Genomic DNA, 57,671 nt, shown 5'->3' on the forward strand with positions numbered 1-57,671 from the left:
CGGGCGCCACCACACGCGCGGTCCACCACATGATCCGCGGCGCGGCCACCGCCCCGGCGGGGGCGGCGGTCTCCCTGCGCTACTTCAACGTCGCGGGCGCCTACGGCACGTACGGCGAACGCCACGACCCCGAGTCGCACCTCATCCCCCTCGTCCTCCAGGTCGCCCAGGGCCGCCGCGACGCCATCTCCGTCTACGGCGACGACTACCCCACCCCCGACGGCACCTGCGTCCGCGACTACATCCATGTCGCCGACCTCGCCGACGCCCACCTCCTCGCCCTCACCGCCGCCCGCCCCGGCGAGCACCTCATCTGCAACCTCGGCAACGGCAACGGCTTCTCCGTCCGCGAGGTCGTCCGGACCGTCCGCCAGGTCACCGGCCACCCCATCCCCGAGGTCACGGCCCCGCGCCGGGCCGGCGACCCCGCCGTCCTGGTCGCCTCCGCCGACACCGCCCGCGAGCGCCTGGGCTGGACCCCCACCCGCCCCGACCTCACCGGCATCGTCGCCGACGCCTGGCGGTTCGCCCAGCGGACCGCCGAGGAACGCCAGGTGCCCGCGGCAGCCGCCCGGGAGCACCGGACATCCGCAGAAGCAGAAATCGCCGCCGAGGAGCGCTGAGTGTCCGCACAGAACATCGCCGACGACTTCCGCGCCCTGTACGGCGCCGACCCGGACGGCGTCTGGGCCGCCCCCGGCCGCGTCAATCTCATCGGCGAACACACCGACTACAACGACGGCTTCGTGATGCCCTTCGCGCTGCCGCACACCACCCGCGCCGCCGTCTCCCGCCGCACCGACGGCCGGCTGCGCCTGCACTCGGCGGACATCCCGGACACCGGCGTCATCGACCTGGACCTCGACGCCCTCGCCCCCGGCACCGACCGCGACTGGACGGCGTACCCCGCGGGCGTCGTCTGGGCGCTGCGCGAGGCCGGGCACCCGGTGACCGGCGCCGACATCCATCTCGCCTCGACGGTCCCCACCGGCGCGGGCCTGTCCTCGTCGGCGGCCCTGGAGGTCGTCGTCGCCCTGGCCCTGAGCGATCTGTACGGGCTGGACATCCCGCGCTGGCGACTGGCCCGCCTGTGCCAGCGCGCCGAGAACGTCTACGTCGGCGCCCCCACCGGCATCATGGACCAGACCGCGTCCGCCTGCTGCGAGGCCGGGCACGCCCTGTTCCTCGACACCCGCGATCTGTCCGTCCGGCAGATCCCCTTCGACCTCGCCGCCGAGGGCCTGCGCCTGCTGGTCGTCGACACCCGCGTCAAACACGCCCACAGCGACGGCGAGTACGGCAAACGCCGCGCGGGCTGCGAGAAGGGCGCGGCCCTGCTGGGCGTCGACGCCCTGCGGGACATCCCCTACGACGGCCTGGACGCCGCCCTCGCCCGCCTCGGCGACGAGGACGACGCGGCCGACGGGGACGACGCGGCCGAGGTACGCCGTCTCGTCAGGCACGTCGTCACCGAGGACCAGCGCGTCGAGCGGGTCGTGGCGCTGCTGGAGGCGGGCCGCACCCGCGAGATCGGCCCGGTCCTCACCGAGGGCCACGCCTCCCTGCGCGACGACTTCCGCATCTCCTGCCCGGAACTGGACACGGTCGTCGACTCCGCCCTCGCGGCCGGCGCCCTCGGCGCCCGGATGACCGGCGGCGGCTTCGGCGGCTCCGCGATCGTCCTGGCCGAGACGGCCGACGTGGCCGTCATCACCAAGGCCGTGGAAACGGCGTTCGCGACGGCCGGCTACACCCCACCCAGAACCTTCGAGGCAGTCCCCTCAGCGGGAGCGAGGAAAGAGGAACGAGCGGAAGGCCAACCTTCGCTCCCAAGGGAGGCCAACGCCCGTCTTTAGGGGCGCAGGGCTGTATTGATATGCGGCTCCGCCGCGTGGGCGCGACCAGCCACGACGCACCCGCACCCGCCCACAACAGCCCCCCCACCCCCGCCGTCAACCCAACCGCTTCGTCAACGTGTACTCCGTGATCCCCGCCGGATAGTCGGGGATCACACACACCACGTCGTACCCCTGCTTCCGATAGAACCCCGGCGCCTGAAAGTCCCACGTCTCCAACCGCGCCGCCCGGCACCCCCGCACCCCCGCGACCCGCTCCGCCTCGGCGAGCAGCCCACCCCCGACCCCACCGCCCCGCACCCGCTCGTCCACCCACAGATGGGTGACATGCAGCCAGCCCCCCCACGTGTACCCGATCAGCCCGCCCGCCAGCGCCCCCGCCCGGTCCAGCGCCCACACCTCCAGGGGGACCTCGTTCTCGTGCGGGGTACCCCGCAGCGCGCGCAGCTCGGGGGACGCGGCCGTGTTCCCGGCCCGCAGCCGGGACCGCAACTGAGCACGCCGGGACGCGTCGACTTCCGCAACAAGACGAAACATGCGGCACACGATAGGCGCGGCAGCCGGCCAGTTCTGCAAATAGGCTTCCGCCGCCCGCCCCCGCCCGTACCCTGATGAGCAGCGCCGGTGGGGGCCGGCGCGGATCAGGGGGCGAGACCGAAATCGGGTACGACGCCCGATCGGGGGGTAGCAGTCTCTGCATGGCGGCGGCCACGCGGCTCTGACATCTCCTGGGGCGTCGCGCCCGCGCAGGCCGTCGTACTCCGGACCAGTGGGGGTTGTCAGTGGTTCGTATCCGTGTCCTGGTCGTCGACGACCACCGAATCTTCGCCGAGTCGCTCGCGGCGGCGCTTGCCGCCGAGCCCGATGTCGATGTCTCCGCGGCCGGCAGCGGCCCGGCGGCACTGCGCAGCCTGGAGCGCGCGGCGGCCGAGGGCCGCCGTTACGACGTGCTGCTCGTGGACGCCGACCTCGGCACCGGCGCGGGCGGGGTGCGTCCGGCGGTACCGGTGCAGGAGGTCGGTGAGGACGGCCTGGTCGACGGGATCTCGCTGGTCGTGGGCGTCCGCGTGGCCCAGCCCGGCGTCCGGATCGTCGTCCTCGCCGAGAAGGACGACCCGCGGCGGGCGGCGCTCGCGCTCCAGGCCGGGGCGTCCGGCTGGGTCGCCAAGGACTGCTCCCTGTCCCGGCTGCTCACGGTGATACGGGGTGTGCTGCGCGACGAGACGCATCTGCCGCCGGCCCTGCTGACCGGGGTGCTGCGGGAGCTGACGGCCGCGCGCAAGCACCGCACCGAGAGCGAGCGGCTGGTGGAGTCGCTCACCCCGCGCGAGCGGGAGGTGCTGCGCTGCATGGTCGCCGGCCTGGGCCGCAAGGCCGTCGCCGAACGCCTGTTCCTCTCCCCGCACACGGTCCGCACCCATATGCAGAACGTCCTCGGCAAGCTCGGCGTGCACTCCACGCTCGCCGCCGTGGCGCTGGCCCGCCGGGCCGGGGTGGGGCCGGCGGACCTAACCGGGGATGTTGTCGAACGGGGCGGTCAGCTGGCGTAGCAGCGCCGCGAGTTCCCCGCGCTGGGCGCGCGACAGCTCCGCGAGGATCGCCCGCTCCTGCTCCAGCAGCCCGGCCAGCGCCTGATCGGCGCGGTCCTGCCCCTCATCGGTGAGCCGCACCAGCACGCCCCGCCGGTCACTCGGGTCCGGCAGCCGCTCGACCAGCCCCTTCTTGGCGAGCCGGTCGATGCGGTTCGTCATCGTGCCGGACGTGACCAGCGTCTGGGTGAGCAGCTGCCCGGGGGAGAGCTGATACGGGGTGCCCGCGCGCCGCAGCGCCGTGAGCACATCGAACTCCCACGGCTCCAGGCTGTGCTCGGCGAAGGCCAGCCGGCGCGCCCGGTCCAGATGCCGGGCGAGCCTGCTCACCCGGCTGAGTACTTCCAGCGGCTCCACGTCGAGGTCCGGGCGCTCCCGGCGCCACGCTGCGACCAGCCGATCGACCTCGTCCTCCATGACGATCAGTGTAGTGGTTGTGTCGACATGAAGTCTCTTGACGTCAAGATACTTCCGGGGGCAAGCTGGAAGAGCCCCTTACGGGAACTGGATCTCGTACGGGAATCAGTCGTCGTACGGGAATCAGTCGTCGTACGGGAATCGGATCCCGTAGGTGCACCACCGCACCGCGCCGCCCGTAGCGCGCCGCACCACCCCCACCCGTACACCCACCCCCACCCCCCCGACCACCAAGGAGGGCCGAAATGACCGCCCCCGTGTGGGACCCCGCCCAGTACCTGCGGCACGCCGGGCACCGCGCCCGGCCCTTCGCCGACCTGCTCGCCCGTGTCCCGGAACTGCCCGCCGAGCGGCCCCGGATCGCCGACCTCGGCTGCGGCCCCGGCACCGTCACCACCGCGCTGGCCGCCCGCTGGCCCGGCGCGCACATCACCGGCTACGACAACTCCCCGCAGATGCTCGCCGACGCGCACCGGCACGCCGGGCCCACGCCGGGCGGCGGCAGCCTCGACTTCGCGGTGGCCGACGCCCGCACCTGGACGCCGGACGAGACCCACGACCTGATCATCAGCAACGCCACGCTGCAATGGGTCCCCGGCCACCTGGACCGCTTCTCCGACTGGATCGCCGCGCTCGCCCCCGGCGGCACCTTCGCCTTCCAGGTCCCCGGCAACTTCGAGGCCCCCAGCCACCGGCTGATGCGCGAGCTGGCCGCCCCCGACCCCCGCCTCACCGCCGCCCTGCGCCACGACAGCGCGGTCCGCACCCCGGCCGCCTATCTGGCCGCCCTGGCCGACCTCGGCTGCGAGACCGACGTGTGGGAGACGACCTACCTCCACCTCCTCCAGGGCGAGGACCCCGTCCTGGACTGGATGAAGGGCACGGGCCTGCGCCCGATCCTGACGGAACTGGCCGACGACGACCGGGCCCGCGAGGACTTCCTCAGCGCGTACGGGTCCCGCCTGCGCGAGGCCTACCCGGCGACCCCGCACGGCACCCCGTTCCCGTTCCGCAGGATCTTCGCGGTGGCGTCGGTGCCGGGGTGAGGGGTGCCGGGGGAGGAATCAGTTGGTGCGGCCCAGGTGAGTGACGAGGATGAGGATGACCTCGTCGTCGATGACGTATATGACACGGTAGTCGCCGACTCGGAGGCGGCGGATGCCAACGCCGTAGGCGACCGAGTTGACGGGGCGTGGTGCCTCGGCGAGCGCGTCAACGGCCTCGTAGACGGAGGCAAGGCCGACAGGGTCTTCCTTGAGGAAGCGCGTCGCCTGGTCTGTGGCGCTGGCTTCCCAGATGATGCGATAGGTCACGGGCGCAGTCCGAGGATGCGCCCGACTTCCTCGTGCGGGATACCCGGTCCGAGCGTCCCGGCGAGCTTGCGTCGCTGATAGTCCGCCACCGCCAGCGAGTCCTCAAGATCCTCTATCACCTGCGGGGAGACGAGCAGCGCCGCAACATGCCCGTGGTCGGTGATGGCGATGGTCTCCCGGCTGTGCGCCGCGCGCCGCACCAAGTCGCCGAGTTGGGCACGAGCCGCGCTGATCGTGATCTCAGTCATGCAGCCATGATGGCACAACGTTAACCTTGATTAAGGCCAAATCAGTTCTTCCGGTGTCCCATCAGCCGAGGTCTCGGCTCCAGGCCGTCCAAACCGTGCCAGGCCAGGTTGACCAGGTGGGCCGCCACCTCCGCCTTCTTCGGCTTGCGGACCTCCAGCCACCACTGGCCCGTCAGCGCGACCATGCCGACCAGGGCCTGCGCGTACAGCGGGGCCAGTTTGGGGTCGAAGCCGCGGCTCTTGAACTCCTTGCCGAGGATGTCCTCGACCTGCGTCGCGATGTCGGAGATCAGGGAGGCGAAGGAGCCCGTCGACTGGGGGATGGGCGAGTCACGGACCAGGATGCGGAAACCGTCCGTGTACTCCTCGATGTAGTCCAGCAGCGCGAACGCCGCCTCCTCCAGCAGCTCACGCGGGTGCCCCGCGGTCAGCGAGCCGGTCACCCCCTCCAGCAGACGGCGCATCTCGCGGTCCACGACCACCGCGTACAGGCCCTCCTTGCCACCGAAGTGCTCGTACACCACCGGCTTGGACACCCCGGCCTTCGCCGCGATCTCCTCCACCGACGTGCCCTCGAAACCCTTCGCCGCGAACAGCGTGCGACCGATCTCCAGCAACTGCTGGCGGCGCTCCGCACCGGTCATCCGGGTGCGGCGGACGCGCCGCGGCTTGTCATTGCTGGGGGTGCTGGAGTCGGTCGCCACGCCGTCAATCATGCCGCCTCGGCGGTGTCCTTCCGGCGCCCGGAGCCGTCCTGGCGGTCGTTACGCCGTGAATCGATACGTGAGCGTGACGGCCAGCGCACGTCGTACGCCCATCCCGCCCGCTCGAACCAGCGGATCAGCCGGGCCGACGAATCCAGCTGCCCGCGCTCCACACCGTGCCGCGCCGACGTCGGATCCGCGTGATGCAGGTTGTGCCAGGACTCCCCGCACGACAGCACCGCCAGCCACCACACATTGCCCGACCGGTCCCGCGATTTGAACGGCCGCTTGCCCACCGCGTGACAGATCGAGTTGATCGACCACGTCACGTGGTGCAGCAGGGCCACCCGGACCAGAGATCCCCAGAAGAAGCCGGTGAACGCACCCCACCAGGACATCGTCACCAGCCCGCCGATCAGCGCCGGCAGCGCCAGCGACAGGATCGTCCACACGATGAACTGCCGGGAGATCGCCCGCAGTGTCCGGTCCTTGATCAGATCCGGCGCGTACTTGTCCTGCGGCGTACGCTCCTCATCGAACATCCATCCGATGTGGGCCCACCACAGGCCCTTCATCAGCGCCGGCACACTCTCCCCGTACCGCCACGGCGAATGCGGATCACCCTCCGCGTCCGAGAACTGATGATGCTTACGGTGATCCGCCACCCAGCGGACCAGAGGGCCCTCCACCGCCATCGACCCCGCGATCGCCAACGCGATCTTCAACGGCCGGTTCGCCTTGAACGCACTGTGCGTGAAGTGCCGGTGGAAACCGATCGTGATGCCGTGGCAGCCCAGATAGTAGAAGAAGACCAGCAGACCCAGATCCAGCCAGCTCACCCCCCGACCCCACGCCAGCGGCACCGCCGCCGCCAGCGCCAGAAACGGGACGACGATGAACAGCAGCAGGGCCAGCTGCTCAAGTGAACCCTTGCGGTCGCCGCCCAGCGTCGCGGACGGCTGCTCCCCGCCCGCCTGCCCGGCCGGCGTGGTGGCCTCGTCGATCACATCGGAGCTCGTGGTCATGGGACGTCCCCTGGGGGGTCGAGGATGGGACAAGTACCGGAATACCGGAAGCGGGGAAACAGCTCCTCAGAGCCTTCCCTACGCTTCCGTAACCTACGGCGTCGTAAGTATGTCAGCGCGTCGCCCGGCGGCAAGAGCCCGACAGACTGCGCGTCCCGCCCGACACCTATCCTTGAAGCCGGTCGGACAGCGCGGTCCGCTCTGATGTCTTCCCCGGAAGCCCGGCCCGTCATGCGGTCCTCCCGCCCCACGGCCCGGCCCTTCCCCGAACCGAGCCCCGAACTCATCAGCCGAGCCTCCCCACTGCAAGGAGCCGCACCTGTGAGCAGTGCCGACGACCAGACCACGACGACCAGCAGCGAACTGCGCGCCGACATCCGCCGCCTGGGCGACCTCCTCGGCGAGACCCTCGTCCGCCAGGAAGGCCCCCAGCTCCTGGAACTCGTCGAGAAGGTACGCCACCTCACCCGCGAGGACGGCGAGGCCGCCGCCGAACTGCTGCGCGGAACCGAACTGGAGACCGCCGCCAAGCTCGTCCGCGCCTTCTCCACCTACTTCCACCTGGCCAATGTCACCGAACAGGTGCACCGCGGCCGGGAACTACGCGCCAAGCGCGCCGCAGAAGGCGGACTTCTCGCCCGGACGGCCGACCGCCTCAAGGACGCCGACCCCGAGCACCTGCGCCAGACCGTCCGCCACCTCAGCGTCCGCCCCGTCTTCACCGCCCACCCCACCGAGGCCGCCCGCCGCTCCGTCCTCAACAAGCTCCGCCGGATCGCGGCCCTCCTCGACACCCCCGTCATCGAATCCGACCGCCGCCGCCACGACACCCGCCTCGCCGAGAACATCGACCTCGTCTGGCAGACCGACGAACTGCGCGTCGTCCGCCCCGAACCCGCCGACGAGGCCCGCAACGCCATCTACTACCTCGACGAACTCCACGCGAATGCAGTAGGCGACGTCCTCGAAGACCTCACCGCCGAACTCGAACGCGTCGGCGTCGACCTGCCCCACGACGTCCGCCCCCTCACCTTCGGCACCTGGATCGGCGGCGACCGCGACGGCAACCCCAACGTCACCCCCCAGGTCACCTGGGACGTCCTGATCCTCCAGCACGAACACGGCATCAACGACGCCCTGGACACGATCGACGAACTACGCGGCTTCCTCTCCAACTCCATCCGCTACACCGGCGCCACCGAAGACCTCCTCACCTCCCTCCAGACCGACCTGGAACGACTCCCGGAGATCAGCCCCCGCTACAAGCGCCTCAACGCCGAAGAGCCCTACCGCCTCAAGGCCACCTGCATCCGCCAGAAGCTCGTCAACACCAAGCGCCGCCTCGCCCAGGGCATCCCCCACGAGAACGGCCGCGACTACCTCGGCACCACCGAACTGCTGCACGACCTCACCCTGATCCAGACCTCCCTCAGGGAGCACCGCGGCGCCCTCATCGCCGACGGCCGGATGAACCGCACCCTGCGCACCCTGGCCGCCTTCGGCCTCCAGCTCGCCACCATGGACGTCCGCGAACACGCCGACGCCCACCACCACGCCCTCGGCCAGCTCTTCGACCGCCTCGGCGAGGAATCCTGGCGCTACAGCGACATGCCCCGCGACTACCGCACCAAGCTCCTCGCCAAGGAACTGCGCTCACGCCGCCCGCTGGGCCCCAGCCCCGCCCCCGTCGACGAGGCCGGCGCCAAGACACTCGGCGTGTTCCAGACCGTCAAGCGCGCCCTCGAAGTCTTCGGACCCGAGGTCATCGAGTCCTACATCATCTCCATGTGCCAGGGCGCCGACGACGTCTTCGCCGCCGCCGTCCTCGCCCGCGAAGCCGGCCTCATCGACCTCCACGCCGGCTGGGCCAAGATCGGCATCGTCCCGCTGCTGGAAACCACCGACGAACTGAAGGCCGCCGACTCCATCCTGGAGGACATGCTCTCCGACCCCTCCTACCGACGCCTCGTCGCCCTGCGCGGCGACGTCCAGGAGGTCATGCTCGGCTACTCCGACTCCTCCAAGTTCGGCGGCATCACCACCAGCCAATGGGAGATCCACCGCGCCCAGCGCCGACTGCGCGACGTCGCCCACCGCTACGGAGTACGGCTCAGGCTCTTCCACGGCCGCGGCGGCACCGTCGGCCGCGGCGGCGGCCCCACCCACGACGCCATCCTCGCCCAGCCCTGGGGCACCCTCGAAGGCGAGATCAAGGTCACCGAACAGGGCGAGGTCATCTCCGACAAGTACCTCATCCCCTCCCTCGCCAGGGAAAACCTGGAACTCACCGTCGCCGCCACCCTCCAGGCATCCGCCCTGCACACCGCCCCCCGCCAATCCGTCGAAGCCCTGGCCCGCTGGGACGCCGCCATGGACCTCGTCAGCGACGCCGCCGAGACCACCTACCGCCGCCTCGTCGACGACCCCGACCTGCCCGCCTACTTCTTCGCCTCCACACCCGTCGACCAGCTCGCCGACCTGCACCTCGGCTCCCGCCCCTCCCGGCGCCCCGACTCCGGCGCGGGACTCGACGGACTGCGCGCCATCCCCTGGGTGTTCGGCTGGACCCAGTCCCGCCAGATCGTCCCCGGCTGGTTCGGCGTCGGCTCCGGCCTCAAGGCCCTGCGCGACGCCGGCCTCGACACCGTCCTGGACGAGATGTACGGACAGTGGCACTTCTTCCGCAACTTCATCTCCAACGTCGAGATGACCCTCGCCAAGACCGACCTGCGGATCGCCGGCCACTACGTCGACACCCTCGTCCCCGACCACCTCAAGCACGTCTTCGCCACCATCCGCACCGAACACGAACGCACCGTCGCCGAAATCCTCAAGATCACCGGCGAGAACGACCTGCTGGACGCCCAGCCCGTCCTCAAGCAGACCTTCACCATCCGCGACGCCTACCTCGACCCGATCTCCTACCTCCAGGTCGCCCTCCTCAAGCGCCAGCGCGACGCCGTGACCGCAGGCACCGAGGCCGACCCCGTCCTCGGCCGCGCCCTGCTCCTCACCGTCAACGGAGTCGCGGCGGGCCTGCGCAACACCGGCTGACCCGCAGCGCCACAACCGGGGCCGGTGCGGTCCGACGGCGACGGACGCCGCCGTCAGACGGCGAGAAACGCCGCCGTCAGCAACCCCGCACCGGCCCCGGCCATCACCCACGCCACCCGCGTACGCCGCAACCCACCGGCCACCACCACCGACCCCAGCACCAGCGCACCCCCCAACGGCACCCACGCATACAGCACCCCACCCGGCCCCGACCGCACCGCCTCGGCCCCACCCGGCTTCATCACCACGGCATACGTCTCCCCCTCGACCACCGCCACCGTGTCATCGAGTACGACGCCCTCCCGCGCCCGCGACCCCGCCGACACCGGCGCGTACGCCCCCGAACACGCCCCGTCCGCACACCGCGCGACCTCGACCGTGCCCCGCTCCCGCCCCTTGGTGAGCATCACGTACTGCGCCGACCCCCACGACGCCCACACCCCGGCGATCAGAATCAGCACGGCCACCACCCCCATCGCCGCGAACCGCCCGAACCGCAGCGCGGCGCCCGCACCCTGACTGGAGACGACGGCAGAAGGCATGGCCGCGATCCTTGGCCATGACCACACACCCGGTCAACTCAATCGGGAGACCACCTCAGGAGTTGTACGCACCCTGCGCCCGCTCCAGCCCCTCCGCCACCAGGCACTCCACCGCGTCCGCCGCCCGGTCCACGCAATAATCCAACTCCTTGCGCTCCACCGACGAAAAATCCTTCAGCACAAAATCGGCGACCTGCATCCGCCCCGGCGGCCGGCCGATCCCGAACCGCACCCGGTGATACTCCGGACCCATCACCCTCGTCATCGACTTCAGCCCGTTGTGCCCGTTGTCCCCACCACCCAGCTTCAGCCGCAGCGTCCCGAAATCGATGTCCAACTCGTCATGCACCGCCACCACCCGCTCCAACGGCACCTTGTAGAAATCCCGCAGCGCGTTCACCGGCCCACCCGACAGATTCATGAACGACATCGGCTTCACCAGCACCACCCGCCGACTCCCCGGCCCCGGCGACCCGATCCGCCCCTCCACCACCTGCGCCTGCGCCTTGCCCGCCCGCTTGAACTTCCCCCCCGTCCGCCCCGCGAGCAGATCCACCACCATGAACCCCACGTTGTGCCGGTTCATCGCGTACTCGGGCCCAGGATTCCCCAGCCCCACGATCAGCCAGGGCGCACCCGCGTCGCTCGTCACGTCCATCTCTCCTTCACACCGGGCCCACCGACCTCCGGGCATACGGGACCAGCCGCTGCCCCCGAACAGGAGCAACGGCTGGAAAAGTACCGCTCACACAAGCCAGGCCGATCAGGCCTCGGCGACCGCCTCGCCGTTCTCGCCCTCCGGGGCCTCCTCGGCCTGCGCGGACAGCACCTGGAGAACGACCGTGTCACCATCGATCGCCAGCGTCGTACCGGCCGGCAGCGCGATGTCCTTCGCCAGCACCGACGCGCCCGCCTCCAGACCCTCCACCGACACCGTCACGGCCTCCGGGATGTGCGTCGCCTCGGTCTCGACCGACAGCGTGTTCAGCACGTGCTCCAGCAGGTTGCCACCCGCCGCAAGCTCACCCTCGGCCTGCACCGGGATCTCGACCGTGACCTTCTCGCCCCGCTTGACCAGCAGCAGGTCCACATGCTCCAGGTAACCCTTGATCGGGTCACGCTGCACCGACTTCGGGATCGCCAGCTCACTGCGCTGGCCACCATCGATGTCCAGCGCGATCAGCACATTCGGCGTACGCAGGGCCAGCAGCAGCTCATGACCCGGCAGCGTCAGGTGCACGGGGTCCACACCGTGCCCGTACAGCACCACCGGAACCTTGCTGTCACGGCGGATACGACGCGCGGCACCCTTGCCGAACTCATTGCGCGCCTCAGCGGCGAGCTTCACCTCGGACATGACGATCACTCCTCGAACAGGTAGGAACGGACACGGTCACCCGGCCACGAACGGCCTGCTACGAAGAGCGCGTCGATAACGGACAGCCCACCGCCTCACCAGAAGCGGAACGGCCTCCCTCGCCGAGCAACTGCACCAGAGTACTCGGCGAGGAAGGCCGCGGAAAAATCGATCAATCACAACCGCCCGAACACATCGCTCACTGCTCGTCGAACAAGCTCGTCACCGAACCGTCCTCGAACACCTCACGCACCGCACGCGCGATCGTCGGCGCGATCGACAACACCGTGATCTTGTCCAGAGCCAGCTCACCCGGAGTCGGCAGCGAATTCGTGAACACGAACTCACTCACCCGCGAATTCTTCAGCCGATCCCCGGCCGGACCCGACAGCACACCATGCGTCGCCGTCACGATCACATCCTCCGCACCATGCGCGAACAGCGCATCGGCCGCGGCACAGATCGTCCCACCCGTGTCGATCATGTCGTCCACCAGCACACAGACCCGGCCATTGACCTCACCCACGACCTCGTGGACGGTCACCTGATTCGCCACATCCTTGTCCCGGCGCTTGTGGACGATCGCCAGCGGCGCCCCCAACCGGTCGCACCAGCGATCCGCGACCCGCACCCGCCCGGCATCCGGCGACACCACCGTCAGCTTGCTGCGGTCCACCTTCTTGCCCACGTAGTCCGCCAGCAACGGCAGCGCGAACAGATGATCCACCGGACCGTCGAAGAAGCCCTGGATCTGATCCGTGTGCAGATCGACGGTCAGGATGCGGTGCGCCCCCGCCGTCTTCATCATGTCCGCGATCAGCCGCGCCGAGATCGGCTCACGACCCCGGTGCTTCTTGTCCTGGCGCGCGTAACCGTAGAACGGCACGATCACCGTGATGGAGCGCGCCGACGCGCGCTTCAGCGCATCGATCATGATCAACTGCTCCATGATCCACTTATTGATCGGCGCCGTGTGGCTCTGGATCAGGAAACAGTCCGCACCGCGGGCCGACTCCTGATACCGCACATAGATCTCGCCATTCGCGAAATCGAACGCCTTCGTTGGGACAACCCCGACACCCAACTGCTGGGCGACCTCCTCGGCAAGCTCGGGGTGGGCGCGGCCGGAGAAGAACATCAACTTCTTCTCGCCGGTCGTCTTGATCCCGGTCACAGCACAGTCTCCTCAGAAGTGTCACAGCTGGAAGTCGACACAACGTCTCGGCTGAGCATGAGACGTCGTCTCAGCTGGTAGGGGTGCGGGTGGGCACTTATCACCGTACGCCGTGTTCGAAGCATCGAATTCCGGTCAGCCTTCCCCGGCCACCTCGCCCAAGGCCGCCTCGGCCGCCTTCGCCGACGCACTCCCCGGACGCTTACGGGCCACCCAACCCTCGATATTCCGCTGCTGACCACGGGCCACGGCCAGCGAACCGGGCGGCACGAACTTCGTGATCACCGACCCCGCAGCGGTATATGCCCCATCTCCTACCGTGACAGGCGCCACAAACATATTGTCCGCACCCGTACGGCAATGAGACCCGATCGTCGTCGGATGCTTGTGCTGCCCGTCGTAATTCACAAACACACTCGCCGCACCGATGTTCGTATGATCACCGATCGTCGCGTCCCCCACATACGACAGATGAGGAATCTTCGTCCCCTCACCCACCGACGCGTTCTTCGTCTCCACATACGTCCCGACCTTCGCCCGCGCCCCCAGCCGCGTCCCCGGCCGCAGATACGCGAACGGCCCCACACTCGCCGCCTCCCCGACCTCCGCGCCCTCCGACACCGTGTGATCCAGCCGCGCACCCGCCCCCACCCGGGTATCCGTCAGCCGGCTGTTCGGCCCCACCTCGGCACCCGCACCCACATGCGTCGACCCATACAGCAGCGTATTCGGATGCACCACCGCGTCCTGCTCGAACGTCACCGTCACATCCACCCACGTGGACGCCGGATCGATCACCGACACCCCCGCCAGCATCGCCTCGGTCAGCAGCCGGTCGTTCAGGATCCGCCGCGCCTGCGCCAGCTGCACCCGGTTGTTGATCCCCGCGATCTCCCGGTGATCCACCGCCACCGACGCCCCCACCCGGTGCCCCGCCTCACGCAGAATCCCCAGCACGTCCGTCAGGTACTCCTCACCCTGACTGTTGTCCGTACGGACCTTCCCCAGCGCGTCCGCCAGCAGCCGCCCGTCGAACGCGAACACCCCCGAATTGATCTCCCGGATCGCCCGCTGCGACTCCGACGCGTCCTTGTGCTCGACGATCGCCGTCACCGCCCCCGACGCCGCCTCCCGCACGATCCGCCCGTACCCCGTCGCATCCGGCACCTCGGCCGTCAGCACGGTCACCGCGTTGCCGTCCTGCGCGTGCGTCCGCGCCAGCGCGTCCAGCGTCGCGCCGGTCAGCAGCGGCGTGTCCCCGCACACCACGACCACCGTCCCGCCCACGACCCCGCCCAGCGCCTCCAGGCCCATCCGCACCGCGTGCCCGGTCCCGTTCTGCTCCGCCTGCACCGCCGTACGGACCCCGGGCGCGATCTCGCCGAGATGCGCGGCCACCTGCTCCCGCGCATGGCCCACCACCACGACCAGCTGCTCCGGCCCCAACTCATCGGCCGCGGCCAGCACATGGCCGACCAGACTGCGACCGCAGATCTCATGCATGACCTTGGGTGTGGCCGACTTCATACGGGTGCCCTCACCCGCTGCGAGGACGACGACGGCTGCCGGGCGAATGGCGCTCACGGGATGCCCTTCGGCTGTGGAGAGGGTGTGGACATCCGCAGGATACCGGGGTGGCCGGAGGGGGACATGAGAGCGGGCCCCGACACCGTGGTCAGGGCCCGAAGTGAAGCGGCGCTCCCCCGCCAGGACTCGAACCTGAAATTACCCATCCAAAGTGGGCAGTGTTGCCTATTACACCACGGGGGACCGCAAACCTGACTAATCGGACATTTCGCCGACTGGCCCGGTCGCCGCATCTACTATGCCGCACCAGGAGCCTTCGATGCGACGGTACAAGTCCGCCCCCTGTAGGACTTTGATCACGAGGCAGCCTCGGTAGGTGTCGCCGACGTTCTTGCGGACCGTCTTGGGGTTGTGCTTCTTGAGTGTCGTCTTGTTGAAGGTGGAGCGGTCGGCGCCGACGAGATCGGCCCAGTAGCGCTCGGCGCCCTCGACGTCGGCGTTCTCATGGATCATGACGGTGAAGCGCAGCCGCTCCGGCGCCACGTCGAGCAGGTTGAGCCAGGCGAGATAGACCTGGATCATGCCGGGGTCGCTGTTCACGAAGACGACGTTCTCGCGCCTGTCGTAGGGCTTGTCCTTGGTTCCCTCGGCCCAGTACAGGCCGATGCCCACCAGGAACAGTTCGCGGGGTGAGAGGTCACCGATGGCTTGCTGGGCCTCCTGCTTGGTTCGTTGCCGCCCTTCGTCCCGTACCGCCAACTCATGTTCCCAGCGCTTTCGTGTGGCCAGTTTCGCCTGCTCGGTGGGGTCACGGCGCTCCGGCTTCGGTAGATCCCTCACCCATAGGGAGATCGAACTCTTCGAGCAGCCCAGTTCCACCTGGATCTGGTCGTAGGTCAGGCCCTGGAGGCGCAGTTCGCGGGCCTTCTCGCGGAGGTCGTCCTTGGCTCGTGGGCGTTTGGTCCACTCCGGAGGGGGCTCACCCTCCAGGAGGCGGTTGAGGATGTCGTTGTTGTCGACGTGCAGCCGGTCGCGGATCTGGCGTCGGCTCAGCCCTTCCCGCCGTAAGGCGATGGCCCGCTCGCGCAGCTCTTCGAAGTTCGTGTATTTGGTCGATGAATGTGCCATGGGCATACCCTCCAGCCGGAATGACACCCTCCGGGGCTGGATGGTCGCTGGTTCAGTAGTTCGAGGGATTTCGCCGGGTTTCGTGGTGGTTCGGCTACGGAGTGTGGTGTGAGGCGGTCGGGGAAACTCGCCGGAAATCGGGGCGTCGGCGCCCGTAGGCTGGAGGGCATGACCACGACGGGGGAAGTCCACGCCGCGGCCCCGGCCGGGCCGGCCGGGATGTGGTGGTGGACGCGGCGGCGTAGCGCGGTGTTCGACGGGACGCTGGCTTTTGTCTCCGCGTTGGAGTGCGGTCTGGAAGGGATTCCGTTCGCGCGTGATGCCGGGATTCCGCCGGTCGCCGGGGTGCTGTTCGGTGTGGTGGCGGGGTCGGTGCTGTTGTTGCGGCGGCGGTGGCCGATCGCGGTGGTGCTGGTGTCGATCGCGATCACGCCGGCCCAGATGGGCTTTTTGATGGGGCTGGTCGGGCTGTACACGCTGGCCGCTTCCGAGCTGCCGCGCCGGATCATCGGGTCGCTGGCGGGCATGACGCTGGTGGGCATGGCGATCGTGACGTTCGTGCGGGTGCGGCAGGACGCGAACAGCGGTGCGATGGATCTGGGTGACTGGTTCGTGCCGTTCGCGTCGATCGCCACGGCGGTGGGGCTGACGTTGCCGCCGGTGCTGCTGGGGTTGTATTCGGGTGCGCGGCGGCGGCTGATGGAGAGCTTGCGGGAGCGGGCGGACAGCCTGGAGCGGGAGTTGCAGCTGCTGGCGGAGCGGGCCGAGGAGCGGGCCGAGTGGGCGCGGGGTGAGGAGCGGACGCGGATCGCGCGGGAGATGCATGACGTGGTGGCGCATCGGGTGAGTCTGATGGTGGTGCACGCGGCGGCGCTTCAGGCGGTGGCCCGTAAGGATCCGGAGAAGGCGGTGAAGAATGCCGCGCTGGTGGGGGACATGGGGCGGCAGGCGTTGACCGAGTTGCGGGAGATGCTCGGGGTGCTGCGCAGTGGGGACGGGGGTGTGGTGCGGGCCGGTGAGGGTGTGGTGCGGGCCGGTGGGGGTGTGTCCGTGCCTTTGGCGGCGGTGGGGGTGGCGGCTGCCGCGGCGGCTTCGCGGGCGGCGCGGGAGGGGGTGGCCGAGGGGCCGTATCTGTCGGAGCTGGATGAGCTGATCGGGCAGTCGGCGGCGGCGGGGATGGTGGTGGCGTTGTCGGTGGAGGGGGATGTGCGGGCGTATGCGCGTGAGATCGAGCAGACGGCGTTCCGGGTGGTGCAGGAGGCGCTGACCAACGTGCACAAGCATGCGGCGGGGGCGAAGACGTACGTGCGGTTGGCGCATCGGGTGTCGGAGATCGCGATGCAGGTGGAGAACGAGCCGCCGCCGGAGGTGCCCGCGGTGTCGTTGGTGCGGTTGCCGTCGGGGGGCAATGGTCTGGTGGGGATGCGGGAGCGGGTTGTCGGGTTGGGTGGGGTGTTTGTGTCGGGGCCGACGGACGCGGGGGGTTTTCGGGTGTCGGCGGTGATTCCGGCGGCTGTCACGGCGGCGTGAGGCGGCGCTTGCCCGGTTGGGCCGGTGGTTGTGGTCGGGTGGTGGTTCTGGTCAGGCGGTGGTGAGGCGTTCTGGTTCGGTGCCGGTGACGAGGGTGGTCAGGGCGCGGTCCATGTCGGGGCCGAGGTACCAGTCGCCGGTGTGGTCGAGGGCGTAGACGCGGCCTTCGGTGTCGATGGCGAGCAGGGAGCGGGTGTGGGGTTCGGTGCCGAGGGGGCTGACCTCGGTGTCGAGGGCGCGGCCGAGGTCGGCGAGGGTGCGGGCGAGGTGGAGGCCGTGCAGGGGGTCGATGTGGAGGTCGACGGGGGCGATGCGGCGGCCGGGGCCGGTGGGGTGGATGTGGAGTCCGCCGAATTCGGCCCATGCTTCGACGGCGGCGGGGAAGACGGCGTGTCGGTGACCGGCGGGTGAGGTGTGGTCGCGCAGGGTGTCGGCCCAGATCTCGGCCTGTTTGATGTCCCAGCGTCCGGGTGTCCAGCCGGCGGTGCGCAGGGCGGCGTCGACGGGGACGGCGAAGCGGGTGGTGGAGGTGCGGTCGGTGTGCATCTGCCCTTGTTCGTCGGGGGGCGGGGTGGTGTCGGCGGGGGTGTCTTCGGGGTGGGTGTCATCTGGTGTTCTGGTCGGTGGGGTCGATGACGCGGACGCCGAAGTGGGCGGTGAGGGCGGTGCAGGCGCGGCAGGGGTCGGCGAAGTTGCCGTGCAGGGGGTCGCCGTCCTCGCGGATGCGGCGGGCGGTGAGTTTGGCGTGTTTGAGGGCTTTGCGGGCTTCGCCGTTGGTCATGGGTTTTCGGGCGGCGCGTTTGCTGCGGGCGGCGTCGGCGGTGGTGATGTGCCGGGAGATGAGGATGGTTTCGGCGCAGCGGCCGGTGAAGCGGTCTCGTTGGGCGCTGGGCAGGGAGTCGAGGAAGTCCTGGACGAGGGGGTGCAGGGCGGGTGGCTGGTCGCCGCGGGCGGCGGTGCCGGTGAGGGTGGCGCCGCGTACGGAGAGTGCGGCGGCGATGGTGGGGAGTATGCCGTCGCGGCGGTGGCGCAGGGCTGGGGCGTGTGGGGTTTCGGTGCTGCTCCAGCCGACGCGTGGGTCGCCTGAGGAGGCTTGGTGTGCTCCTGTTTGCGTGGCGTTCATGATCGTATTTCCCCTCCCGTGCATCCCCCCGGCCGATCCAGGGTGCCAAATGGCGTGGCTGGTGCGGTAGCTGGGGCGGTGCGACACGCCCGGGGCGGGCTGGTTGTCACCGGGGCGTGACGGGTGGTCACGGTGGTGTGGGGGTGCGCCGGGGTGCGGTGTCGGGGGTCGGGGTGGTGGTGGGCGCCGGGGGTGCGCGGGGGTGTGCGGGAGGTGTGATGGGCGCCGCGGCCGGTGCCGGTGACCGGTGTTCGGGTTCCGCATAGGCTGTCGGCACGCGATGCGCGTGGTCGGCACGCCGGTGGCCGTCGGCAGGCGTGGTCGCCGGGTCGGTGGTTGTCGGCGGGCCGTGATGGACGACGACGTACGACGGCAGACAGCTACAGGCAGTGACAGGCAGCGAGAGACAGTCGGATACGGGGTGTGGTGGGCCGAAGGGGGTCGCCGCTGTCCGTACAGAGTGCCGCAGGGGGCAACCGCCATGACATCAGGTCGGCTCGGGCTGGGGGCGCCGCCCAGCCGCCAGGCCGGGGGGCAGGTCGCGCCGCCGAATGCGGCCTATGCCGGGCAGATCGTGCATTTCCCGGATCCGGTGCGGGCCGCTCGTCATCCCAGAGGGGTACGGGTGGATGAGCGTGGTTACCCCGATTTCTCGCCGTACGCGCGTGCGGTGGCGGAGATCGCGGAGCCGCCGGAGGGTTTTGGCGTGGATGAGCTGCGGTTGACGGATTATGTGTCGGCGAACGCGGCCTTGTCGGCGTCGGGGCACGATTTGTGGGACACGGTGGCGCCGGTGGCGACGCCGCACGGCTGGACCTGGCATCACGCGGTGGGTACGCGGCGGCTGGAGTTGGTTCCGGTCGAGGTGAAGGCGTTGTTGCGGCATCACGGGGGGATCGCGACGGCGGCCGTGGATCAGGGCAAGCGGGGGACGCGTCCGTTGCAGGAGACGCGGCCCGCGCATTTCCGGCTGCCGAAGTCGGGGGTGGCGGTGACGGAGCAGCAGGTGCTGGGGGTGGAGGAGGATCTCGGGTACCGGTTGCCGGGTGCGTACCGGTCGTTCCTGAAGGCGGCGGGCGGGTGTGCGCCGGTGGGGACGGCGCTGGACGCGGAGTTGGGGCTGCTGGTGGATCAGCCGTTCTTCACGGTGCGTGACGAGGCGGCGGTCAATGATCTGGTGTATGTGAACAAGTGCTTGCGTGATCACCTCACCAAGGACTACCTGGGTGTGGGGTTTGTGCAGGGTGGTCTGCTCGCGGTGAAGGTGAAGGGCGACCGGATCGGTTCGGTGTGGTTCTGCGCGTACGACGATGCGCGGGACGTGGATCCCTCGGTGCCGCCGGCGGACCGGGTGGCGCGGTTGCTGCTGCCGTGCGGTGAGGATTTCGATGTGTTTCTGGCGCGGCTGGCGGGTTCGCCGCCGGAGTTGGAGACCGTGGCGAATCTGATGGTGGATGGCGGGTTCGCGCGGGTGGTGCCGGTGAGTGGTGGGGGTGGGGCTGGGGCTGGCTCCGGGGCTGGTTCCGGGGTCGGGGAATGAGCGCGGTGCGGGGCGGGCGCGGAGTGGGCGAGCGGGGAGTGGGCTGACGATGGTGACGTTCGCGCAGGCGCAGGAGCGGGCCGAGGAGTGGGTCAACGGGGAGTTGCCCTCGTACCAGCACCGGGAGGTGCGGGTGCGGGAGTTCGATCTCGGGTTCGTGGTGTGGGCGGAGGACCGTCCGGACGGCCCGCGCTCGGACGGTGGCGCCCAGCGGCTGGTCATCGCCCGTGACAGCGGGGAGGCGACGCTGTGGCCGTCGTTGCCGGTGGGTGAGGTGATCCGCCGGTACGAGGAGGAGTACGGCGGTGTCGCCGACGCGGTGCCGGCGGCGGCGCGGGGTGCGGTTCGGGTGGATCTGAATCAGACGTCGTTCCTGCTGACTCCGCCGGAGTGGTTGCAGGAGGCGGCGGACAAGCTGGGGATTGCGGATCGGCGGGCGGGGGGTGGGGGTGCTGCCGATTCCAGTGCTGGTGGTGGTGCCGGGGTTTCCGGTTCCGGTTCCGGGGGTGCGGGGGGTTCTTCCGGGGGCGGGTCGCTGGGTGGGGCGTTGGCCCCGACGCAGGCCGGGGTGCCTGCCGGGTCCGGGGTGCCGGGTGCGCCGGCCGGGGCGACTCCTTGGGCGGGGACGGACACGAACGCCGATGGCGGTGAGGATCGTTCCGTACCGCTGCCCGTGACCGTTTTCGCGCCTCCGCTGAGCGGTGCCGACGACGAGGACACGCCGCCTTCGGTGGCGCCGGAGGCGGCGACCGCGCTGATGTCCGGCGGCAGCGGGCTTCCGCCGACGGTCTCGGCGCCTGCGCTCGACGACTCGGACGGGGCCGGGGTGCGGGGCACCGGTGGTGTTCCTGGCGTACCGGGCGGGCCTGGTGCGCGTGGTGGTGCGGTGGGGGCGCATGGGTCGTACGGGGGGAGTGCGGTGCCTCCGGGTGTCGTTCCGCCGGGGGCTGTCCCGCCGGGGGCTGTCCCGTCCGGGGCTGTTCCGCCGGGTGGTACGCCGCCGCCCGCGCCCACGTACGGGTATCCGCAGGGGCCGCCCGGTCCGCGGGGGCCGGGTGTTCCCGGTACGCCCGCTTCGGGGACTCCGGCGCCGGGCACGCCCGCGCCGCCGGGCGGTGCCTCGTACGGTCGTCCGCCGGGTGCGCCGCCGGGGCCGCCGGCCGGGTCGCATGCCGGTGATATCGCCGATGCCGCCACCAGCAAGGCGGGGCCGCCGCCACGGCGTGGTGGCCGGGGGCTGACTCCGCCGCCGCCTCCGCCGCCGCCTCCTGGCGTGCCGGGGGTGCCTGGCGGGTCGTCCGGTGGGTATGTGCCGACGCAGATGGTGCCGTCGCACGGGGCGGGTGTGCCGGGTGTGCCGTCCGGGGCGGGGGCGTGGCCGCCGCCGAGTGTTCCGCCGGGGGGTCCGGGCGCCCCCGGCGGTCCGGGAGTGCCCGGCGCTCCGGGGGCCCCGGGTGCCTCGCGAGGTGCCGTGCACTATGAGGAGACCGTCCTGTCGGGGCCCCCGGTGCGCGGACCCGGCGTTCCTCCGCCGCCGCAGGCGCCCGGGGCGCCCCAGGCGGTGGCGCCCGCTCCCGGGCGGCAGGCGCCGATGCCGATGCAGTTGCCGGGGCAGCCGCCCGCGTACGGGTATCCGCCGCAGGGGCAGCCGACGGTCGGCCCCGGATATCAGGCCGTGTTGCGGTACCGGGCGCAGGACGGTTCGGAGCAGCAGGTGATCCGGCGTTCCGCGCCGGGGACGCCGCATCCGGAGTGGCAGATCTTCCACGAGCTGCGCGCGATGAACGTGCCACAGGACCAGGTGCTCGAACTCCACACCGAGCTGGAGTCCTGTGAGCTGCCGGGCGCGTACTGCGCGCGGATGATCCGGGAGCAGTGGCCGCAGGCGCGGATCACGAGCATCGCCTCGTACGGCACGGATCACCCGAGCCGGCAGCAGGGGATGCGGCAATTGCTGGCGCACCAGGGTGAGTTGCACCAGGTCGCCGACGGTCCGGCGCGTCCGGGGCCGGTGCGGGCGCCGTTGCCGCCGGTGCAGCCCGCGCCGCCGGTGCCGCCGGAGGCGGTGGCGCAGGAGCTGGCGGGGGCGTTCGGGCCGGGGGTGTTCCGGTTCGAGCAGGCGGCGGTGTCCCGGCAGGGTGTGCCGCCGGTCGTGGCGCACACGCTGGTGGTGGCCGGGCTGCCGGTGGACATGGGCCCGTTCTTCTGGGCGCAGGCCCAGCCGGGGCGGCCGGTGCCGACGCTGGCGGAGCTGGCGCAGGAGCGCGGGGTGCGGCCGGCGGCGGACGCCGGTTCGTATCTCGTCATGGGCAGTGACTTCGGCAAGGCGATCTGTGTGCAGTACGGCACGGCGAACATCGTGGCCGTGCCGGTGGAGCCGGGGCCGGGCGGGGCGCCGGTGCCGCCGCAGTTCGTGAACACCGGGCTGCCGGAGTTCGTACGGTGTCTGGCGCTGCTCGGGCGGATGTGGCGGCTGCGGTTCGGGTTGAACCAGGAGCAGGCGGGGCGGTGGACCGTCGATTTCCAGGCTCAGTTGGCCGCGCTCGATCCGGCGGCGCTCGGTTCGCCGGAGAGCTGGTGGTCGGTGCTGCTGGAGCAGATGTGGGACGGGTTGTTGTGACGCGTTGTCCGGTGCGGGGTGGCGCTGTCGCTGTTCTGTGAAGAGTGGGGTGCCGCTGCTCGATTGAGTCGATGAGCAGGCGCACGCGCGCGTGGAGGGCCGTTCCCGGCCGTTGTGGCGGGGGCGGCCCTTTTGCGTGCGTGCCTGCGGGCGTACGGAGGATGGACTGGCGTGCCGATGTACCGGCATGTGGGCGTATGGGACGGCTTGTCGAAGCCTCCGTAACCTGGCTGCGGAGTGTCGCGTTATGGACACCTCCGTCCGGTCTACCAAGATATGCGGCAAATCGAACTTCATGCATGTCTATGTCCGGTCCGGCGGAGAGGGGTTCCAGGATGCACGGCACATGGGTGTCGCCGCAGGGGTTCGTGACCGTCCGGGGGCGCGGCTACCGCCCCGATCAGGTCGACGCGTTCACCGAGGCCCTCTCGCAGGACCGTGACGCCGCCTGGGAACGCGCCGCGCGTCTCACCGTCCTCGCCAAGAACATGGAGGCGGAGGCCGGGCGACTTCGCGAGACGGCCGCCGGGCTGCCGCCGCAGACGTACGAGTGTCTGGGCGAGCGCGCGCAGCGGGTCCTGCGGCTGGCGCAGGAAGAGGCGGACGCCGTACGGGACGGGGTGCGGCGGGCGGGGCAGGAGCGGGTCGCCGAGGCCGAGTCGTACGCCCTCGGTGTGCGCCGGGAGGCGCAGGAGGAGGCGGACACGCTCCGCGCGGAGGTCGAGGAACGCGCCCGTCAGCTGTTGCTCGCCGCCCGCGCGGAGGCCGACGATCTGCGTGTCGGCGCCCGGCGGGACATCAAGGAGGGGCGTGGCGAGGCCCTTTCCGCGCTGCGCGAGGTGCGGCAGCGCACCACCGGCATGCTCGCCGAGCAGCACAAGGAGCATGCCGAGCGCTGGGCCGCCGCCGAGCGTGAGGTCGTCGGGTCGGCCGCCGCCCTTGACGCCGGTCACGCCGAGCGGGCCGCCCGCGCGGAGGCCGCTCTCGCCGCCGCCCAGCAGGCGTTCGCCGCCGCCGAGGAGTCCGCCGGGCGCCTCCAGGAGGAGGCTCGTGCCCGTGCCGCGGAACTTCTCGCCGACGCCCGTCTGCGTGAGGACCGCATCGCCCGCGAGACGGAACGTGTGCTGTGCGAACACGGCGAGCGCTGGGACGACGTACGCGCGCAGATGGACAACGTCCGCAGCAGCCTGGCCGCGCTGACGGGGGGCCGGGCTCCGGCGGAGTGAGGCGGTCGGCCCGGGGAGCCGGGTGGGGTGACGTGGGCCCTGGGCCCTGACCCTCGGTGGGCCGACACGCGCCGACACGCGCCGACACGCCGAGGTGCCGACGCTTCGACACGCCGAGATGTCGACGCGCCGACGCTTCGACACGCCGGTCAGTCGCTCGAAGCCCCCTCCTTAGGAGGCGCGTTCTCCTTGGGCGGGGCGTTCTCCTCGGGAGGCGCGTGCTCGGCTGGAGGGCCGCTCATAGCCTCGGGAGGGCCGCTCTCCTCGGGAAGGGCGTTCTCCTTGAGGACGGGGAAGCGTCTCGGGGCCAGGGTGAGGACGACCAGGAAGGCGAGGGCGGCGGCGCAGGCCGCGCCCAGGTAGACCGCGTCGACCGCGGCGGCGACGGCCCGGCGGGTCGCCTCCGAGGTGGTGGCGCCCGTGCCGAGCCCGTGGGTGACCGAGTCCAGGTCGCTCGCGCCGCCGAGCCGGGCGGCCAGCACCCCGTTCGCGATCGCGCCGAAGAGGGCCGCGCCGACGGTCTGGCCGGTCTGGCGGCAGAACAGGATCGACCCGGTGGCGGTGCCGCGTTCGGCCCAGCCCACGGTCGACTGGACGCCGACGATCAGCGGGAGCTGGAACAGGCCGAGCGCCGCCCCGAGGAGCAGCATGAGCAGCGTCGGCTGCCACGCCTGGCCGGGGTAGGGCAGGAAGGGGAACGCGAACAGGATGAGCGTGGCGAGGCCCATGCCGATCATCGCCGTGTCGCGGAAGCCGATGCGCCGGTAGACGTGCTGGCTGAGCGCGGCGGAGATCGGCCAGCTCAGCGTCCACACGGACAGCACGATTCCGGCCCCGATGGGCCCGAGTCCGAGTACGGACTGCGCGTACAGGGGCAGGAACACCGCCGGTGCGACCATCATCAGCCCCAGCGCGCCGAGGGCGAGGTTGACGGCGGCGATCGGCCTGCGGCGCCACACCCAGCCGGGGATGATGGGCTCGGCCGCGCGGCGTTCGATGACGACGACGAGGGCGGCCAGGGCGAGTCCGCCGCCGAACAGGGCGAGCGACGGGGCGGACAGCCAGGGCCAGGCGACCCCGCCCTGCACCAGCGCGGTCAGCAGGACGCCGCCGCAGGCGAACACGGCGAGCGCGCCCTCCCAGTCCACGCGCGGGCGCGCGGGCCGCGTTTCTCGCGGGCCTCCTTGCGCCGCTCGCCGGACCTCGCGCGCTTTTGGCCGGACCTCGCGCCCGGCCTCGCGCTGGGGTTCGTGCAGATGACGGACGATCAGCCACAGGGCGAGTCCGCCGACGGGCAGATTGACCAGGAAGATCCAGCGCCAGTCGGCGTACGCGGCGAGGACGCCGCCGACGCCCGGACCGGCGACCGCCGAGACCGCCCACACGGTGGAGAGCTTGGCCTGGATCTTCGGGCGTTCCTTCAGCGGGTACAGGTCGGCGGCCAGGGTCTGGACGGTGCCCTGGAGGGCGCCGCCGCCCAGGCCCTGGAGGATGCGGAAGGCGATGAGGGCGCCCATGTTCCAGGCGAGCGCGCACAGCAGGGAGCCGAGCAGGAACAGGATGGCGCCGGCGATCAGGACCGGCTTGCGGCCGAAGGTGTCGGAGAGTTTGCCGTAGACGGGGAGGCTGACGGTGACGGCGAGCAGATAGCCGGAGAACAGCCAGGAGAAGACGGAGAACCCGCCGAGGTCGCCGACGATCTGCGGTACGGCGGTGGAGACGATGGTGGAGTCGAGCGCGGCCAGCGCCATCGAGAGCATGAGCGCGGCGACGACGGCCCCGCGCTTGCCCCTCGCGGCCCGCTGCGCGGTGTCGGTGCCGGATATCGCGGGTCTGCTGCCGCCCACGTGGTATCCCCTCCCCAACTGGTTTCCCCTTGCAGTCATCTGCCGTGCGACAGCTTCCCATCACCGGCCGCCGGGGCGGGAGGTCCGGCAGGGGGGGGCGGCGGGAGGCCTGCCTCTCACTCGGTGGGAGGTCCGCCTCACACGGCGGGAGGCTTGACCCTCACGTCGCAGGAGGGTGGAGGCTCACTGCACCGGACGGTGGAGCCGACCCTGAGAAGGACTCCGCCCGGCGGTGGACTGCCCCTAGGGGTACCTCGGTCGCACGGGTGGGGGAGGGTTCGTACCCGCGGAGGATGAGAGGCCCCGGGGGGCTTCCTTAACCTGGCTTTACGCCGACGGGGGGCGCTGAGGAGACGGTTCACCGCACCTTGGGGGGTGGGGTTTTCCTCAGTAAAAGACTGCGCTGGGCACCAGGGTGCGGGACCCCTCCCGGACGGGAGACTCGTCGAGGCGGGGCCGCACCGCGTACGGCGGCACCACCTGGGCGTACGACCGCCCGACCCACCACGTTGTCCGCGACCTGGTCGCCACACGATCCAGCACTGACCGACATAGGAGAAATACCGTGACATCGGCTGTAACCATTCCCAGGCACGGGGGCACTGGAGGGCGTACGGCCGTTGCCGCGCGGGCGCGGCAGGTCGTCAAGGCGTACGGGGCCGGAGAGACCCGGGTCGTCGCGCTCGACCATGTGGACGTGGACATCGCCCGTGGTCAGTTCACCGCGATCATGGGCCCCTCGGGCTCGGGCAAGTCGACCCTGATGCACTGCCTGGCCGGTCTCGACACCGTCTCCAGCGGGAAGATCTATCTCGACGACACCGAGATCACCGGTCTGAAGGACAAGAAGCTCACCCAGCTGCGCCGCGACCGGATCGGCTTCATCTTCCAGGCGTTCAACCTGCTGCCGACGCTGAACGCGATAGAGAACATCACGCTGCCCATGGACATCGCCGGCCGTAAGCCGGACCGCGCCTGGCTGGAGCAGGTCGTGGAGACCGTCGGGCTCGCCGGGCGGCTCAAGCACCGGCCGACCCAGCTCTCCGGCGGCCAGCAGCAGCGGGTCGCCGTGGCCCGCGCCCTCGCCGCCCGGCCCGAGATCATCTTCGGCGACGAGCCCACCGGCAACCTCGACTCCCGCGCGGGCGCCGAGGTACTGGGCTTCCTGCGCCGCTCGGTGGACGACCTCGGCCAGACCATCGTGATCGTCACCCACGACCCGGTCGCCGCGTCCTACTCGGACCGGGTGCTGTACCTCGCCGACGGCCGGATCGTCGACGAGATGTACAACCCGACCGCCGATCAGGTCCTGGACCGCATGAAGGACTTCGACGCGCGGGGGCGCACGTCATGACCGTGTGGAAGACCTCCCGGCGCAACTTCCTCGCGCACAAGGGGCGCATGGCCCTGTCGGCGGTGGCGGTGCTGCTGTCGGTCGCCTTCGTCTGCGGCACGCTCGTGTTCACCGACACCATGAACACGACGTTCGACAAGCTCTTCCAGGCCACCGCCGCCGATGTCACCATCAGCACCGAGGAGGCCTCCGACACCGGCGAGACCACCGCCGACAACGGCAGGCCCCCGGTGATGCCGGCGTCCGTGGCCGAGCGGGCGAAGGGCGCCGAGGGCGTCCGGTCGGTGGAGGGGGCCGTCGCCTCGACCTCCGTGACCGTGATCGACGCCGACAAGGACAGCCTCTCGGCGTCCGGCGGCGCCCCGACCATCGTGGGCAGCTGGAACAGCAACGACGCCCGCACCATGGAGATCGCCTCCGGTGCCGCGCCCCAGGGCGCCGACCAGGTCATGGTCGACAGCGACACCGCCGACAAGCACGACCTCAAGCTCGGTGACCGGATCGGCATCATCACCGCCCTGGGCACCCACCAGGCGAAGATCTCCGGCATCGCCGACTTCACGGTCACCAACCCCGGCGCCGCGGTCTTCTACCTCGATGTCCCGACCGCCCAGCGGATCCTGACCGGCGAGAGCGACGTCTTCACCAGCGTCCACGTCACCGCGGCGCCCGGCTTCACCGACGCCCAGGTCAAGAAGAACGTCAGCGCGGCGCTCGACGGCGGCTACAAGGTGCAGACCGCCAAGGAGGTCGCGGACGCGGGCGCGGCGGACGTCGAGGAGTTCATGGGCGTCATCAAGTACGCCATGCTCGGCTTCGCCGGGATCGCCTTCCTCGTCGGCGTGTTCCTGATCATCAACACGTTCTCCATGCTGGTCGCCCAGCGCACCCGGGAGATCGGCCTGATGCGGGCCATCGGCTCCTCCCGCAAGCAGGTCAACCGGTCCGTGCTGGTCGAGGCGCTGCTGCTGGGCCTGGTCGGCTCGGTGCTCGGCGTGCTCGGCGGTGTCGGGCTCGCGGTCGGCCTGATGAAGCTCATGGGCGCAGCGGGCATGAACCTGTCCACCGACGACCTGACCGTGGCCTGGACGACCCCCGTGGTCGGCATGGTCCTCGGCGTCGTCGTCACCGTCCTGGCCGCCTATCTCCCGGCCCGCCGCGCGGGCAAGGTCTCGCCCATGGCCGCGCTGCGCGACGCCGGAGCCCCGCCCGACGCCAGGGCAGGGCGGATCCGCGCCGCCATCGGAGCGCTGCTCACCGGCGGCGGCGTCTTCGGCCTCTACCTCGCGGCCGACGCCGACAAGGCGAGCGAGGGCGCCCTGTGGCTCGGCGGCGGCGTACTGCTGTCGCTGATCGGCTTCGTCGCCATCGGCCCGCTGCTCGCCGGGGCCGTGGTCCGGGTCCTCAGCGCGATCCTGCTACGGGCCTTCGGCCCCGTCGGCCGCCTCGCCGAGCGCAACGCCCTGCGCAACCCGCGCCGCACCGGCGCCACCGGCGCGGCCCTGATGATCGGCCTCGCCCTGGTCGCCTGTCTGTCGGTCGTCGGCTCCTCGATGGTCGCCTCGGCCACCGAGGAACTCGACCAGAGCGTCGGCACGGACTTCATCATCCAGAGCGACAGCGGCCAGCTCATCACCCCGCAGGCCGTGCAGGCGGTACGGGACACCGAGGGCGTGGGCCATGTCACCGAGTACAAGTGGACGCAGGCCGATTTCAGCACCCCCGACGGCGAGACGCTCAAGGGCACCGCGATCACGGCCGCCGACCCGACGTACGCCACCGACCTCAGGGTCGAGACCGTCCAGGGCGACCTGGCCGACGCCTATCAGCCGGACTCCATGTCCGTCCACGAGCAGTTCGCCAAGGACCACGGCATCAGCCTCGGCTCCACGATCGGCGTCGACTTCAAGGACGGCTCCACGGCCCAGCTGACCGTCCGCGCCATCACCAGCAGCGAAGCGGTCATCGACGCGGGCGCGATGTACACGTCCATCGACACGATGGCCACGTACGTTCCCGCCGACAAGATGCCGCTGGACTCGATCCTCTTCGCGTCGGCCGAGGACGGCCGGGCTGCGGCGGTGTACAAGGCGCTGGAGACCTCCCTGGACGACTATCCGCAGTACACGGTCCGGGACCAGAGCGACTACAAGGAAGCCATCCAGGACCAGGTCGGCCAGATGCTGAACATGATCTACGGCCTGCTGGCCCTCGCGATCATCGTCGCCGTCCTCGGGGTCGTGAACACCCTCGCCCTGTCGGTGGTGGAGCGCACCCGGGAGATCGGCCTGATGCGGGCGATCGGCCTGTCCCGCAGGCAGATGCGGCGGATGATCCGCCTGGAGTCGGTGGTGATCGCCCTGTTCGGCGCCCTGCTCGGCCTGGGCCTGGGCATGGGCTGGGGCGCGACCGCCCAGCAACTGCTCGCCCTGGAGGGGCTCAAGGTCCTGGAGATCCCCTGGCCGACGATCATCGCCGTCTTCATCGGCTCCGCCTTCGTCGGACTGTTCGCCGCGCTGATACCGGCCTTCCGGGCGGGACGTATGAACGTCCTGAACGCGATCGCGACGGACTGATCTCTCCGGGGGCTGGGGGCTGGGGGCGGGGGCCGGGCGGGGCTGGGAGGGGCCCAGGAACCAGGAAGGTCCAGGAAGGGCGTCCAGGAAGGGCCGGGAGGGTCCAGGAAGGGCGTCCAGGAAGGGCCGGGAAGTCCAGGAAGGTTCACGACCACCGCATACGGGGGTTGCGGGGGAGGACGGCCCCGGCGGGCGCAGTACGCGCTTGCCGGGGCCGTCGGCGTTCCGGGGGGCCGGTGGGGGCCGGTAGGGGCCGGTTCGCTGTCGGCGGGCACCGGTTCGCCGCCTGGGGAGAGGAGGGGGCGCGAAGTGCGGGCGCGGGCGCGGGACGGGGGCGTGTGCGCCGGGGCGGTTTCTCAGCGCTCCGGCGGCTGTCGGTGGGGCGTCGTAGGCTGGACACACCCCGGCCCGTGACGCGTGTCGGGCCCTTCGTGTTGCCCACCCCCGAAATTTCGGTGCCCCGGGTTTCGGTGTCCCGAGTTTCAGGTGTCGGCGTCAGCGCCGATCCCGCCCCCAGCCCCCTCCCGACCCGACCCGACCCGACCCACCCCCGGACAAAGAAAGCCCCTCCATGAGCCTGCACGGTCTGCTCGACGCCGTCGTCAAGGACGCCGCCCTCGCGGAAGCGATCAAGGCGGCTGCCGACGGCAACCGCATGCACATCGACCTGGTCGGCCCGCCCGCCGCCCGCCCCTTCGCGGTGGCGGCGCTGGCCCGCGAGTCCACCCGTACCGTGCTCGCGGTCACGGCCACCGGGCGTGAGGCGGAGGACCTGGCGGCGGCCCTGCGTTCCCTGCTGCCGCCGGACGGCGTCGTGGAGTACCCCTCCTGGGAGACGCTGCCGCACGAGCGCCTCAGCCCCCGCAGCGACACCGTGGGCCGACGCCTCGCCGTGCTGCGGCGCCTCGCCCACCCGCGCCCCGACGACCCGGAGACGGGCCCCGTCTCGGTGGTCGTGGCGCCCGTGCGGTCCGTGCTCCAGCCGCAGGTCAAGGGCCTGGGCGACCTGGAGCCGGTGGCGTTGCGGACGGGGCAGACGGCGGACCTCAACCAGATCGTGGACGCCCTCGCCGGCGCCGCCTACGCGCGCGTGGAGCTGGTCGAGAAGCGGGGCGAGTTCGCCGTGCGCGGCGGCATCCTGGACGTCTTCCCGCCCACCGAGGAACACCCCCTGCGCATCGAGTTCTGGGGCGACGACGTCGAGGAGATCCGCTACTTCAAGGTCGCCGACCAGCGCTCCCTGGAGGTCGCCGAACACGGCCTGTGGGCACCGCCCTGCCGGGAGCTGCTGCTCACCGACGACGTGCGGGCACGCGCGCGTGCGCTCGCCGAGGCCCACCCGGAGCTGGGCGAGCTGCTCGGCAAGATCGCCGAGGGCATCGCGGTGGAGGGCATGGAGTCCCTCGCCCCGGTCCTGGTCGACGACATGGAACTGCTGCTGGACGTGCTGCCCCAGGGCGCGATGGCCGTCGTATGCGACCCGGAGCGGGTGCGTACGCGCGCGGCGGATCTGGTGGCGACCTCACAGGAGTTCCTCCTGGCGTCCTGGGCGGCCACCGCGGGCGGCGGCGAGGCGCCCATCGACGTCGGCGCGGCCTCCCTGTGGCCCATCGCGGACGTACGGGCACGCGCGCGGGAGCTGGGCACGCTGTGGTGGACGGTGTCGCCGTTCGCCGCCGACGAGGAACTGACGGCGGGCTTCGAGACCGACGCCGGCGACACCCTCAAGCTCGGCATGCACGCGCCCGAGACCTACCGGGGCGACACCGCGCGGGCGCTCGCCGACACCAAGGGCTGGCTCGCCGACGGCTGGCGCACGGTGTACGTCACCGAGGCCCACGGCCCGGCCGCCCGTACGGTCGAGGTGCTCGGCGGTGAGGGCATCGCGGCCCGGCTGGACACGGACCTGGGCGAACTGAGCCCGTCCCTGGTGCAGGTGGCCTGCGGTTCGATCGACTACGGCTTCGTGGACCCGGCGCTCAAGCTCGCCGTGCTCACCGAGACCGACCTGTCCGGCCAGAAGGCCGCCGGACGCGACGGCGCGCGCATGCCCGCGCGGCGCCGCAAGACCATCGACCCGCTCACCCTGGAGGCGGGCGACTACATCGTCCACGAGCAGCACGGCGTGGGCCGCTACATCGAGATGGTGCAGCGCACGGTGCAGGGCGCCACCCGCGAGTACCTGGTCGTGGAGTACGCGCCCGCCAAGCGCGGCCAGCCCGGCGACCGCCTGTACATCCCCACCGACCAGCTGGAGCAGATCACCAAGTACGTCGGTGGCGAGGCGCCCACCCTGCACCGGCTCGGCGGCGCCGACTGGACCAAGACCAAGGCCCGCGCCAAGAAGGCCGTCAAGGAGATCGCCGCCGACCTGATCAAGCTCTACAGCGCGCGCATGGCCGCCCCCGGCCACATCTTCGGGCCCGACACGCCGTGGCAGCGCGAGCTGGAGGACGCCTTCCCCTACGCGGAGACGCCCGACCAGCTCACCACCATCGCCGAGGTCAAGGAGGACATGGAGAAGTCGGTCCCCATGGACCGCCTGATCTGCGGCGACGTCGGCTACGGCAAGACCGAGATCGCGGTGCGGGCCGCCTTCAAGGCCGTACAGGACGGCAAGCAGGTCGCGGTCCTCGTGCCGACGACACTGCTGGTGCAGCAGCACTTCGGGACGTTCAGCGAGCGGTACGCGCAGTTCCCGGTGAATGTGCGGGCGCTGTCCCGGTTCCAGAGCGACACCGAGGCCAAGGCGGCCCTGGAGGGGCTGCGCGAGGGCTCGGTGGACATCGTCATCGGCACCCACCGGCTGTTCTCGGCCGAGACCAAGTTCAAGGACCTCGGCCTGGTCATCGTCGACGAGGAACAGCGCTTCGGCGTCGAGCACAAGGAGCAGCTGAAGAAGCTGCGCGCCAATGTCGACGTACTGACGATGTCCGCGACCCCCATCCCGCGCACCCTGGAGATGGCGGTCACCGGCATCCGCGAGATGTCGACCATCACCACCCCGCCCGAGGAACGCCACCCGGTGCTCACCTTCGTCGGCCCGTACGAGGAGAAGCAGATCGGCGCCGCGATCCGCCGCGAGCTGCTGCGCGAGGGCCAGGTCTTCTACATCCACAACCGGGTCGAATCCATCGACCGCGCGGCGGCCCGGCTGCGCGAGATCGTCCCCGAGGCGCGGATCGCCACCGCGCACGGGCAGATGTCGGAGTCCGCGCTGGAACAGGTCGTGGTCGACTTCTGGGAGAAGAAGTTCGACGTGCTGGTGTCGACCACGATCGTGGAGTCCGGCATCGACATCGCCAACGCCAACACCCTCATCGTGGAGCGCGGCGACACCTTCGGCCTCTCCCAGCTGCACCAGCTGCGCGGGCGCGTCGGGCGCGGCCGGGAGCGCGGGTACGCGTACTTCCTGTACCCGCCGGAGAAGCCGCTGACCGAGACCGCGCACGAACGGCTCGCGACCATCGCCCAGCACACCGAGATGGGCGCGGGCATGTACGTCGCCATGAAGGACCTGGAGATCCGCGGCGCCGGAAACCTCCTGGGCGGCGAGCAGTCCGGCCATATCGCGGGCGTCGGCTTCGACCTGTACGTCCGGATGGTCGGCGAGGCCGTCGCGGACTACCGGCGGCAGCTGGAGACCGGCGAGATCGAGGAGCCCCCGCCGCTGGAGGTCAAGATCGAACTGCCGGTCGACGCGCACGTCCCGCACGACTACGCGCCCGGCGAGCGGCTGCGTCTCCAGGCGTACCGGTCGATCGCCTCCGCCAACACCGAGGACGACATCAGGGCGGTCCGCGAGGAACTCACCGACCGCTACGGCAAGCTGCCCGAGCCCGTCGAGAACCTGCTCCTGGTGGCCGGCCTGCGGATGCTGGCGCGCGCGTGCGGGGTGGGCGAGGTGGTCCTCCAGGGCACCAACATCCGCTTCGCGCCCGTCGAGCTGCGCGAGTCGCAGGAACTGCGCCTGAAGCGGCTGTACCCCGGCAGTGTCATCAAGCCCGCCGCGCACCAGGTGCTGGTGCCGCGCCCGAAGACCACGAAGGTGGGCGGCAAGCCGCTGGTCGGGCGGGATCTGCTGGGGTGGGTGGGGGAGTTCTTGGCGTCGGTGGTGGGGTCGTAGGCGCGGGGCGCGGGGCGCTAGGCGCTAGGCGTGCTGGCTGGGGCCGGTATGGGTGACCGCCGGGTCCGATAGGGGTGGGGTCGGGTCCGGTGAGGGTGACCGCCGGGCCCGGTGCGCGTGACCGCCGGGCTTGGTACGGGTGAAGCCGCCCGCGGGAGGTGAGGTGCCGCGGACGGCTTCGGTTCAAGGTGTTTCACGACGGATCGTGATGTTCATGCTGGTCATGATGTTCGTGGTGGTGCAAGGTGATTCGAGGTGGTTCGGGGTGTCCTCCGTGGGGTCTCCGGCCTACGGCTGCTCGGGCCTTTCGCGGTCCATGCCGAGCGCGCCCTCAGCCTTTTGCTGCGCGTCGTCGACCTGGCTCTCGTACTTGTTGCCCGTTTTCTCGTTGGCCTTCTGTTCCGCCGCGTCGGACATGGGCTTGGCCTTGTCCTGACCGTGGCTCTTGAACCTGTCGAAGATGCCCATCCAGAGCTCCTTCCGGAGGTGACTCAACACCGACGATACGCCCGAGTTGCGTAAATTGCGCGGCTGGGTGTGGTGTGGTCTGAACCTCTCGGGCGCTACGGTTCGCGGGAGGCGGGGAACGCCCGTCGGGGGCGGAACGCGCGGGTGAGCGCGGGTGAGGGGGAGGGGCACGCCGTGATGCGTCTGAGGGGTGGGGCCGTGATCGCCGCCGCGCTGCTGATGGCCGTGACCGGCTGCACGGAGGGAATCCCGGGCACCGGTGAACCGGCGGAGCCCGGCGGCGGGGACGGGGGCGCAGCGGCGGGCCAGGGTGGGGGCGCGGCGCTGGCCGCCGCCCGGGAGTTGACGGTCAAGGGCCGGGCGCCGAAGACCGGGTACGACCGGGACCGGTTCGGCACCCCCTGGGCCGACACCGACTCCAACCGGTGCGACACCCGCGACGACATCCTCGAACGGGACCTGGCGGACGTGGAGTTCACCGACGGCCGCTGCGAGGTGGCCTCCGGCACGCTCGACCCCGACCCCTACACCGGTCAGGAGGTCGCCTACGTACGCGGGCGCAGCCAGGTCGACATCGACCATCTCGTCGCCCTCTCCGACGCCTGGCAGAAGGGCGCCCAGGGCTGGGAGGCCGGCAAGCGCATCGCCTTCGCCAACGACCCCCTGAACCTGCTCGCCGTCGACGCGAGCACCAACCGCTCCAAGGGCGACGGCGACACGGCGACCTGGCTGCCGCCCAACAAGGCGTACCGGTGCACCTATGTCGCGGGCCAGGTCGCCGTGAAGCGCAAGTACGGCCTGTGGGTGACGTCCGCAGAACGGGACGCCATGACCCGCGTCCTGTCCGGCTGCCCCGACGAACCCCTCCCGACGGGCGGCAACCCGACGGCGGCCCCGCCTCGGTTCAGCGCGGACTGAGGCGGACTCGGTGGTGACGTCGGGGGTGGCGGTGGCTCAGCCGGTCAGTTCGTCCACGTCGATGACCTCGCCGGACGGCTCGTCCGCCGGTACGGGCTCGTCGAAGTCGCTGAAGACGACACTGCCCGGGTCGTTCGCCGCGGCACTGTCCACTCGCAGCAGATACGGCTCCCCCTCGGTGGCGACGTACAACGTGTAGGTGTCGGCGCCGTCCTTCTCGCGCAGGACGATCGCGGGCGTGCCGTCGACGGTGGTGGTCTCACCGCGCGTGGCGTCCGAGCGCACGCCCCCGGCGCCGGCCAGGACGGTGTCCAGATCGCAGAACGCCCCGATGTCCGTGCCGTCCGCGTCCGTCGCCGACGTCCGGGTCCACTGCCCGGCCAGCAGGGCGACCGTCGCGTCGACGTCCTCCTGGGGCTCGCCCTCGCTCTGCGCGCGCAGGAACGCCTCGTCGTAGCGCAGATAGAGGGAGCCGCCGGTCTTGATCAACTCGGCCTCGCCCTGACCGTCGAAGCCGAACGTGCCCGCGCAGTCGCCCTTCCGGTCCACCGCCATGTCGAGCCGGATCGTGCCGCCGCTCGTCTCGTCGGGGATGTCGCCCTTCATCCGCAGCGACTCTGCCGCCGCGGTCGCCTCGACGGCCCGCTCGGCGATCTCGCCGCCGGTCAGCCCGGGAAAGAGTTCTGCTGACGCGGACCGGTCCGTGGGGGAGGTGGACGCGGCCGGGGCGGCGGACACCGGGTCCGTCGTCTGCGCCCGGCCGGTGCCGCCGCCGTCCTGGCCGGACCCGCAGCCGGTGAGACCGGCGGCCGTCACGGTGGCGAGACACAGGGCGGCAAGTGTCGTACGACGCATGGGAGATCCTCGGAGATACGGGCTTCCGGGCCCGGGGGGGGTGTGCGGCGGGGCCGCTTGTTCGGGGTGTGCGGTGGGGCGCTCGGCGTGGGGCGCGGGGCGCGGGTGGGGCGTTCGGCGTGGGGCGCGGGGCGTGTCTGGATGGTTCACGCCCCACACGGAGCCCAGGCGGGTCGGTCCGTCGGTCTGCCGGTCTGTCGGCCCTGGGTCAGGCCGTCTTCTTCCAGTCCTGGCAGCCGGACGTCTTGAAGTAGGCGTCGGACGCGGTGATCGTCACGATCGCGGAACCGCTGACATTGTTGTTCGCGATGATCGACTCCAGGCCGTGCTCGGCGTCCTTGTCGCGCTCCCAGTAGCACATGTCGTCGGTGTTCCCGGACGACGTGTAGGTGCCGGGCGCGATGTCGACGCCGACCTTGAACATCCCCCCGTCGCCCGCCATCTCCGTCGCCGGCGTACCGCCCTTGGCGTCCGGGTCGACGGCCTCCCAGTCCGAACAGCCGCTGGACTTGAAGATCTTGTCGGACGCCGGGATGGTGACGTAACTGGTGCCGGTGACATTGTCGTTCGCCAGGATCGACTCGAACTCGCCCTTGGCGTCCTTCGCGCGCTCCCAGTAGCACATCGCGTCGGTGTTGCCGCTGGTCCGATAGGTACCGGCCGGCACATCGGAGCCGATCTGATACTCGCCGTCCCCGCCGAACGCCGACTCCTTCTTCTCGGTCTCCTCGGCCGCGTCCCCCGAGCCCGACTCCTTCTGGTCGCCGGACGCGCCCTCCGCCGACGCCGAAGAGCCCTTGTCGCCGCCGGAACCGTCGTCGCCCCCACCGCTCACCGACACCGCGCCGATGACGACGATCCCCACGACTGCGCCCAGCGCGATCTTGCCCTTCATGCCCATGGCAGTTCCCTCCCCAAAGCGTTGACCGCCTCTGTCGGGCAGTCGCTCGTTCGATGGGTCAATAAGAGCATCGACTGTGAACCGAGTCAACAAGGTTCACGTCTTCAGGTCGGTACACGGCCGTGAACTCCCGGATCTTGCATACTGCCCGTGAATGGGTGGATCGTGCATACGTCGTATGCTCGGGGTCACATACGGGACGCTGGACGACGGGACGAGGGGAGCGGGGCGAGTGCAGGACAACGCGACAGAGGTGACCGCTGCGGGGATCGCACGGCTCGCGGGCGTGGGACGTGCCGCCGTCAGCAACTGGCGCCGTCGCCACGCCGACTTCCCCAAACCCGTCGGCGGCACCGAGACCAGCCCGTCCTTCGCCCTCGCCGAGGTCGAACGCTGGCTGCGCCACCAGGGCAAGCTCGCCGAGGTCCCGCTCCGTGAACGCGTCTGGCAGCAACTCGCCGGACACCCCGAGGGCCCGGCGACCGCGCTGATCCACGCCGGGTGCGTACTGCTGCTGATCCAGGACCGGCCGACCGTGTGGCTGGACGTGGCCGCCGGCTCGGACGAGCGGCTCGCGGCCATGCTGCCGGGGGAACTGGAGCCGGTGATCGTCGCGAGGTTCGGCGGCGCGGGGCGGCGACGGGGCGGGGCGAGTGGGGCCAGTGGGGCGAGTGGAACTGGAGGTACGGGTGGTGCCGGTGGCGTAGGCGGGGCAGTCCGGGCGGCGAGTGTGAATCCGCCGTGGGGTGTGAACGGCCCTTGGGCGGTCAACAGCTCCGCCGCCGGTGACCGCCCCGCCGCGAGCAACACCTCCGCCGCGAGCAACACCCCCGCCGCCGTCAACGGCCCGCCGCCCGTCAACACCCCCACGGCTGTGAACAGCCCGGCCCCCGTACACAACCCAGCACCCGTACACGCCCCGGCCGCTGTGAACACCCCAGGCACCGCGAACACCCAGGCCGCCGTCAACACCCCGGCCACCGTGAACCCACCCCCCGCTGTGAACACCACCCCCGCTGTTCACACCCCCACCGGCCCCGAACTCCTCCCCTCCGCCCCCCTCCTCCGCGGCGCCGCCGAACTCGCCGCCGAGATGGGCGCCCGGCAGACCTTCGAGTTCCTGCTCGGCCGGCATCTGGACGCCAACCCCCGCCAATACACCCTCACGCCCGCCGAACTGGCCGACCTCATGGCCCGTCTCGCCGGACCCGCCCGGATCGTCCTCGACCCCGCCTGCGGCACCGGCGCCCTGCCCAGGGCCGTCGACCCGCGCCCCGACCAGGAGTTCCATCTCCAGGACAGCGCACCGGAGCTGGCGGCGTTCACCGCGCTCCGGCTCGCGCTGCACTCGGGCGCCGCCGTACGCGCCGCTGTCGGTGACACCCTGCGCGCCGACGCCCACCCCGGACTGCGCGCCGACGCCGTGCTGTGCCATCCGCCGTTCAACGAGCGCAACTGGGGCCACGACGAACTGGCGTACGACCCCCGCTGGGAGTACGGCTTCCCGGCGCGCACCGAGTCCGAGCTGGCCTGGGTGCAGCACGCGCTGGCCCGGCTCAAGGAGGGCGGCACCGCCGTCCTGCTGATGCCGCCCGCCACCGCCTCCCGCCGCTCCGGCCGCCGGATCCGCGCCGACCTCTTGCGGCGCGGCGCCCTGCGCGCCGTGATCGCGCTGCCCGTCGGGGCCGCCCCGCCGCACAGCATCCAGCTCCACCTGTGGGTGCTGCGCCGGCCCGGCACCGCGCCCGCGGCCCCGGAGGTGCTGCTGGTCGACACCGGGCAGTACGCCGGGGAGGGCCGCGGCGGGCCCGACTGGCGGGCCGTCAGGGACGCGGTGGCCGAGGCGTGGAGCGCGTTCGACCGCGCGGGCACGCTTCGAGAGCGGCCGGGGCTGGCGCGTTCGATGCCGGTCATCGACCTCCTCGACGACGATGTGGACCTCGCCCCCGCCCGTCACCTCCCGCCCCCGGCGGCGGCCGAAGGCGCGGAGGCGCTCGCCGCGGTCAGGGAGCGCCTGGGCGAGACCCTGCGCCTCACCGGCGACCTCACGCCCCCTCCGGTCACCCCCGCCCACACCGCGCGCTGGCCCCTCACCACCATCGGCGAACTCGCCCGCGGGGGCGCGCTCGTGATGCGCTCCAGTACGAACACCGCCCACGCGCGCGTGCCGGGCGCTCCGGCCACCGACAGCCCCCCCGCGCGCGTGCCGGTCCTGACCGACCACGACGTCCTGTCCGGCGCCGCCCCCACCGGCGCCCTGCCGGAGGGCGACGAGGAGACCGTGCTCACCGAGCCCGGCGACGTCGTCGTACCGGTGCTCGGCGGCGGCGCCATGGCGCGCGTGATCGACGACGCGACCGGGGGCGCCGCCCTGGGCCGCAATCTCGTCCTGCTGCGCCCCGACCCCACCGCGCTCGACGCGTGGTTCCTCGCCGGCTTCCTGCGCGGCACCGCCAACAACCGCCAGGCCAGCAGCTATGCCTCCACCGCCACCCGGCTCGACGTGCGCCGCCTGCAACTGCCCCGCCTCGCCCTGAACGAACAACGCCGCTACGGCGCGCGCTTCCGCGCCCTGGACGAGTTCGAACGGGCGCTCAGGCGCGCGAACCGCACCGGGGAGCAACTCGTACGCGGGATGTACGACGGCCTGACCGACGGCACGGTGGCCCCCGACTGAGCCGCGCGGCACCGGCCCGCTGAGCCGCGCCGCACCGGCCCGCGAAGCACCCGCGCGCGAGGCGCCGGCACGGGCGGCACCGCCAAGGGCGGCGACAGGGGCGGGAGAACGGCAACCGGAGCGCCGTATCCGGCGTCGTAGCAGCCGAAGCGGCGGCGCCGCTGCGACGTGCGGGGACGCGGGGAGTGATCAGGTCGACAACGGTTCGGTACAACCCGGGACCGGTTGTCCGTGTCGGCCTATACGCTCGAAGCGACCATCGCACGACCGGCAGCGCACGGGGCCGGCCGCGCGCGCCCGTTCCAGGTTTCCCGTCCCAGGTTTCAGGAGCAGCCATGCATGGCCACGGCTATACGCAGCCGGTGAAGCGGCCACCTTCCACAGGGGTGCTGGTGTTCCTGCGTGTGCTGTTCGTGGTGGTCTCGGTCTGTAGCCTCGGCTTCCTGACCGCGTCGATGATGCTGCGCCTGGCGCTCGTCACGCGCAAGGCCCTGGACTGGGTGCTGTTCGTGGCCGTCGTGGCCATCGACATCCTCGCCATGGTGCTGATCGGCAAAGACCCGGGCGACGAGATCGACACGGCCATCGGCTACACCGGCCTCACCCTGCTGCTGGTCACCCTCGCCGCCGCCGTCGTGTACTACCTCACCGCCGAGATCCGCCACTACCACGACCGCCGGCTCCACTACGCCCCGTACGCGCCCGCGCCCGCCCCGGGGCCCGCGTACGGCTACCCGCAGCCGCAGCCCCCGTACACCGCGACCACGGTCTCCCAGCTGCCGCCCGCCCACCGCCCGCCGCACACCCCGCCTCCCCCGAGCGCCCCGCACGGCACGCCCGTGCCGCACGCCCCGCAACCCCCGCACACACCGCCCCCGATGGCCCACCCGGCGACGCCGACGCCGCCGCCCCAGCGACCCGCGCGGATCGACGAGGTGCGCGCGGAGCTGGACGAGCTGAGCGACTACCTGCGCAACCAGGACGGCCGGCCCGAGGGCGACAGGTGACCGTGACGGCAGGACGGGTCGTCGCCGACCGCTACGAACTGGCCACACTGATCGGGCAGGGCGGCATGGGCCAGGTCTGGACCGCCTACGACCGGCGCCTGGACCGGCGGGTCGCGGTGAAGCTGCTGCGCCCCGACAAGGTCGCCGGGCAGGAGGCCGACGAACTGCGCCGCCGCTTCGTGCGCGAGTGCCGGGTGACCGCCCAGGTCGACCACCCCGGCCTGGTCACCGTCCACGACGCGGGCAGCGAGGGCGAGGAACTCTTCCTCGTCATGCAGTACGTGGACGGCGCCGACCTCTCCGACCACCTCGCCGAGCACGACCCGTACCCCTGGCAGTGGACGGTGGCGGTCGCCGCGCAGCTGTGCGCCGTCCTGAGCGCCGTGCACGCCGTGCCGATCGTCCACCGCGACCTCAAGCCGCGCAACGTGATGGTCAAGCAGGACGGCACGGTCACCGTCCTCGACCTCGGCGTGGCGTCCGTCATGGACAGCGACACCACCCGCCTCACGCACACCGGCTCCCCCATCGGCTCGCCCGCCTACATGGCGCCCGAACAGGCCATGGGCGGCGCGGTCGGCCCGTACACCGACCTGTACGCGCTCGGGGTGCTGATGCACGAACTGCTCAGCGGCGACGTACCGTTCGCGGGCTCCACCGCGCTGGGCGTCCTGCACCGGCATCTGTACGAGCCCCCGCTGCCCGTGCGCCGCATCCGCCCCGAGGTCCCCGAGGCACTGGAAACCCTCGTCCTGCGGCTGCTCTCGAAGGACCCGCAGCACCGTCCGGGCTCCGCCCAGGAGGTGTACGAGGACCTGGCGCTGCTGCTGCCCGCGCGCGGGATGCCGACCGGGGCGCCCCTCGACCCCATGCGGCCCTTCCTGCGCCCGCACGCCCCCTGGCCGGCCCGCGCGCGCACGCCCGCGCCCCAGCCCGCCCCCGCCACCCCGCCGCCCGACGAGAAGCCGGACGTCGCCAAGGCCGTCGACGAGGTCAAGCGGCTGCTCGGCGAGGGCCGCATCACCCAGGCCGTCGACATCCTCGGCGCGATCCTGCCCACCGCCGCCGAGCAGCACGGCGAGCACTCCCCGGTGGTCCGCACCCTGCGCAAGCAGTACGCCGCCACGCTCATGGACGACGGCCAGTACCGGCGTGCCCTGCCCGAACTGCGCCGCCTCGCCGACGAACGCGCCGCCGAGGCCGGCCAGGCCGACCCGCAGGCCCTGCGGTTCCGCTACGACGCCGCCCAGTGCCTGGAACAGCTCGGCGAACCGGCGGCGGCCCTCGCGGCCTACCGCGCGCTGCTGCCGTACTACGAGAACCAGTACGTCTCCGGCGACCCCGGCCTCGCCCACGAGGTGCGGCGGCGGATCGGGCATCTGCTGCTCGCCCTCGGCGACCGCAGCGCCGCTCACGAGACGCTGATGCGGCTCCTGCACGATGTGGAGCGGCTGGGCGGCCTCGCGCATCCGCTGGCGCTGGAGGTACGGCGGACGTTGCAGTGGCTGGGGCAGGTACGGGGCTGAGCTCGGCCGAGCCGACGTGCCGGTCTGGTCGGTCTGGTTCGTCTGTCGGCGTGTCGGTCCGTAGGCGTGTCGGCGTGTCGGTCTGTCGGCCTGGGGTTCCGGGTGTGGCCGACACGCCGTCGCCCGCGCGGGGCGGGCGGTGGAAAAATGCGCCTATAGGACGCTGCCGGGGCGATGCGCGGGCGCTGTGCGCGGTGGCCGGGCGTGGTGGTGGCCGGGGGCGGGCGGGGGCGCGGAGCGCGGCGGTGCCCGAAGTCGTGGTGAATCGTTGGTCGAATGGGTTGGCCAGAGCTTGCTCGCTGCCTACCATCGATCACCGCAAGACTTTGTGCACCGCCGCACAATCTCCTCGGGAGGTTCCCTTGCACCGCCGTCGTCGCACCGCGCTCGTCCTGTCCGCCGTGATCGCCGCCGCGGCCCCGCTGCTCACCGCGTGCGGAAACGACGCGCACCCGGGTGCGGCAGCCGTCGTGGGCGATCAGCGGATCACCGTGTCGCAACTGGAGAACCGGGTCGGTGAGGTACGCGACGCGCAGCGGGCCGCGGTGACCGACGAGGCGCAGTACGCGCAGACCATCGCCGAGACCGGCAGTCTCACCCGGGACACCCTGCACGGCATGGTCCTGGACCAGGTGCTGAACCGTGCCGCCAAGGACGCCGGTGTCACCGTGACCCGCAATGAGGTCCAGACCTTCCGCGGCGAGCTGGAGGCCCAGGCGGGCGGTGCCCAGGCACTGGAGGCGACCTGGCTCCAGCAGTACGGCGTGGCGCCCGAGCGGCTCGACGCCAACCTGCGGGTCCAGATCGAGGCCCAGAAGCTCGCCGCCAGGCTCGGTACCGACACCAGCCAGCCCGCGTTCTGGGCGGCGCTGTCCGAGGCGTCCAAGAAACTCGGCGTCGACCTCAACCCGCGCTACGGCTCCTGGGACGTGGAGACGGTCGGCCGCGTGGACGCGGAGACACCGTGGGTACGCGAGGTCACGGCGGCGGGCGAGCAGCCGGCGTAGCGGATCCGTCCGAGGCCGCGCGAGGCGTTCCGAGGCCGGGACGCGTTCCGAGGCCGGGACGCGGTCCGGGTGGGCGGATAATCCGATGATTCCGTCGGGCTGTGGATAACTTCTCCGGCGGGGTCCGCGGTGTGCGTTACGTTCGGATCGTGAACGCAATCAGCCCCGAAGGCACTCCCGGCCCCGGCCGTATCGTCCTGCTCACCACCAGCCACCGTGTCGCGCCCGGCCTGCTGTCCTGGCCCGCCTGGCAGGCGCTGCACGCCGCCGACTCGGTGCTGTGCGCGGACGGGGCACACCCGCAGCTCCCCTATCTCCGGGACGCGGGCATACGGATCGCCGAGACCGCGCCGACCGCCGAGGACCTGGTCGGTGCCTGCGACGGCGGCCGGACGGTGGTCGTCGTCGCCACGGGCGAGGGCGAGCCCACGCTGACGGACGGACTGGCCCGCCTCGCCGGCTCCGGCCGGGTGCGGATGCCCGAGCTGGAGCTGCTGCCCGCCTCCTACGACCTCCCGGGCGCCCGGCTGCTCGACCTCGTCCAGGTCATGGACCGCATCCGCAGGGAATGCCCCTGGTCCTCGCGGCAGACCCACGAAGGCCTGGCCAAGTACGCCGTGGAGGAGGCGTACGAACTGGTGGAGGCCATCGAGGACGGCGACCGGGACGAACTGCGCGAAGAACTGGGCGATGTCCTCCTCCAAGTGGTCTTCCACGCCCGGATCGCGGAGGAGGGGGCGGCACCGGAGCACATAAGAGGGGAGACCGCCACGGACGACGGGGAGACCGCCGAAGGTGCCGGGGATGCCGGGGAGACCGTGACGGACGACGGGGAGACCGATGGAGACGATCCGGAGGTCTCGGGCGGCGCCCCCTTCTCCATCGACGACGTGGCCGCCGGCATCGTCGCCAAGCTCATCCACCGCCACCCGCATGTCTTCGGCGACGCGACGGCGACGACCCCCGAGGAGGTCAAGGAACACTGGCTGCGCACCAAGGCGCAGGAGAAGCGGCGTACGTCGGTGACGGAGGGCGTCCCGCTCCACCAGCCCGGTCTCGCCCTCGCGGCCAAGCTGGTCTCCCGTGCCCGCACGGCCGGTCTGGACGTCCCGCTGCCCCAGGGCGAGGGCATCGGCTACGAGCTGCTGGCACTGGCCGCCCGCGCCGAGGCCGACGGCGTCGACCCGGAGGCGGCCCTGCGGGCGGCGGCGCGGGCCTACCGGGACGCGATCAGAGACAAGGAGGGCCGGGATACGGTCGAACAGTGACCGACCAGCACGACCGACCGACCTCACCCCAGGGCTGCCCCATGGGCCGCGCCCCGGCCCCCGGCGCCCCCGCCTCCGCCCCCGACCTGTTCACGTGGGCCTTCGCCACCGACCCCTACCCCGCCTACGCGTGGCTGAGAGAGCACGCGCCCGTGCACCGCACCGAGTTGCCCAGCGGTGTGTCGGCCTGGCTGGTCACGCGGTACGCCGACGCCCGCCAGGCGCTGGCCGATCCACGGCTGTCGAAGAACCCGGCGCATCACGACGAGCCGGCCCACGCCAAGGGGAAGACCGGTATCCCCGGTGAGCGCAAGGCCGAGTTGATGACCCATCTGCTCAATATCGACCCGCCCGACCACACCCGGCTGCGGCGGCTGGTGGCGAAGGCGTTCACCCCGCGCCGGGTGGCCGAGTTCGCGCCGAGGGTGCAGGAGCTGACCGACGACCTGATCGACCGTTTCGCGGAGAAAGGAGCCGCAGATCTGATCCATGACTTCGCCTTCCCGCTGCCCATCCACGCCATCTGCGATCTGCTCGGCGTCCCGCGCGAGGACCAGGACGACTTCCGGGACTGGGCGGGCATGATGATCCGGCACGGCGGCGGCCCGCGCGGCGGGGTCGCGCGGTCGGTGAAGAAGATGCGGGGCTATCTCGCCGACCTCATCCACCGCAAGCGCGAGGCCCTCCCCGACACCGCGACACCCGGTGAGGACCTCATCTCCGGCCTGATCCGCGCCTCCGACCACGGGGAGCACCTGACGGAGAACGAGGCGGCGGCGATGGCGTTCATCCTGCTGTTCGCCGGCTTCGAGACCACGGTCAATCTGATCGGCAACGGCACCTATGCCCTGCTGACCCATGACGATCAGCGCGTCCGGTTCCAGCACGCCCTGGAGAGACTGGAGACAGGGGACACCGGGCTGCTCGAAACCGGGGTCGAGGAACTGTTGCGGTACGACGGGCCGGTCGAGATGGCCACCTGGCGGTTCGCCACCGAGCCGTTGACCATCGGCGGGCAGGACATCGCGCCGGGTGATCCGGTGCTGGTGGTGCTCGCGGCGGCGGACCGGGACCCGGAGCGGTTCGCCGAACCGGACACCCTCGACCTCGGCCGCCGGGACAACCAGCACCTGGGCTACGGGCACGGCATCCACTACTGCCTCGGCGCCCCGCTCGCCCGGCTGGAGGGACAGACGGCACTGGCCACCCTGTTCACCCGCCTCCCGGACCTCCGCCTCGCGGCCGACCCGGCCGAACTGCGCTGGCGGGGCGGACTCATCATGCGCGGCCTGCGGACCCTGCCGGTGGAGTTCACGCCACGGGGTTGATGGTCCGGCCAGTGCGCTGGGTCCGGCCGGCCCGGTGGGACCGGAGGGACTGGCCAACTCGGTGGGACCGGCCCGCTCGGCCACCTGGCAGCCCGGCGAGCCCGGCGAGCCCGGCGAGCCCGGCCAGTCTGGCGGGTCCGGTGAGTCTTGCGGGTCCGGTGGGATCGGTGAGACTGGTGACTCCGGCAGGTCTGGTGAGTCCGGTGGGATCAGCTAGCCCGATGGGACCGGCCAGCCCGGCCACCCGGCCAGCCTGGCGGGTCCGCTGAGTCCGGCAGGTCCGGCAGGTCCCGCGGGTCCAGTGAACCTGGTAGGTCCGGCGAGTCCGGCAGGTCCGGTGAGTCCGGTGGGACCAGCCAGTCCGGTAGGCCCGGTAGGCCCGGTGGGCTGGCGGATTCGGTGGGTCGAGCGGGTGTCGGCCGCCCCAGTCACCCAGGTCACCCGGGCGGCTTCGGCGGGGCACCCCGACCGGCCGGGGTCTGGCCACGCCGGTCACGTGGGCGCGCCCTGACCGTTCCGGGGTTCCTGGGGCGCCCCCGGCCACCTGGACGGCCCCGACTGCCGGGCCCTGGAGCGACGCCGGTCACGTAGACCCGCCCGACCGCTCCGGGGGAGCGGCTACCCCGGCCACCTGGACCCGCCCCCACCGCTCCAGCGACCCGGCCGCCCGCCCCGCTCACCCCAGCTGCTCCAGCGACCCCAGCCCACGCGGCCAACTCAGCCCATCCGACGGCTCCGCCTCATCAAACCGCTCTAGACGATCCCGCCGTCCCCCGCCAGCCATCGGCTCCCGGGTCACCCCTCGCCCCCACCCCACTCCCAACTCACCAACCCACCCAATCCGCCTAAGCACCCCAACCGCCCCCAACTACCCCGAGTCACCTCAACCACCCGATTCCCCCTCCTCCCCTTCCCTTCGCCCCACCATCCCCTCTCCACCCCACCCCCCAACAGACAGTCACCCCACAGCCCCCGCCCAGCCGTAGACGGTCACTCAAATGGTGACGGCCGTTCATCTTTGTGATCTTCATGTGATCTGCACGGCATTAACTTGTGACAAGTCAACCGGTGCCGCTACGTTCACCCATCAGCGCGACGCCGAGCATCACGCGCCGCGCGGGTCACCGCTGTCTCGCGAAAGGTCCCCGCATGCTCTCCGGGAACGGTCGTCACCGTCGCCCCCGTCAGGCTCCGGCTCTTCTCGTCGCGGCCGGAGTGACCGGGTCGGTCATCGCCATCCCCCTCCTCACGGCCGGTGGCGCGAGCGCTGCCAGCGGTACCACGTGGGACAAGGTCGCCGAGTGCGAGAGCGGCGGCGCGTGGAGCGCGGACGACGGCGGCGGCCACTACGGCGGCCTTCAGCTGACCCAGGACGAATGGGAGGCGTACGGCGGGCTGGACTACGCGTCGAGTCCGGACCGGGCGAGCCGCTCGCAGCAGATCGCGGTGGCCGAGCGGATCCTCGCCGACCAGGGGGTCGGCGTATGGCCCGTCTGCGGGCCCCTGCAAGGTCTCGCGCAGGATTCGGCGCCGGCCGGGGTCGACACGGGCGTGGCGGGCGACCCGACGCCGGACGCCTCGGAGAGCGGGAGTGGTTCCGACGGCTCTTCCGGCGGTACGGGTGGATTGACCGACTCGTCCAAGTCGTCCGATGGTTCGGGTGATTCGTCCGCTGGGTCGGATTCGTTCGGGAGTGCCGACGACCCCGCCGCCCCCGGGAGTTCCATCGAGCCGGGCTCCTCGCCCACCGGGAGCCCCACCGACAGCCAAGCCGACAGTCAAGCCGACAGCCCCACTGGCGGCGCCACAGACAGCCCCTCCGGCTCCGCCGGCCCCGCTGACCCCTCCGACGCCTCGTCCGCCCCGTCGGGCGGCCAGGGCACGCCGGGCGCGCCCGGCGGCGCGGACGACGCCTCCGGCGGTTCGCTTCCCTCGATCTCTCCCGTCGAACCGCCCAATGAGTCCTCCTCCGGGCCCACCGGCGCCGAATCGGACAACTTCCAGCAGAGCCTCGGCTCTTCGCATCTCGTGGACACCGGCGCCCTGCCCGAGGTCGATCCCCTCCCCGGCAGCGGCCGGCATCGCGGCGGCAGCGCCGACGAGAGTGATGTGAAGGCGCCGACGGGGCGCGCGGGTGACCCGTCAGCCTCCTCGGCCTCCCCGGACGCGCCCGCCCCTCTGAACACCCCCGCCCCCCTGAATGCCCCGGATTCCTCGGATTCCTCGGATTCCCCGGATTCATCCGGTACCCCCGATACCTCCGGAACTTCCTCTTCCTCCGGACGTCACGCCGCGCGCGGCGGCGGCGACGCGCAGGACGCGCTCGGCCGCTCCTACACCGTGCGTCCCGGCGACACCCTCACTTCCATCGCCGACTCCCTTGAGGTCGACGGCGGATGGCGCCAGATCTTCCAGCAGAACGAAACGGTGCTCGACGGCGACCCGAACCACATCGTCCCCGGTCAGACGCTCGACATCGGCGCCGAGTAGGTCGAGGGCCGAGTCGAGGGCGGGGCATGAAGCGATCAGAATTGGCCACGGGTTGGGTCAGAAGTGGGCAAGAAGTGAGCTGGAAGTGACGGGAGTTCACGTCATACTTCGCGCTGAATGTCCAGGTTTGGCGAAAGTGTGGGATGAGTCTCAGAAGCCCTGATCGTCTTTGAAATTCCGGGAATCGCGTGACTACGGTCAGGACCGCTCGCAGCAGCGGGCTCCGCTGGCCGTCACGCCGAATCCTGCCGACGGCCGCCGGGAACAGTCGTCGCGTCAAGCGCCGTAGGCAGGAGCGGGGGACCCAAGGTAAGTGCCGGCACCGGAAGTTGAGGCGACTCGACGGGACGGGACCGGCTTGGGGTGAAGCCATGACGTACGGGATGAAAGCCCCGTACGGGACATGGCCGGGCAACTCAACCGGCCCGAACCCGACAGCTCACCTCGTAGGCGTCGGTGAGGGGATCTCTCATGCTGTTCTCCGGCAAGGGCAAGCACCGCCGTCCGTCCAAGGCCACCCGTGTCATCGCGCTCGCCGGTGTCGCCGGCGCGGCCGTCGCCGCCCCGCTGGTGGTGGCGAGCAACGCCTCCGCCGCCACCGCGTCCGAGTGGGACGCCGTCGCCCAGTGCGAGTCCGGCGGCAACTGGTCCATCAACACCGAAAACGGCTACTACGGCGGCCTCCAGTTCTCCGCCTCGACCTGGGCCGGGTACGGCGGCACGCAGTACGCGGCCACCGCCGACCAGGCCACCAAGTCGCAGCAGATCGAGATCGCCGAGAAGGTCCTCGCGGGCCAGGGCAAGGGTGCCTGGCCGACCTGCGGCGTGGGCCTGTCCAACTCCTCGTACGACGGCGGCTCGGCCGCCACCGACCCCGCCCCGGCCCCCGCCGAGCAGCCGAGCACCGGCAGCACCGGCAGCAACGACAACAGCAGCAGCGAGAGCAGCGGCAGCGGCGACCGCACCGCCGAGCAGCCCAGCACCACCCGCTCGCAGGAGCGCCCGGCCGCGACGCAGGAGACCGTCACCACGCCGGCCGGTGACCAGGTGGAGAAGGGTGACGGCGAGTACGAGGTCGTCACCGGCGACACCCTCAGCGCCATCGCCGCCGAGCACGAGGTCGCGGGCGGCTGGCAGGAGCTGTTCGAGCTGAACGGCGACATCGTCGACAACGCCGACCTGATCTACCCGGGCCAGCAACTGCACCTGAAGTGAGCCACGGCCCGCTGCGGTGACTTCGGGCCATGGCTGGTTCATGGCTGATGCTCAGCCTCTCCACAGGCGGGCCTTCCACCCTGGAGATACGTCCTCACCCTGAGGGGTCTCCTCCCGGAGGAACCCCCCATTGAGGCCCCGTGCGGGTCCCCCCGTCCCCACGGGCGCCCCGCCCCGGCGCGTGATTCCCCCGTACGCGCCGAGGCGGGGCTTTCCCGTGCCGCGACCCCGGCGCCCCGCACGGGGGCGGTCCCGCTCTCCGCACAGGGCCCGCGGCCCTGCCCCCTGGCTTCGCTCCCCGACCCGCCCCGCTCCCCGACCCCGCTCCCCGACCCCGCGCAGGGGGCACGCCCCGACGCCCCCACTCCAGCCGCGCCCGCGCCCCCACTCCCGGCCACCCCACCCCCTCCTCCCAGCCGCCCCCTCACCCCCCCTCCCGACCACCCCCACGCCCCGCCTCTTTGTTTCGTTCGGAAACATTTTACGATCGGTTCCGTCCGAGGGGTGGGAGACCGGCTGGCCGATCCCCCCGGGACGGCTAGGCTCGTCTCGCGGAGCCGCCCGCGGCCTCGCCGCACGGCGGTCCCGCCCACCGCGTCACATCCACGAAGGAGATGCTCGTGCCGTCCATCGACGTCGTCGTAGCCCGGGAAATCCTGGACTCCCGAGGCAACCCCACCGTCGAGGTCGAGGTCGGCCTCGACGACGGCAGCACGGGTCGTGCCGCCGTACCGTCCGGCGCCTCCACCGGCGCCTTCGAAGCCATCGAGCTGCGCGACGGTGACCCCAACCGCTACCAGGGCAAGGGCGTCGAGAAGGCGGTCCTCGCCGTCATCGAGCAGATCGGCCCGGAGCTGGTCGGCTACGACGCCACCGAGCAGCGCCTGATCGACCAGGCGATGTTCGACCTGGACGCCACCGACAACAAGGGCTCGCTCGGCGCCAACGCCATCCTCGGCGTCTCCCTGGCCGTCGCGCACGCCGCCTCCGAGGCGTCCGACCTGCCCCTGTTCCGCTACCTGGGCGGTCCGAACGCGCACCTGCTGCCGGTGCCGATGATGAACATCCTGAACGGCGGCTCGCACGCCGACTCCAACGTGGACATCCAGGAGTTCATGATCGCCCCGATCGGCGCGGAGTCCTTCTCCGAGGCCCTGCGCTGGGGCGCCGAGGTCTACCACACCCTCAAGAAGGTGCTGAAGACCAAGGGCCTGTCCACCGGCCTCGGCGACGAGGGCGGCTTCGCCCCGAACCTGGAGTCCAACCGCGCCGCGCTCGACCTCATCCTCGAAGCCATCAAGCAGGCCGGCTACATCCCCGGCGAGCAGATCGCGCTCGCGCTCGACGTCGCCGCGTCCGAGTTCTACAAGGACGGCAAGTACGAGTTCGAGGGCAAGTCCCGCTCGGCCGCCGAGATGACCGAGTACTACGAGGAGCTGGTCTCCGCGTACCCGCTCGTCTCCATCGAGGACCCGCTGTACGAGGACGACTGGGCCGGCTGGAACGTCATCACCGAGAAGCTGGGCGAGAAGGTCCAGATCGTCGGCGACGACCTCTTCGTCACCAACCCGGAGCGCCTGGCCCGCGGCATCGAGGAGGGCTCCGCGAACGCCCTGCTGGTCAAGGTCAACCAGATCGGCTCGCTGACCGAGACCCTGGACGCCGTCGAGCTGGCCCAGCGCAACGGCTTCAAGTGCATGATGTCCCACCGCTCCGGTGAGACCGAGGACGTCACCATCGCCGACCTCGCCGTCGCGGTGAACTGCGGCCAGATCAAGACCGGCGCCCCGGCCCGTTCGGACCGCGTCGCCAAGTACAACCAGCTGCTGCGCATCGAGGAGATCCTCGACGACGCCGCCGTCTACGCCGGCCGCAGCGCCTTCCCCCGCTTCAAGGGCTGAACCCGAGCAGCACGAGGAAGCGTCGTACGTACGTCCCCGTACCCGGTCCCGTACCGTGTGCGGGGACGTACGCACGTGTGAACGGGAGGCGGGGACATGGCCCTGAAGGAGCGGGACCGGTTCTCCACGGCCACCAGGCTGCGGCTGCTCGGCGAGCAGACCGCCGAGCGGGTCTACCGCTCGCAGACCCGCCGCCAGGCCCGCCGCTCCCGGCTGACCGGCCGCGCGGCCCTGCTCGCCCTGGTCCTGTGCTCCCTGGTCGTCGCCCTCGCCTACCCGATAAGGCAGTACGTCGCCCAGCGCGCCGAGATCGCCGACCTGGAGCGGCAGCAGGAGCAGGCCCAGGAGCGGGTCGAGGAACTGCGCGACGAGAAAGCACGTTGGCAGGACGACGCCTACGCCGAGCAGCAGATCCGTGAGCGGCTGCATTATGTGATGCCGGGGGAGACCGGGTACATCGTGATCGACCCGGACGCCGTGCAGCAGTCCCGCGCGGACACCGGGGCCGCCGACCGGCCCTGGTACACCAACGTCTGGGAGGGCGTCGACAAGTCCGACGCCGCGAGCGGATGACCCCGCCGCCCCGCGCCGGTACCCCGGCCCGACCAACGCGCCGGATATCCGGCCCGACCAACGCGCCGGAGACCCGGCCCGAGTGACCTGAACGACAGAAAGCAGCCATGCAGACGCCCCCGCCGCCCACCCCGCGCACCGAGCCCACCGCCGCCGACGTGGCCGCCTTCGAGCAGCAGCTCGGCCGCCCGCCCCGCGGACTGCGCGCCATCGCGCACCGGTGCCCGTGCGGGCAGCCCGATGTCGTGGAGACCGCGCCCCGGCTGCCCGACGGCACGCCCTTCCCGACCCTGTACTACCTGACCTGCCCCAAGGCCGCCTCCGCCATCGGCACCCTGGAGGCGGGCGGGGTCATGAAGGACATGACGGCCCGCCTGGAGAGCGACCCGGAGCTGGCCGCCGCGTACCGCGCCGCCCACGAGGACTACCTCCGGCGCCGCGACGAGATCGAGGAGCTGACCGGGTTCCCCAGCGCGGGCGGCATGCCGGACCGGGTCAAGTGCCTGCACGTCCTGGTGGCCCACAGCCTGGCCGCCGGACCCGGCGTGAACCCGCTCGGCGACGAGGCCCTTCAGATGCTGCCGGAGTGGTGGCGCAAGGGGACGTGCGTGACGCCCGCCGGCTCCGGCTGACCGGCCGCCCCGAGGCGAACGCCGTATCCGACCCCCGGTCCTGCCCCCCGGTCCTGCCCCCCGGTCCTGCCCCCCGGTCCAGCCCCCCGGTCCAGCCCCCCGATCCCCGATCCCGATCCCGAGGAAGTGCCATGACGCGCGTCGCCGCCATCGACTGCGGTACGAACTCCATCCGCCTGCTCGTCGCCGACGCCGACCCGGCGACCGGTGAACTGACGGACCTGGACCGCCGTATGACGATCGTGCGGCTCGGACAGGGTGTCGACCGCACGGGGCGGCTGGCCCCCGAGGCGCTGGAGCGGACCTTCGCGGCCTGCCGCGCCTACGCCGCCGTCATCAAGGAGCACGGCGCCGAACGGGTCCGGTTCGTCGCCACCTCCGCCTCCCGCGACGCCGAGAACCGGGACGACTTCGTGCGCGGGGTGCTGGACATCCTCGGCGTGGAGCCGGAGGTGATCTCCGGCGAGCAGGAGGCGGAGCTGTCCTTCACCGGCGCGACCAAGGAACTGACCGGCGCCGCCGCCGATGACGGGCTCGCCCGCCCCTTCCTCGTCGTGGACATCGGCGGCGGCTCCACCGAGTTCGTCGTCGGCGAGGACCGCGTCCGTGCCGCCCGCTCGGTCGACGTCGGCTGCGTCCGGATGACGGAACGGCACCTCGTGGTGGACGGCGAGGTGACCGACCCGCCCACCGAGGCGCAGATCGCCGCGATGCGGGCCGACATCGAGGCCGCCCTCGACCTCGCCGAGCGGACCGTGCCGCTGCGCGAGGCCCGTACCCTGGTCGGCCTGGCCGGGTCGGTGACGACGGTCTCGGCCATCGCCCAGGACCTGCCCGCCTACGACTCCGCGGCCATCCACCACTCCCGCGTCTCGCACACCAGGGTCCGCGAGATCACCGACTGGCTGCTGCGCTCCACCCACGCCGAGCGGGCCGCCGTACCGTCGATGCATCCGGGGCGGGTCGACGTCATCGCCGCGGGGGCGCTCGTGCTGCTGTCGATCATGGACCGGACCGGCGCTGCGGAGGTCGTGGTGAGCGAGCACGACATCCTCGACGGCATCGCCTGGTCTCTCGCCTGACAGGTCGGCAGGACCCGCCCCGAGGTCTCTCCTGAGCAGCCCCGCCGACCGTATGAGCGCAGTTCCAGGGCGTTTTCGGGGGTCTGGGCGACACCCCGCCGGGAAACTTCGTGAAGTTCTTCACAAGGAAATCGGTCCTGTCGGGGGACCAACCGGCCCTCCGGCGCCTTTCCGGGGGCTCACCTGGGGTGCGAGGGTGCTCCGAGGAGTGTTTCCGGGGGGTTTCCGGGCCCGGGACAGGGGGGTGGTCCAACGGATTCCGAAGGGGCGGACCGGCAGCTCACGCGGCATTGACAACGGGCCGGGCACTACCGCGGTTCCCTTTCCGCATCATGATGTGGATCACGCGGGCCGCGCAGTGTAGCAGAGGGGGCGGAGAAGCTTGTGAAGGGGCGCACGAGGTACCCCCCTGGGCCCGGTGGATACTCAATGGCATGAGCACCACGGAGCGTCCCAGGATCCTCGTAGTAGGCGGTGGGTACGTCGGCCTGTACGCGGCTCGGCGCATCCTGAAGAAGATGCGCTACGCCGAGGCGACCGTCACGGTCGTCGACCCCCGGTCGTACATGACGTACCAGCCCTTCCTCCCGGAAACCGCCGCCGGCAACATCTCCCCGCGCCATGTCGTCGTGCCGCTGCGACGTGTGCTGCCGAAGGCGGAGGTGCTCACCGGCCGGGTCACCACCATCGACCAGGACCGCAAGGTCGCCACCATCGCCCCGCTGGTCGGCGAGTCCTACGAGCTGCCCTTCGACTACCTCGTGATCGCGCTCGGCGCGGTCTCCCGCACCTTCCCGATCCCCGGCCTCGCCGAGCAGGGCATCGGCATGAAGGGCATCGAGGAGGCCATCGGCCTGCGCAACCATGTCCTGGAGCAGCTGGACAAGGCCGACTCCACCACGGACGAGGAGATCCGCCGCAAGGCGCTCACCTTCGTCTTCGTCGGGGGCGGTTTCGCGGGCGCGGAGACCATCGGCGAGGTCGAGGACATGGCCCGGGACGCGGCCAAGTACTACACCAGCGTCTCCCGCGAGGACATGCGCTTCATCCTCGTCGACGCCGCCGACAAGATCCTTCCCGAGGTCGGGCCGAAGCTCGGCGCGTACGGCAAGGAGCACCTGGAGAGCCGCGGCGTGGAGATCTACCTCTCCACCTCCCTCAACTCCTGCGTCGACGGCCATGTGGTGCTCAAGAACGGCCTGGAGGTCGACGCGGGCACGATCGTGTGGACGGCCGGCGTCAAGCCCAACCCGGCGCTCGCCCGCTTCGGCCTGCCGCTCGGCCCGCGCGGCCACGTGGACACCGCCCCCACCCTCCAGGTGCAGGGCACCGACTACATCTGGGCGGCCGGTGACAACGCCCAGGTCCCCGACCTCGCCGCCCGCAAGGCCGGCGTGGCGAACGCCTGGACCCCGCCCAACGCCCAGCACGCGCTGCGCCAGGCCAAGGTGCTCGGCGACAACGTGATCTCCGGCATGCGGGGCTTCCCGCAGAAGGAGTACAGCCACGCCAACAAGGGCGCGGTCGCGGGCCTCGGTCTGCACAAGGGCGTCGCGATGATCGTCATGGGCAAGATGAAGATCAAGCTCAAGGGCCGTCTCGCCTGGTACATGCACCGCGGCTACCACGGTCTGGCCATGCCGACCTGGAACCGCAAGATCCGGGTCTTCGCCGACTGGACCCTCGGTATGTTCCTCAAGCGCGAGGTCGTCTCCCTCGGCGCCATGGAGAACCCGCGCGAGGAGTTCTACGAGGCGGCCAAGCCCGCCCCCGCCCCGGTCGCCAAGACCGAGGAAACGGCGAAGGCTTCCTGACCCGGCCGTTCTTGCTCCGGCTGGACCGGCTGGACGGGTCGCATCGGCTGGACCGGCCAGACGGGTCGCATCGGCTGGACCGGCCGCATCGGCTGGACCGGCCGCATCGGCTGGACCGGCCGCATCGGTCAGACCGGCTCGATCGGTCAGACCCGCTCGATCGGCTGCACCGGCTTGATTCGGCTGGACCGGCTCGATCCGGTCACGCCGGTCGCCCCCGCACGTCCCCGCCGGTCCCCCCCCGCACGTCCCCGCCGGTCCCCCCCCGCACGTCCCCGAGGGGCCGTCCGCCATCCGTGGTGCGGACGGCCCCTTCGGCGTCCGCGACTGTGAGCCGTCTATGCATTTTGCACACTCGTAACGCGCGTTGGGGACTGCGCGAGCGCCCCTGAGGTGTTTACGTGAGAGAGAGTCATCCGGGATCACTCGTCACGGAGGTGCCCCATGGCCCACGCCGCGCCGCGGCTGAAGGGACTGCTCGAACAGGTGCTCGCAGCACCGCTCCCGGTGCGGATCCGCGCCTGGGACGGCTCGGAGGCGGGGCCGCCAGGGGCCCCGACACTGGTCGTCCGCGACCGCCGGGCGCTGCGCCGCCTGCTGTGGAAACCGGGGGAGGTGGGCCTGGCCCGCGCCTGGGTCGCCGGCGAACTGACGATCGAAGGCGACCTGTACCAGGCGCTGGACCTGATGTCCGGACTGATCTGGCAGCGCGGCGACGACGCCCGTACGCTCGCCCAGGCCCTGCGCGACCCCCAGTTCCGCTCGGGAGTGCGCGGCCTGCTGCGGCTCGGCGGACCCGCGCTGCCGCCCCCGCCGCCCGGCGAGGAGATCCGCAGACCCCGCCGCCATCTGCACACCAAGCGCTCCGACCGGCAGGCCATCAGCCACCACTACGACGTGGGCAACGACTTCTACGAGATCGTCCTCGGCCCGTCGATGGTGTACTCCTGCGCCTACTGGGAGGACGGCGGCACGCTGGAGGACGCCCAGCGCGACAAACTCGAACTCATCTGCAAGAAGCTCGATCTGAAGCCCGGTCAGCGGCTCCTGGACGTCGGCTGCGGCTGGGGCTCGATGGTGCTGCACGCGGCCCGCGAGCACGGGGTGGAAGCGGTCGGCGTCACCCTCTCCCAGGAGCAGGCCGCCTACGCCCGCAAGCGCGTCGCCGACGAGGGCCTCACCGACAAGGTGGAGATCCGCGTCCAGGACTACCGCGACGTCCAGGACGGCCCGTACGACGCGATCTCCTCCATCGGCATGGCCGAGCATGTGGGCGCCGAGCGCTACCGGGAGTACGCGCGCGATCTGTACGAGCTGCTGCGCCCCGGCGGGCGGCTGCTCAACCACCAGATCGCCCGCCGCCCGCAGCACGACGAGTCCGCCTACCACGTGGACCAGTTCATCGACGCCTATGTCTTCCCGGACGGCGAACTGGCCCCGGTCGGCACGACCGTCACCCAGCTGGAGCGGGCCGGCTTCGAGGTGCGGGACGTCGAGTCGCTGCGCGAGCACTACGCGCTCACCCTGCGCGGCTGGGTCGCCAACCTGGAGGCCGGCTGGGACCACGCCGTCCGGCTGACCAGCCCCGGCCGCGCGCGGGTCTGGCGCCTCTACATGGCCGCCTCCGCGCTCGCCTTCGAGCGCAACCGGATCGGCGTCAACCAGGTCCTCGCGGTCCGCACCCCGACCTCGGGCATCGCGGGCCTGCCGCTGCGCCCCCGGGTGTGGAACGGCTGACGACGGCCGGCACGGAAGGGCCCCGCCTCCTGACCGGAAGCGGGGCCCTGACCGTCGTACCTCTCGCCACCCTCGGTGGCTACTCGGACTTGATCGCCGCGAGCATGTTCAGGCGGGCCGCGCGGCGGGCCGGCCACAGGGCGGCGAGGACACCGACGATGGCGGCCAGCAGAATGAAGATCGCCATCCGGGCCCAGGGGACGACCAGTTCGTACGTCGACATCCTGGCGCCCACCAGCTCACCGGCCGCCCAGCCGAAGAACACGCCCAGGCCGATGCCCAGCACCCCGCCGAACAGGGAGATCACCAGGGACTCCAGGCGGACCATCCGCTTGACGCCCTTGCGGTCCAGGCCGATCGCGCGGAGCATGCCGATCTCCTGCGAGCGCTCGAACA

The 57,671-nt window shown here is 71.5% G+C and carries 46 protein-coding genes, 1 tRNA gene and 1 riboswitch (1 of these 48 running past the window's edge); of the genes, 27 read left to right on the forward strand and 20 right to left on the reverse strand.

The features are described from left to right. Positions 1-623: NAD-dependent epimerase/dehydratase family protein (locus tag ACFXAZ_RS08675; RefSeq protein ID WP_384586740.1), on the forward strand; the 623-nt coding region annotated here is incomplete at its 5' end. Next, the gene (galK, locus tag ACFXAZ_RS08680) at positions 624-1,856 is read left to right on the forward strand and encodes a galactokinase (RefSeq protein WP_384586742.1); all 1,233 of its coding nucleotides are present in this window, start codon (positions 624-626) and stop codon (positions 1,854-1,856) included. Positions 1,857-1,952: 96 nt separating this feature from the next. Here galK and ACFXAZ_RS08685 read toward each other — a convergent pair whose 3' ends face one another. Further along, positions 1,953-2,393, reverse strand: a complete 441-nt coding sequence (locus ACFXAZ_RS08685; RefSeq protein ID WP_384586744.1) for a GNAT family N-acetyltransferase — start codon at positions 2,391-2,393, stop codon at positions 1,953-1,955. A 245-nt stretch (positions 2,394-2,638) separates the two neighbouring features. Here ACFXAZ_RS08685 and ACFXAZ_RS08690 point away from each other — a divergent pair, with 245 nt between their 5' ends. Continuing rightward, on the forward strand, positions 2,639-3,406 hold the full coding sequence (locus ACFXAZ_RS08690) for a LuxR C-terminal-related transcriptional regulator (RefSeq protein WP_384586746.1): 768 nt from the start codon (positions 2,639-2,641) through the stop codon (positions 3,404-3,406). On the opposite strand, the gene tamR is transcribed toward ACFXAZ_RS08690, so the two are convergent. Further along, a complete protein-coding gene (gene tamR / locus ACFXAZ_RS08695) occupies positions 3,365-3,862 on the reverse strand; it encodes a MarR family transcriptional regulator TamR (RefSeq protein WP_384586748.1) in 498 nt (165 codons plus the stop codon). The two genes, ACFXAZ_RS08690 and tamR, sit on opposite strands and share 42 nt — an antisense overlap. A gap of 245 nt (positions 3,863-4,107) precedes the next feature. On the opposite strand from tamR, the gene ACFXAZ_RS08700 reads away from it, so the two are divergent. Next, positions 4,108-4,908, forward strand: coding sequence for a trans-aconitate 2-methyltransferase (locus ACFXAZ_RS08700; RefSeq protein WP_384586750.1), 801 nt, complete (start codon positions 4,108-4,110; stop codon positions 4,906-4,908). Between the two features lie 18 nt (positions 4,909-4,926). Here ACFXAZ_RS08700 and ACFXAZ_RS08705 read toward each other — a convergent pair whose 3' ends face one another. Genes ACFXAZ_RS08705 through ACFXAZ_RS08720 form a run of 4 tightly spaced genes read right to left on the reverse strand, consistent with a single transcriptional unit; the run spans position 4,927 to position 7,152 of the window. Next, positions 4,927-5,175, reverse strand: coding sequence for a type II toxin-antitoxin system RelE/ParE family toxin (locus ACFXAZ_RS08705; protein WP_384586752.1), 249 nt, complete (start codon positions 5,173-5,175; stop codon positions 4,927-4,929). Continuing rightward, positions 5,172-5,423 (reverse strand): type II toxin-antitoxin system Phd/YefM family antitoxin, encoded by a 252-nt coding sequence (locus tag ACFXAZ_RS08710; RefSeq protein ID WP_362758029.1) that lies wholly within the window; start codon positions 5,421-5,423, stop codon positions 5,172-5,174. The genes ACFXAZ_RS08705 and ACFXAZ_RS08710 overlap by 4 nt, the downstream gene beginning before the upstream one ends. A 41-nt stretch (positions 5,424-5,464) precedes the next feature. Next, positions 5,465-6,139 carry a TetR family transcriptional regulator gene (locus ACFXAZ_RS08715; protein WP_384586754.1) on the reverse strand — a complete coding sequence of 225 codons (675 nt, stop codon included), beginning with the start codon at positions 6,137-6,139 and terminating at the stop codon, positions 5,465-5,467. Further along, positions 6,136-7,152, reverse strand: a complete 1,017-nt coding sequence (locus tag ACFXAZ_RS08720) for an acyl-CoA desaturase (protein WP_384586756.1) — start codon at positions 7,150-7,152, stop codon at positions 6,136-6,138. Before ACFXAZ_RS08720 ends, ACFXAZ_RS08715 begins: the two co-directional genes overlap by 4 nt. 321 nt (positions 7,153-7,473) lie before the next feature. Here ACFXAZ_RS08720 and ppc point away from each other — a divergent pair, with 321 nt between their 5' ends. Further along, positions 7,474-10,206 carry a phosphoenolpyruvate carboxylase gene (gene ppc / locus ACFXAZ_RS08725; RefSeq protein WP_384586758.1) on the forward strand — a complete coding sequence of 911 codons (2,733 nt, stop codon included), beginning with the start codon at positions 7,474-7,476 and terminating at the stop codon, positions 10,204-10,206. Positions 10,207-10,259: 53 nt separating this feature from the next. On the opposite strand, the gene ACFXAZ_RS08730 is transcribed toward ppc, so the two are convergent. From ACFXAZ_RS08730 to ACFXAZ_RS08760, 7 genes are all read right to left on the reverse strand, one after another. Beyond that, positions 10,260-10,748 carry a hypothetical protein gene (locus tag ACFXAZ_RS08730; protein ID WP_384586760.1) on the reverse strand — a complete coding sequence of 163 codons (489 nt, stop codon included), beginning with the start codon at positions 10,746-10,748 and terminating at the stop codon, positions 10,260-10,262. Positions 10,749-10,803: 55 nt separating this feature from the next. Then, entirely contained in the window at positions 10,804-11,406 is a 603-nt protein-coding gene (gene pth / locus ACFXAZ_RS08735; protein WP_384586762.1) for an aminoacyl-tRNA hydrolase, read from the reverse strand. 105 nt (positions 11,407-11,511) lie between these two features. Then, positions 11,512-12,105: a 50S ribosomal protein L25/general stress protein Ctc gene (locus tag ACFXAZ_RS08740; protein WP_384586764.1), complete on the reverse strand. Its 594-nt coding sequence runs from the start codon at positions 12,103-12,105 to the stop codon at positions 11,512-11,514. 199 nt (positions 12,106-12,304) lie between these two features. Beyond that, on the reverse strand, positions 12,305-13,279 hold the full coding sequence (locus ACFXAZ_RS08745) for a ribose-phosphate diphosphokinase (protein WP_384586767.1): 975 nt from the start codon (positions 13,277-13,279) through the stop codon (positions 12,305-12,307). Between the two features lie 135 nt (positions 13,280-13,414). After that, positions 13,415-14,863 carry a bifunctional UDP-N-acetylglucosamine diphosphorylase/glucosamine-1-phosphate N-acetyltransferase GlmU gene (gene glmU, locus ACFXAZ_RS08750; RefSeq protein ID WP_384586769.1) on the reverse strand — a complete coding sequence of 483 codons (1,449 nt, stop codon included), beginning with the start codon at positions 14,861-14,863 and terminating at the stop codon, positions 13,415-13,417. Positions 14,864-14,977: 114 nt separating this feature from the next. Further along, a tRNA-Gln gene (locus tag ACFXAZ_RS08755) sits at positions 14,978-15,049 on the reverse strand. A 12-nt stretch (positions 15,050-15,061) separates the two neighbouring features. Continuing rightward, positions 15,062-15,934 (reverse strand): hypothetical protein, encoded by an 873-nt coding sequence (locus ACFXAZ_RS08760; protein WP_384586771.1) that lies wholly within the window; start codon positions 15,932-15,934, stop codon positions 15,062-15,064. A gap of 168 nt (positions 15,935-16,102) precedes the next feature. Here ACFXAZ_RS08760 and ACFXAZ_RS08765 point away from each other — a divergent pair, with 168 nt between their 5' ends. Then, positions 16,103-17,464, forward strand: a complete 1,362-nt coding sequence (locus ACFXAZ_RS08765) for a sensor histidine kinase (protein WP_384586773.1) — start codon at positions 16,103-16,105, stop codon at positions 17,462-17,464. Between the two features lie 51 nt (positions 17,465-17,515). On the opposite strand, the gene ACFXAZ_RS08770 is transcribed toward ACFXAZ_RS08765, so the two are convergent. After that, positions 17,516-18,010 (reverse strand): SUKH-3 domain-containing protein, encoded by a 495-nt coding sequence (locus ACFXAZ_RS08770; protein ID WP_384586775.1) that lies wholly within the window; start codon positions 18,008-18,010, stop codon positions 17,516-17,518. 58 nt (positions 18,011-18,068) lie between these two features. Next, complete coding sequence (locus ACFXAZ_RS08775) at positions 18,069-18,587, reverse strand: YwqJ-related putative deaminase (protein ID WP_384586777.1); 519 nt, start codon at positions 18,585-18,587, stop codon at positions 18,069-18,071. Positions 18,588-19,068: 481 nt separating this feature from the next. Here ACFXAZ_RS08775 and ACFXAZ_RS08780 point away from each other — a divergent pair, with 481 nt between their 5' ends. The 3 genes from ACFXAZ_RS08780 to ACFXAZ_RS08790 all read left to right on the forward strand — a co-directional run bounded on the left by ACFXAZ_RS08780 (position 19,069) and on the right by ACFXAZ_RS08790 (position 23,973). Then, the gene (locus tag ACFXAZ_RS08780; protein ID WP_384586779.1) at positions 19,069-20,127 is read left to right on the forward strand and encodes an SMI1/KNR4 family protein; all 1,059 of its coding nucleotides are present in this window, start codon (positions 19,069-19,071) and stop codon (positions 20,125-20,127) included. Positions 20,128-20,176: 49 nt separating this feature from the next. Then, the gene (locus ACFXAZ_RS08785) at positions 20,177-22,747 is read left to right on the forward strand and encodes an SUKH-4 family immunity protein (protein ID WP_384586781.1); all 2,571 of its coding nucleotides are present in this window, start codon (positions 20,177-20,179) and stop codon (positions 22,745-22,747) included. Positions 22,748-23,082: 335 nt separating this feature from the next. Beyond that, a complete protein-coding gene (locus ACFXAZ_RS08790) occupies positions 23,083-23,973 on the forward strand; it encodes a DivIVA domain-containing protein (protein WP_384586783.1) in 891 nt (296 codons plus the stop codon). 149 nt (positions 23,974-24,122) lie between these two features. On the opposite strand, the gene ACFXAZ_RS08795 is transcribed toward ACFXAZ_RS08790, so the two are convergent. Then, positions 24,123-25,820, reverse strand: coding sequence for an MFS transporter (locus ACFXAZ_RS08795; RefSeq protein WP_384586784.1), 1,698 nt, complete (start codon positions 25,818-25,820; stop codon positions 24,123-24,125). A 565-nt stretch (positions 25,821-26,385) separates the two neighbouring features. Here ACFXAZ_RS08795 and ACFXAZ_RS08800 point away from each other — a divergent pair. The 3 genes from ACFXAZ_RS08800 to mfd all read left to right on the forward strand — a co-directional run bounded on the left by ACFXAZ_RS08800 (position 26,386) and on the right by mfd (position 33,876). Further along, a complete protein-coding gene (locus ACFXAZ_RS08800) occupies positions 26,386-27,174 on the forward strand; it encodes an ABC transporter ATP-binding protein (protein ID WP_384586786.1) in 789 nt (262 codons plus the stop codon). After that, positions 27,171-29,750: an ABC transporter permease gene (locus ACFXAZ_RS08805; protein WP_384586788.1), complete on the forward strand. Its 2,580-nt coding sequence runs from the start codon at positions 27,171-27,173 to the stop codon at positions 29,748-29,750. The genes ACFXAZ_RS08800 and ACFXAZ_RS08805 overlap by 4 nt, the downstream gene beginning before the upstream one ends. Positions 29,751-30,321: 571 nt before the next feature. Then, entirely contained in the window at positions 30,322-33,876 is a 3,555-nt protein-coding gene (mfd, locus tag ACFXAZ_RS08810) for a transcription-repair coupling factor (RefSeq protein ID WP_384586790.1), read from the forward strand. A gap of 288 nt (positions 33,877-34,164) precedes the next feature. Here the strand turns inward: mfd and ACFXAZ_RS08815 are convergent, their stop codons facing one another. Continuing rightward, positions 34,165-34,344 (reverse strand): antitoxin, encoded by a 180-nt coding sequence (locus ACFXAZ_RS08815; protein WP_384586792.1) that lies wholly within the window; start codon positions 34,342-34,344, stop codon positions 34,165-34,167. 174 nt (positions 34,345-34,518) lie between these two features. Here ACFXAZ_RS08815 and ACFXAZ_RS08820 point away from each other — a divergent pair, with 174 nt between their 5' ends. Continuing rightward, positions 34,519-35,262 carry an HNH endonuclease family protein gene (locus ACFXAZ_RS08820; RefSeq protein ID WP_384586794.1) on the forward strand — a complete coding sequence of 248 codons (744 nt, stop codon included), beginning with the start codon at positions 34,519-34,521 and terminating at the stop codon, positions 35,260-35,262. Between the two features lie 36 nt (positions 35,263-35,298). Here ACFXAZ_RS08820 and ACFXAZ_RS08825 read toward each other — a convergent pair whose 3' ends face one another. Both ACFXAZ_RS08825 and ACFXAZ_RS08830 read right to left on the reverse strand, forming a co-directional pair. After that, positions 35,299-36,117 (reverse strand): hypothetical protein, encoded by an 819-nt coding sequence (locus ACFXAZ_RS08825; protein ID WP_384586796.1) that lies wholly within the window; start codon positions 36,115-36,117, stop codon positions 35,299-35,301. Between the two features lie 208 nt (positions 36,118-36,325). Then, entirely contained in the window at positions 36,326-37,018 is a 693-nt protein-coding gene (locus tag ACFXAZ_RS08830) for a hypothetical protein (RefSeq protein WP_384586798.1), read from the reverse strand. Between the two features lie 232 nt (positions 37,019-37,250). On the opposite strand from ACFXAZ_RS08830, the gene ACFXAZ_RS08835 reads away from it, so the two are divergent. The 14 genes from ACFXAZ_RS08835 to ACFXAZ_RS08900 all read left to right on the forward strand — a co-directional run bounded on the left by ACFXAZ_RS08835 (position 37,251) and on the right by ACFXAZ_RS08900 (position 57,275). Then, positions 37,251-39,695, forward strand: a complete 2,445-nt coding sequence (locus ACFXAZ_RS08835; RefSeq protein WP_384586800.1) for an N-6 DNA methylase — start codon at positions 37,251-37,253, stop codon at positions 39,693-39,695. 362 nt (positions 39,696-40,057) lie between these two features. After that, a complete protein-coding gene (locus ACFXAZ_RS08840) occupies positions 40,058-40,702 on the forward strand; it encodes a hypothetical protein (RefSeq protein ID WP_384586802.1) in 645 nt (214 codons plus the stop codon). Between the two features lie 38 nt (positions 40,703-40,740). Next, complete coding sequence (locus tag ACFXAZ_RS08845; protein WP_384586965.1) at positions 40,741-42,228, forward strand: serine/threonine-protein kinase; 1,488 nt, start codon at positions 40,741-40,743, stop codon at positions 42,226-42,228. Positions 42,229-42,590: 362 nt separating this feature from the next. Then, the gene (locus ACFXAZ_RS08850; RefSeq protein ID WP_384586804.1) at positions 42,591-43,235 is read left to right on the forward strand and encodes a SurA N-terminal domain-containing protein; all 645 of its coding nucleotides are present in this window, start codon (positions 42,591-42,593) and stop codon (positions 43,233-43,235) included. A 149-nt stretch (positions 43,236-43,384) separates the two neighbouring features. Further along, a complete protein-coding gene (locus ACFXAZ_RS08855) occupies positions 43,385-44,503 on the forward strand; it encodes a MazG family protein (RefSeq protein ID WP_384586806.1) in 1,119 nt (372 codons plus the stop codon). Positions 44,504-44,544: 41 nt separating this feature from the next. Next, the gene (locus ACFXAZ_RS08860; RefSeq protein ID WP_384586967.1) at positions 44,545-45,831 is read left to right on the forward strand and encodes a cytochrome P450; all 1,287 of its coding nucleotides are present in this window, start codon (positions 44,545-44,547) and stop codon (positions 45,829-45,831) included. A 1,149-nt stretch (positions 45,832-46,980) separates the two neighbouring features. Beyond that, the gene (locus ACFXAZ_RS08865; RefSeq protein ID WP_384586808.1) at positions 46,981-48,321 is read left to right on the forward strand and encodes a transglycosylase family protein; all 1,341 of its coding nucleotides are present in this window, start codon (positions 46,981-46,983) and stop codon (positions 48,319-48,321) included. A gap of 271 nt (positions 48,322-48,592) precedes the next feature. Then, a riboswitch (cyclic di-AMP (ydaO/yuaA leader) is annotated at positions 48,593-48,789 on the forward strand. A 3-nt stretch (positions 48,790-48,792) separates the two neighbouring features. Continuing rightward, on the forward strand, positions 48,793-49,536 hold the full coding sequence (locus tag ACFXAZ_RS08870) for a transglycosylase family protein (RefSeq protein WP_384586810.1): 744 nt from the start codon (positions 48,793-48,795) through the stop codon (positions 49,534-49,536). 614 nt (positions 49,537-50,150) lie between these two features. Then, positions 50,151-51,437, forward strand: a complete 1,287-nt coding sequence (eno, locus tag ACFXAZ_RS08875; protein WP_384586812.1) for a phosphopyruvate hydratase — start codon at positions 50,151-50,153, stop codon at positions 51,435-51,437. Positions 51,438-51,533: 96 nt separating this feature from the next. Beyond that, positions 51,534-52,010 (forward strand): septum formation initiator family protein, encoded by a 477-nt coding sequence (locus ACFXAZ_RS08880; RefSeq protein ID WP_384586814.1) that lies wholly within the window; start codon positions 51,534-51,536, stop codon positions 52,008-52,010. 107 nt (positions 52,011-52,117) lie between these two features. Beyond that, the gene (locus ACFXAZ_RS08885; RefSeq protein ID WP_384586816.1) at positions 52,118-52,642 is read left to right on the forward strand and encodes a DUF501 domain-containing protein; all 525 of its coding nucleotides are present in this window, start codon (positions 52,118-52,120) and stop codon (positions 52,640-52,642) included. Positions 52,643-52,773: 131 nt separating this feature from the next. After that, positions 52,774-53,724, forward strand: coding sequence for an exopolyphosphatase (locus ACFXAZ_RS08890; RefSeq protein ID WP_384586818.1), 951 nt, complete (start codon positions 52,774-52,776; stop codon positions 53,722-53,724). 434 nt (positions 53,725-54,158) lie between these two features. Then, complete coding sequence (locus ACFXAZ_RS08895) at positions 54,159-55,538, forward strand: NAD(P)/FAD-dependent oxidoreductase (RefSeq protein WP_384586820.1); 1,380 nt, start codon at positions 54,159-54,161, stop codon at positions 55,536-55,538. Positions 55,539-55,982: 444 nt separating this feature from the next. Further along, complete coding sequence (locus tag ACFXAZ_RS08900; RefSeq protein WP_384586822.1) at positions 55,983-57,275, forward strand: class I SAM-dependent methyltransferase; 1,293 nt, start codon at positions 55,983-55,985, stop codon at positions 57,273-57,275. Between the two features lie 79 nt (positions 57,276-57,354). On the opposite strand, the gene ACFXAZ_RS08905 is transcribed toward ACFXAZ_RS08900, so the two are convergent. Continuing rightward, on the reverse strand, positions 57,355-57,671 hold the 3' portion of the coding sequence (locus ACFXAZ_RS08905; protein ID WP_384586824.1) for an ABC transporter permease. It continues 2,212 nt past the right edge of the window; only the last 317 of its 2,529 coding nucleotides appear in the window; the start codon falls outside the window, past its right edge; the stop codon is at positions 57,355-57,357.

Origin of the sequence: Streptomyces sp. NPDC059477 (genome assembly GCF_042749375.1) — a bacterium.
GTDB lineage: Bacteria > Actinomycetota > Actinomycetes > Streptomycetales > Streptomycetaceae > Streptomyces.

What these genes read in the sequence shown, in the direction of transcription:
- ACFXAZ_RS08815 (WP_384586792.1), bottom strand. Translation starts at nt 34,344, where the DNA reads ATGGGCATCTTCGACAGGTTCAAGAGCCACGGTCAGGACAAGGCCAAG.
- ACFXAZ_RS08805 (WP_384586788.1), top strand. Translation starts at nt 27,171, where the DNA reads ATGACCGTGTGGAAGACCTCCCGGCGCAACTTCCTCGCGCACAAGGGG.
- pth (WP_384586762.1), bottom strand. Translation starts at nt 11,406, where the DNA reads ATGGACGTGACGAGCGACGCGGGTGCGCCCTGGCTGATCGTGGGGCTG.
- ACFXAZ_RS08780 (WP_384586779.1), top strand. Translation starts at nt 19,069, where the DNA reads ATGACATCAGGTCGGCTCGGGCTGGGGGCGCCGCCCAGCCGCCAGGCC.
- ACFXAZ_RS08790 (WP_384586783.1), top strand. Translation starts at nt 23,083, where the DNA reads ATGCACGGCACATGGGTGTCGCCGCAGGGGTTCGTGACCGTCCGGGGG.
- ACFXAZ_RS08710 (WP_362758029.1), bottom strand. Translation starts at nt 5,423, where the DNA reads ATGACTGAGATCACGATCAGCGCGGCTCGTGCCCAACTCGGCGACTTG.
- ACFXAZ_RS08830 (WP_384586798.1), bottom strand. Translation starts at nt 37,018, where the DNA reads ATGGGCATGAAGGGCAAGATCGCGCTGGGCGCAGTCGTGGGGATCGTC.
- ACFXAZ_RS08740 (WP_384586764.1), bottom strand. Translation starts at nt 12,105, where the DNA reads ATGTCCGAGGTGAAGCTCGCCGCTGAGGCGCGCAATGAGTTCGGCAAG.
- ACFXAZ_RS08785 (WP_384586781.1), top strand. Translation starts at nt 20,177, where the DNA reads ATGGTGACGTTCGCGCAGGCGCAGGAGCGGGCCGAGGAGTGGGTCAAC.
- ACFXAZ_RS08885 (WP_384586816.1), top strand. Translation starts at nt 52,118, where the DNA reads ATGCAGACGCCCCCGCCGCCCACCCCGCGCACCGAGCCCACCGCCGCC.
- eno (WP_384586812.1), top strand. Translation starts at nt 50,151, where the DNA reads ATGCTCGTGCCGTCCATCGACGTCGTCGTAGCCCGGGAAATCCTGGAC.
- ACFXAZ_RS08720 (WP_384586756.1), bottom strand. Translation starts at nt 7,152, where the DNA reads ATGACCACGAGCTCCGATGTGATCGACGAGGCCACCACGCCGGCCGGG.
- ACFXAZ_RS08700 (WP_384586750.1), top strand. Translation starts at nt 4,108, where the DNA reads ATGACCGCCCCCGTGTGGGACCCCGCCCAGTACCTGCGGCACGCCGGG.
- ACFXAZ_RS08860 (WP_384586967.1), top strand. Translation starts at nt 44,545, where the DNA reads ATGGGCCGCGCCCCGGCCCCCGGCGCCCCCGCCTCCGCCCCCGACCTG.
- ACFXAZ_RS08895 (WP_384586820.1), top strand. Translation starts at nt 54,159, where the DNA reads ATGAGCACCACGGAGCGTCCCAGGATCCTCGTAGTAGGCGGTGGGTAC.
- tamR (WP_384586748.1), bottom strand. Translation starts at nt 3,862, where the DNA reads ATGGAGGACGAGGTCGATCGGCTGGTCGCAGCGTGGCGCCGGGAGCGC.
- ACFXAZ_RS08770 (WP_384586775.1), bottom strand. Translation starts at nt 18,010, where the DNA reads ATGCACACCGACCGCACCTCCACCACCCGCTTCGCCGTCCCCGTCGAC.
- ACFXAZ_RS08865 (WP_384586808.1), top strand. Translation starts at nt 46,981, where the DNA reads ATGCTCTCCGGGAACGGTCGTCACCGTCGCCCCCGTCAGGCTCCGGCT.
- ACFXAZ_RS08685 (WP_384586744.1), bottom strand. Translation starts at nt 2,393, where the DNA reads ATGTTTCGTCTTGTTGCGGAAGTCGACGCGTCCCGGCGTGCTCAGTTG.
- ACFXAZ_RS08775 (WP_384586777.1), bottom strand. Translation starts at nt 18,587, where the DNA reads ATGAACGCCACGCAAACAGGAGCACACCAAGCCTCCTCAGGCGACCCA.
- ACFXAZ_RS08765 (WP_384586773.1), top strand. Translation starts at nt 16,103, where the DNA reads ATGACCACGACGGGGGAAGTCCACGCCGCGGCCCCGGCCGGGCCGGCC.
- ACFXAZ_RS08715 (WP_384586754.1), bottom strand. Translation starts at nt 6,139, where the DNA reads ATGATTGACGGCGTGGCGACCGACTCCAGCACCCCCAGCAATGACAAG.
- ACFXAZ_RS08890 (WP_384586818.1), top strand. Translation starts at nt 52,774, where the DNA reads ATGACGCGCGTCGCCGCCATCGACTGCGGTACGAACTCCATCCGCCTG.
- ACFXAZ_RS08870 (WP_384586810.1), top strand. Translation starts at nt 48,793, where the DNA reads ATGCTGTTCTCCGGCAAGGGCAAGCACCGCCGTCCGTCCAAGGCCACC.
- ACFXAZ_RS08730 (WP_384586760.1), bottom strand. Translation starts at nt 10,748, where the DNA reads ATGCCTTCTGCCGTCGTCTCCAGTCAGGGTGCGGGCGCCGCGCTGCGG.
- mfd (WP_384586790.1), top strand. Translation starts at nt 30,322, where the DNA reads ATGAGCCTGCACGGTCTGCTCGACGCCGTCGTCAAGGACGCCGCCCTC.
- ACFXAZ_RS08880 (WP_384586814.1), top strand. Translation starts at nt 51,534, where the DNA reads ATGGCCCTGAAGGAGCGGGACCGGTTCTCCACGGCCACCAGGCTGCGG.
- ACFXAZ_RS08760 (WP_384586771.1), bottom strand. Translation starts at nt 15,934, where the DNA reads ATGGCACATTCATCGACCAAATACACGAACTTCGAAGAGCTGCGCGAG.
- ACFXAZ_RS08825 (WP_384586796.1), bottom strand. Translation starts at nt 36,117, where the DNA reads ATGCGTCGTACGACACTTGCCGCCCTGTGTCTCGCCACCGTGACGGCC.
- ACFXAZ_RS08900 (WP_384586822.1), top strand. Translation starts at nt 55,983, where the DNA reads ATGGCCCACGCCGCGCCGCGGCTGAAGGGACTGCTCGAACAGGTGCTC.